The 57,671-nt window shown below is 43.4% G+C and carries 43 protein-coding genes and 2 pseudogenes (2 of these 45 cut by a window edge); 21 read left to right on the top strand and 24 right to left on the bottom strand.

Translation table 11 applies throughout. The features are described 5' to 3' along the window. Positions 1–156: the beginning of a LysR family transcriptional regulator gene (locus tag ECA1_RS04880; RefSeq protein ID WP_005230517.1), read on the bottom strand. Its footprint begins 741 nt before the window's first position; 156 of the gene's 897 nt are visible here — the first part of the coding sequence; it begins with the start codon at positions 154–156; its stop codon lies off the left edge, out of view. A 116-nt stretch (positions 157–272) separates the two neighbouring features. On the opposite strand from ECA1_RS04880, the gene ECA1_RS04875 reads away from it, so the two are divergent. Beyond that, a complete protein-coding gene (locus ECA1_RS04875; protein WP_276527804.1) occupies positions 273–1,934 on the top strand; it encodes a malolactic enzyme in 1,662 nt (553 codons plus the stop codon). Positions 1,935–1,947: 13 nt separating this feature from the next. Then, the gene (locus ECA1_RS04870; protein WP_005230514.1) at positions 1,948–3,228 is read left to right on the top strand and encodes a 2-hydroxycarboxylate transporter family protein; all 1,281 of its coding nucleotides are present in this window, start codon (positions 1,948–1,950) and stop codon (positions 3,226–3,228) included. Positions 3,229–3,408: 180 nt separating this feature from the next. On the opposite strand, the gene ECA1_RS04865 is transcribed toward ECA1_RS04870, so the two are convergent. Both ECA1_RS04865 and ECA1_RS04860 read right to left on the bottom strand, forming a co-directional pair. Then, positions 3,409–4,791: a lytic polysaccharide monooxygenase gene (locus tag ECA1_RS04865; protein ID WP_034869493.1), complete on the bottom strand. Its 1,383-nt coding sequence runs from the start codon at positions 4,789–4,791 to the stop codon at positions 3,409–3,411. A 277-nt stretch (positions 4,792–5,068) separates the two neighbouring features. Then, positions 5,069–6,592, bottom strand: coding sequence for a flavocytochrome c (locus tag ECA1_RS04860; RefSeq protein WP_015510577.1), 1,524 nt, complete (start codon positions 6,590–6,592; stop codon positions 5,069–5,071). Positions 6,593–7,069: 477 nt separating this feature from the next. Between ECA1_RS04860 and ECA1_RS04855 the strand changes: the two genes are divergently transcribed. Further along, positions 7,070–7,489, top strand: a complete 420-nt coding sequence (locus ECA1_RS04855; protein WP_034869496.1) for a phosphate-starvation-inducible PsiE family protein — start codon at positions 7,070–7,072, stop codon at positions 7,487–7,489. A 15-nt stretch (positions 7,490–7,504) separates the two neighbouring features. Here ECA1_RS04855 and ECA1_RS04850 read toward each other — a convergent pair whose 3' ends face one another. Continuing rightward, a complete protein-coding gene (locus ECA1_RS04850) occupies positions 7,505–9,310 on the bottom strand; it encodes a sensor histidine kinase (protein WP_005230500.1) in 1,806 nt (601 codons plus the stop codon). A gap of 53 nt (positions 9,311–9,363) precedes the next feature. Between ECA1_RS04850 and ECA1_RS04845 the strand changes: the two genes are divergently transcribed. Beyond that, positions 9,364–10,080 (top strand): response regulator transcription factor, encoded by a 717-nt coding sequence (locus tag ECA1_RS04845; protein ID WP_005230498.1) that lies wholly within the window; start codon positions 9,364–9,366, stop codon positions 10,078–10,080. On the opposite strand, the gene citG is transcribed toward ECA1_RS04845, so the two are convergent. The 3 genes from citG to ECA1_RS04830 form a co-directional block, all read right to left on the bottom strand. Beyond that, the gene (gene citG / locus ECA1_RS04840; protein WP_228077415.1) at positions 10,057–10,920 is read right to left on the bottom strand and encodes a triphosphoribosyl-dephospho-CoA synthase CitG; all 864 of its coding nucleotides are present in this window, start codon (positions 10,918–10,920) and stop codon (positions 10,057–10,059) included. The two genes, ECA1_RS04845 and citG, sit on opposite strands and share 24 nt — an antisense overlap. Next, complete coding sequence (locus tag ECA1_RS04835; protein WP_005230494.1) at positions 10,913–11,608, bottom strand: GntR family transcriptional regulator; 696 nt, start codon at positions 11,606–11,608, stop codon at positions 10,913–10,915. Before ECA1_RS04835 ends, citG begins: the two co-directional genes overlap by 8 nt. A gap of 116 nt (positions 11,609–11,724) precedes the next feature. After that, the gene (locus tag ECA1_RS04830) at positions 11,725–13,071 is read right to left on the bottom strand and encodes a CitMHS family transporter (RefSeq protein ID WP_034869500.1); all 1,347 of its coding nucleotides are present in this window, start codon (positions 13,069–13,071) and stop codon (positions 11,725–11,727) included. A gap of 431 nt (positions 13,072–13,502) precedes the next feature. On the opposite strand from ECA1_RS04830, the gene ECA1_RS04825 reads away from it, so the two are divergent. The 11 genes from ECA1_RS04825 (at position 13,503) to ECA1_RS04780 (ending at position 22,038) form a co-directional block, all read left to right on the top strand. After that, positions 13,503–13,850 (top strand): hypothetical protein, encoded by a 348-nt coding sequence (locus tag ECA1_RS04825; protein ID WP_034869502.1) that lies wholly within the window; start codon positions 13,503–13,505, stop codon positions 13,848–13,850. Positions 13,851–13,859: 9 nt separating this feature from the next. Further along, a complete protein-coding gene (locus ECA1_RS04820; protein WP_005230471.1) occupies positions 13,860–14,273 on the top strand; it encodes an acetyl-CoA carboxylase biotin carboxyl carrier protein subunit in 414 nt (137 codons plus the stop codon). Positions 14,274–14,296: 23 nt separating this feature from the next. Further along, positions 14,297–15,412 carry a sodium ion-translocating decarboxylase subunit beta gene (locus ECA1_RS04815; protein ID WP_005230469.1) on the top strand — a complete coding sequence of 372 codons (1,116 nt, stop codon included), beginning with the start codon at positions 14,297–14,299 and terminating at the stop codon, positions 15,410–15,412. Between the two features lie 24 nt (positions 15,413–15,436). Continuing rightward, positions 15,437–15,562, top strand: coding sequence for an OadG-related small transporter subunit (locus ECA1_RS17765; RefSeq protein ID WP_008381833.1), 126 nt, complete (start codon positions 15,437–15,439; stop codon positions 15,560–15,562). Positions 15,563–15,574: 12 nt separating this feature from the next. Beyond that, a complete protein-coding gene (citC, locus tag ECA1_RS04810; RefSeq protein WP_005230467.1) occupies positions 15,575–16,570 on the top strand; it encodes a [citrate (pro-3S)-lyase] ligase in 996 nt (331 codons plus the stop codon). Between the two features lie 12 nt (positions 16,571–16,582). Then, positions 16,583–16,891 (top strand): citrate lyase acyl carrier protein, encoded by a 309-nt coding sequence (gene citD, locus ECA1_RS04805; protein ID WP_005230465.1) that lies wholly within the window; start codon positions 16,583–16,585, stop codon positions 16,889–16,891. Continuing rightward, positions 16,879–17,766 (top strand): citrate (pro-3S)-lyase subunit beta, encoded by an 888-nt coding sequence (citE, locus tag ECA1_RS04800; RefSeq protein ID WP_005230463.1) that lies wholly within the window; start codon positions 16,879–16,881, stop codon positions 17,764–17,766. The genes citD and citE overlap by 13 nt, the downstream gene beginning before the upstream one ends. A gap of 2 nt (positions 17,767–17,768) precedes the next feature. Next, a complete protein-coding gene (gene citF / locus ECA1_RS04795; RefSeq protein WP_005230461.1) occupies positions 17,769–19,301 on the top strand; it encodes a citrate lyase subunit alpha in 1,533 nt (510 codons plus the stop codon). Then, the gene (gene citX / locus ECA1_RS04790) at positions 19,282–19,836 is read left to right on the top strand and encodes a citrate lyase holo-[acyl-carrier protein] synthase (RefSeq protein WP_050759624.1); all 555 of its coding nucleotides are present in this window, start codon (positions 19,282–19,284) and stop codon (positions 19,834–19,836) included. Before citF ends, citX begins: the two co-directional genes overlap by 20 nt. Continuing rightward, entirely contained in the window at positions 19,833–21,224 is a 1,392-nt protein-coding gene (locus tag ECA1_RS04785) for an oxaloacetate decarboxylase subunit alpha (RefSeq protein ID WP_005230457.1), read from the top strand. Before citX ends, ECA1_RS04785 begins: the two co-directional genes overlap by 4 nt. A 274-nt stretch (positions 21,225–21,498) precedes the next feature. Then, a complete protein-coding gene (locus tag ECA1_RS04780; protein ID WP_002323461.1) occupies positions 21,499–22,038 on the top strand; it encodes a DUF1697 domain-containing protein in 540 nt (179 codons plus the stop codon). A 441-nt stretch (positions 22,039–22,479) separates the two neighbouring features. Here the strand turns inward: ECA1_RS04780 and ECA1_RS04775 are convergent, their stop codons facing one another. The 10 genes from ECA1_RS04775 to ECA1_RS04730 form a co-directional block, all read right to left on the bottom strand. Then, the gene (locus ECA1_RS04775) at positions 22,480–23,349 is read right to left on the bottom strand and encodes an ROK family protein (RefSeq protein ID WP_002323462.1); all 870 of its coding nucleotides are present in this window, start codon (positions 23,347–23,349) and stop codon (positions 22,480–22,482) included. Between the two features lie 51 nt (positions 23,350–23,400). Further along, complete coding sequence (locus ECA1_RS04770; RefSeq protein ID WP_002323463.1) at positions 23,401–24,393, bottom strand: LacI family DNA-binding transcriptional regulator; 993 nt, start codon at positions 24,391–24,393, stop codon at positions 23,401–23,403. A gap of 175 nt (positions 24,394–24,568) precedes the next feature. Beyond that, complete coding sequence (locus tag ECA1_RS04765) at positions 24,569–26,053, bottom strand: glycoside hydrolase family 32 protein (protein WP_002323464.1); 1,485 nt, start codon at positions 26,051–26,053, stop codon at positions 24,569–24,571. Beyond that, positions 26,054–27,661: an ABC transporter substrate-binding protein gene (locus tag ECA1_RS04760; protein WP_002323465.1), complete on the bottom strand. Its 1,608-nt coding sequence runs from the start codon at positions 27,659–27,661 to the stop codon at positions 26,054–26,056. A 48-nt stretch (positions 27,662–27,709) separates the two neighbouring features. After that, on the bottom strand, positions 27,710–28,594 hold the full coding sequence (locus ECA1_RS04755) for a carbohydrate ABC transporter permease (protein WP_002323466.1): 885 nt from the start codon (positions 28,592–28,594) through the stop codon (positions 27,710–27,712). A gap of 15 nt (positions 28,595–28,609) precedes the next feature. Further along, positions 28,610–29,602: an ABC transporter permease gene (locus ECA1_RS04750; protein WP_029744868.1), complete on the bottom strand. Its 993-nt coding sequence runs from the start codon at positions 29,600–29,602 to the stop codon at positions 28,610–28,612. A gap of 674 nt (positions 29,603–30,276) precedes the next feature. After that, positions 30,277–31,092, bottom strand: a complete 816-nt coding sequence (locus ECA1_RS04745) for a carbohydrate ABC transporter permease (protein WP_002323468.1) — start codon at positions 31,090–31,092, stop codon at positions 30,277–30,279. Beyond that, positions 31,089–31,970: a carbohydrate ABC transporter permease gene (locus ECA1_RS04740; protein ID WP_002323469.1), complete on the bottom strand. Its 882-nt coding sequence runs from the start codon at positions 31,968–31,970 to the stop codon at positions 31,089–31,091. The genes ECA1_RS04745 and ECA1_RS04740 overlap by 4 nt, the downstream gene beginning before the upstream one ends. A gap of 22 nt (positions 31,971–31,992) precedes the next feature. Further along, positions 31,993–33,288, bottom strand: coding sequence for an ABC transporter substrate-binding protein (locus ECA1_RS04735; RefSeq protein ID WP_060791876.1), 1,296 nt, complete (start codon positions 33,286–33,288; stop codon positions 31,993–31,995). 2 nt (positions 33,289–33,290) lie between these two features. Then, positions 33,291–36,335, bottom strand: a complete 3,045-nt coding sequence (locus ECA1_RS04730; RefSeq protein ID WP_002323471.1) for a glycoside hydrolase family 2 — start codon at positions 36,333–36,335, stop codon at positions 33,291–33,293. 735 nt (positions 36,336–37,070) lie between these two features. On the opposite strand from ECA1_RS04730, the pseudogene ECA1_RS16955 reads away from it, so the two are divergent. Next, positions 37,071–37,199: pseudogene (locus tag ECA1_RS16955) on the top strand (helix-turn-helix transcriptional regulator); the annotation flags it as partial. On the opposite strand, the gene ECA1_RS04725 reads toward ECA1_RS16955, so the two are convergent. The 3 genes from ECA1_RS04725 to rplM form a co-directional block, all read right to left on the bottom strand. Then, on the bottom strand, positions 37,182–37,415 hold the full coding sequence (locus tag ECA1_RS04725) for a helix-turn-helix domain-containing protein (protein ID WP_002323472.1): 234 nt from the start codon (positions 37,413–37,415) through the stop codon (positions 37,182–37,184). The pseudogene ECA1_RS16955 and the gene ECA1_RS04725 sit on opposite strands and share 18 nt — an antisense overlap. 362 nt (positions 37,416–37,777) lie before the next feature. Beyond that, on the bottom strand, positions 37,778–38,170 hold the full coding sequence (rpsI, locus tag ECA1_RS04720) for a 30S ribosomal protein S9 (protein ID WP_060791875.1): 393 nt from the start codon (positions 38,168–38,170) through the stop codon (positions 37,778–37,780). Positions 38,171–38,185: 15 nt separating this feature from the next. Then, positions 38,186–38,632, bottom strand: a complete 447-nt coding sequence (gene rplM, locus ECA1_RS04715; RefSeq protein WP_301280258.1) for a 50S ribosomal protein L13 — start codon at positions 38,630–38,632, stop codon at positions 38,186–38,188. Between the two features lie 406 nt (positions 38,633–39,038). Between rplM and ECA1_RS04710 the strand changes: the two genes are divergently transcribed. After that, positions 39,039–40,253 (top strand): argininosuccinate synthase, encoded by a 1,215-nt coding sequence (locus ECA1_RS04710; protein WP_005233014.1) that lies wholly within the window; start codon positions 39,039–39,041, stop codon positions 40,251–40,253. 54 nt (positions 40,254–40,307) lie between these two features. Next, positions 40,308–41,687, top strand: a complete 1,380-nt coding sequence (gene argH / locus ECA1_RS04705; RefSeq protein WP_060791874.1) for an argininosuccinate lyase — start codon at positions 40,308–40,310, stop codon at positions 41,685–41,687. Positions 41,688–41,727: 40 nt separating this feature from the next. On the opposite strand, the gene ECA1_RS04700 is transcribed toward argH, so the two are convergent. Beyond that, complete coding sequence (locus ECA1_RS04700; protein ID WP_005230382.1) at positions 41,728–42,216, bottom strand: Dps family protein; 489 nt, start codon at positions 42,214–42,216, stop codon at positions 41,728–41,730. A 125-nt stretch (positions 42,217–42,341) separates the two neighbouring features. On the opposite strand from ECA1_RS04700, the gene ECA1_RS04695 reads away from it, so the two are divergent. Continuing rightward, positions 42,342–43,019, top strand: a complete 678-nt coding sequence (locus tag ECA1_RS04695) for a prepilin peptidase (RefSeq protein ID WP_060791873.1) — start codon at positions 42,342–42,344, stop codon at positions 43,017–43,019. 76 nt (positions 43,020–43,095) lie between these two features. Here ECA1_RS04695 and ECA1_RS16950 read toward each other — a convergent pair. Continuing rightward, positions 43,096–49,621 (bottom strand): annotated as a pseudogene (locus ECA1_RS16950) (Spy0128 family protein). 292 nt (positions 49,622–49,913) lie between these two features. Between ECA1_RS16950 and ECA1_RS04680 the strand changes: the two are divergent. Further along, on the top strand, positions 49,914–50,921 hold the full coding sequence (locus ECA1_RS04680; protein WP_236596111.1) for a helix-turn-helix domain-containing protein: 1,008 nt from the start codon (positions 49,914–49,916) through the stop codon (positions 50,919–50,921). Next, on the top strand, positions 50,840–51,331 hold the full coding sequence (locus tag ECA1_RS17760) for a hypothetical protein (protein ID WP_236596110.1): 492 nt from the start codon (positions 50,840–50,842) through the stop codon (positions 51,329–51,331). Before ECA1_RS04680 ends, ECA1_RS17760 begins: the two co-directional genes overlap by 82 nt. A 212-nt stretch (positions 51,332–51,543) precedes the next feature. Here the strand turns inward: ECA1_RS17760 and rpoC are convergent, their stop codons facing one another. Beyond that, positions 51,544–55,194, bottom strand: coding sequence for a DNA-directed RNA polymerase subunit beta' (gene rpoC / locus ECA1_RS04675; protein ID WP_015510610.1), 3,651 nt, complete (start codon positions 55,192–55,194; stop codon positions 51,544–51,546). 87 nt (positions 55,195–55,281) lie between these two features. Further along, a protein-coding gene (gene rpoB / locus ECA1_RS04670; protein ID WP_008381746.1) for a DNA-directed RNA polymerase subunit beta crosses the window boundary here: on the bottom strand, positions 55,282–57,671 show its 3' portion. It continues 1,228 nt past the right edge of the window; 2,390 of the gene's 3,618 nt are visible here — the last part of the coding sequence; its start codon lies beyond the right edge, outside the window — the gene reads right to left on this strand; it ends in the stop codon at positions 55,282–55,284.

Here is a 57,671-nt window from a genome sequence, read left to right as displayed (position 1 = left end):
GGCTTCTCGAGCGATCAAATCACAGCCATAATGCTCTTCCAAGCGTTTGATAGCGTAGCTGACGGTTGGTTGACTGACAGCAAATTTATGCGCCACTTGCGTAAAAGAAAGCATCTCTGCCAAAGCGTTAAAGTATTCTAAATCTCGTATGTTCATCGTCTGATTTCTCCCTTAGCCGATTCAAGCTCGCATCGGTTTTGTTATAAATAATTTTTATTATACCACCGATAGTTGACTATAATTCTGTCCGAGGATTAAAGTAGCTAATGGAAATGAACGAGTACTCAAAATACACCTATTGGAGGAACATAATGAAAGCACATGACATTTTAAATAACCCATTTTTAAACAAAGGAACCGCGTTTACGCAAGAAGAACGAAAAGAACTAGGGTTGATCGGTTTATTGCCCCCTCACGTACAAACGATCGAAGAACAAGCAGAACAAGCCTATTTACAATATGTCACCAAAGAATCCGACATTGAAAAACGTCACTTTTTAATGGAGATCTTTAATACCAATCGGACATTGTTCTACTATTTGTTCAACCAACATATCGTTGAATTCAATCCGATCGTCTACGATCCAACGATTGCTGACACCATTGAAAATTACAGCCGCCTATTCGTTGATCCTCAATATGCAGCATACTTAGATATCAATCATCCAGAAAACATCGAAGAAACGTTGAAAAATGCCGCTGGCGATCGGGACATTCGCTTGATCGTAGCCACTGACGCTGAAGGGATTCTTGGGATTGGTGACTGGGGTGTCCAAGGTGTCGATATTTCTGTCGGTAAATTGATGATTTATACAGCAGCTGCTGGGATCGACCCTGCTTCTGTTTTACCAATCGTGATCGATGCTGGGACCAACCGTAAAGAATTGTTAGAGGATCATTTGTATCTAGGCAATCGGCAAGAACGTGTCTACGGTGATGCCTATTACCAATTCATCGATCAATTTGTTCAAACGGCAGAATCATTGTTCCCTAAACTTTACTTGCATTGGGAAGACTTTGGCCGTTCAAATGCTGCAACGATTTTGGACAAATACAAACAATCGATTCCAACTTTCAATGATGATATCCAAGGAACGGGAATCGTTGTACTGGGCGGTATCTTCGGCGCATTAGATATTACAGGTGAAAAATTAACGGATCAAGTCTACTTATGTTATGGCGGTGGTTCCGCTGGTGCCGGGATTGCCAGCCGTGTCCATGCCGAAATGGTCAGCGAAGGTCTTTCAGAAGAAGAAGCCTACAATCATTTCTTTATGGTTGACAAACAAGGGCTTTTGTTCGATGATATGTCCGATTTGACTCCTGCACAAAAACCATTTGCCAAAAAACGGGCTGACTTTGCCAATGCTGGCGATATGACGCAATTGATCAATGTCATTAAAGTCGCAAAACCAACGATTTTGGTCGGTACTTCAACCAATGCCGGTGCCTTTACCAAAGAAGTTGTGGAAGCGATGTGTGAAAACACTGCTCGTCCAGTGATTTTCCCTATCTCGAATCCAACCAAAAAATTAGAAGCAACGGCTGAACAAGTAATCGAATGGTCTGATGGAAAAGCCTTTGTGGCAACCGGTGTCCCTTCAGGAACGATCCAATACAAAGGGGTCGACTACCAAATCGGTCAAGCAAACAACGCCTTGATCTATCCTGGTCTAGGGTTAGGTATGTTGGCTTCAGAAGCCTCTCTCTTGACCGATGAAATGATTGGTGCCGCTGCTCACTCATTAAGTGGTTTGGTTGACTTGAGCCAACCCGGTGCACCAGTTCTTCCACCATTTGAATACGTTGCGGACGTTTCTATCAAAGTGGCTGAAGCAGTTGCCAATAAAGCCAAAGAACAAGGGTTAGCCCAAGCGCAAGAAACCGATATGGCAAAAGCTGTCCAAAATCTCAAATGGTATCCAACATACTAGGAAGGTCTGAAAAATGAATAAATTAAAAACGATGACGATTTCGGGAATTAGTCTTCCCTTGTATCTCTTTTTCATGGTTGTCATATTCAGTGCGATTGCCTTAGACAAGTTGCCATTAAATATGGTTGGGATCACCATTTTACTGGTTGCCTTAGGACACCTGCTGTATTTCATTGGGGAAAAACTCCCGATCATGAATTCTTATCTTGGCGGCGGGTCAGTTTTTACCCTGCTTGGTGCCACCCTTTTAGCCTCCTTCCATCTCGTACCCACGAAAGTCATTGACGCGGTCAGTGACTTCATGGGGGGCGGTTTTGGCTTTCTTGATTTCTATATTGCCGCTTTGATTTGCGGCTCGATTTTAGGGATGAACCGTAATTTGTTGGTGAAAGCTTCTACGAAATTCATTCCCGTTGCTTTGATCACTATGGTAGTAGGCTTTTTCTCCGTCGGCCTTGTCGGTATGCTGCTAGGCAATGGCTTTGCTGATTCGGTGATGTATGTCTCTCTACCAATGATGTCTGGCGGGATGGGTGCGGGAATCACCCCACTTTCACAAATTTATGCTGATGGCTTGGCAAACGGCAATCAAGCTGCCATCTTTTCTCAATTAGCGCCAGCAGTTACTTTCGGGAATATTCTTGCCATTATTGGTGCTTTATTTATCGCTAAGGCCTTTGCTAAAACCAAATACAATGGCCATGGTACACTGATCAATGCCACGAAAGAAGAATTAGAAAAACCAAAAATAACGCTTGATGCCCAACAAATCGGGGTCGGGATGCTCTTTTCCTTCTCACTGTTGGTCGTTGGTGCGATTTTAAGCGACTTTTTCCCTAAAATTCACGAGTATGCCTTTATGATCGTGATTGTCTTTATTCTAAAAGCCTTGAACATTGTCCCTAAGAAACTCGAAGATTCTGTGGTGATGTTCAACAATGTTGTGATGACGAATTTGACCCACGCGGTCTTGGCGGGGATTGGTTTGGCATTGATCGATCTGTCAACATTGGCCTCTGCCTTTACTTGGCAATTTGTCGTGCTTTGCCTAACCAGTGTCGTATCTATGGGGGCTGCCAGCTGGTTCTTCGGGATGGTATTGGGGATGTACCCCGTTGAAACCGCAATTGGCGCCGGTATGATCAACAACTCCATGGGGGGAACAGGCAATATCGCTGTATTGTCTGCCTCTGATAGAATGGAAATGATTGCTTTTGCCCAAATGGCCAACCGTTTATGTGGTGCGATCGTGCTGATTTTAGGTGGGATCTTGATCCGTTTCTTCTATTCTTGATCAAGAACAAAAAACAGGTGCTGCTACGCATGATGCATAGCAGCACCTGTTTTTGCATTCCTCAAACGAATTCGTCCAATTGGTTGCACGAATCAAACAAAGGTTCAATCATTTCCTCATAAAAGAGTCAAAAAGAGCAGTGCCACCGCACTGCTCTTGCGTTACTGATTCATTCAAGGGTTACAGCTTCTGAAACAAGGTTGGTGCTTGATCAGGAGACCAAGTGGTGTCCCCGTAATTTGAGTGGGTGTTAATCACGACATAATTGCTGCCTTTATGGCTCACGATTTCACCGCTTGTATACACTTCTGGTGCAGAGAAAGTACCTAGTTTCCACACACGGTATTCTGACTCCCCGCCTCCAGGTGTTTCCGTTTCTTCTTTGGCATTGGTTTTCACGCTCAGCTGGTTACTGAAAGCGGATTGTTCGCCCGTTTTGCTGATTGCTTTGATTTGGTAATTGTAGGTTGTATCCGCTGCTAGATTCGTGTCTTCATAGGTTGTTCCTGTGGCCGTAGCAATTTTGACGCCATTGCGGTAAACATCATATCCAGCGATCCCATTTGTATGAGTCGATGCTTGCCACATTAAGGAAACGCTGCTGTCTGTCACGCTCATTTGATGCAGGTTGCCTGGTGTCGAAGGGGTTTCGACTTGATTGTCTGCTGAGGTAGTCACTTTCACTGCAGCACTTTTTTCTGAAACTAACGCCGTAAAGCCGACAGCTTCTACTTGATAGCTATAGGTTGTGTTGGCTTTTAATTGCGTGTCGGTAAAGGTTGGCTCAGTAGTCGTTGCCACTAAGGCACCATCGCGATACACGTTGTATTCTTTCGCATCGGTTTGACCGTTCCATGCTAAAGCCACCGTGCTGCTAGTCACTCGTTCTGAGCGGACATTTGCCGGTGCTGCTGGTTTTTCAGGAATGACTGTTGAACCAGAAACGTTAACGTCGATCACGTTATAAAAGGCATTTGGCGTATCGGCAACATCCCAGACCGCTAAAATGACATGGTAACCGAGACGATTTTCTGGAATGGTAATGGTATGGCTTGGGCTATTGCTGGCAGCCGATCCATCGTGATTCACAGTAGCGATCAATTCCAAGCTATCTCTTGAAAGTGGCGCGTTTTGATCCCATCCTGGTTTCGTGATATAGTAATGCCATTTTGTGGTCTTGTGAGGCGCTGTATAATGCCAGTTGACCCGCAATGGTCCTTGATTGATGTCTTGTTTGGTCCAACGATTGGTTCCTTGTTCATCAAGAACAAAGTCCCCGATTTGTCCGAGTCCACCATCTGCTGAAGCGATGCGACCATCTACTGGTCCTGCTTCTGGAAAGCCTTTTTTAGTTTCCAATGATTGTGGGTTTGAAATGACATTGCCATATTTCTCAAACGCAGCGCTCCACCCTAACGTATTGCGATCCAAAGACCCTTGATAGCCCCGACTGACCGGTGATTCCACATAACCATGAGCAAATACTTGTTTCCCCGTGAAGAACAAGGTCCCTCCAAGTAAGATTGCCACCCCGACCGACCATTTTACCAATGCGTTTTTCATAATCTGCCTCCTAAAATTTTTTATCATCGAATAAACCAATCCTATCCGTTTATTCCTTGATTCCGATTCATTGAAAAGCAAACCCTACATTTATAAATAGTTTATTTATATATGTATGATAAACGAATTAATCATTATAAGATTATAATGACTAGTTTTTCGTCCTTTCAGTTAGAAATACAAAAAAACTTGAAACGATTCTCCTCCTAATCGCTTAAGAGGATTCGTTCCAAGTTTATTTCTTTATAGACGATCTTTTTTAGGAAAAAACAGCCGCTTATTTCCCGTTTTCTTTCACATAATCAGAGGATTGCGCGCCTGCTTGGCGACCAAAGACCATAATGTCGGCTACAGCATTGCCGCCGATTCGATTTTGTCCGTGGATACCGCCGGTCACTTCACCTGCTGCATACAAGCCAGTAATTGGTGTGCCATCTTCTTTCAACACTTGGGTCTTCGTATTGATCTTGACGCCGCCCATTGTATGGTGGATCCCAGGTGCAATTTGAATCGCATAGAATGGTCCTTCCGTCAAATCATAGTCCATCGCCGTTTCACGACCGAAATCTTTGTCGGCTTTGTCTGCCACTGCTTGGTTCCATGTATCTAAAGTTTTCTTCAAGGTTGCTGGATCGACATCGATTTTTTCAGCTAAGGCTTCGATGGTGTCGGCTTCTACCACTACACCTTGTTCTTTGTAGTAATCGACTTGTTTGGCTCTACCTGCTAACGCATTGTCAAAAATCAAGTAGGCATAGCTTTCTGGCAGATCCGTAATAGCAGCTGAAACATTGTCGCGGGTTTCTAATTCATTGTAGAAACGTTCCCCTTGTTGGTTCACCAAAATGGCGCCTTCTCCACGAACGGTTTCACTGATCAACATACCTGTATCTTGAACCACTGTTGGATGGACTTGGATTTGATCCATATCAACCGTTGCGCCGCCTAATTCTTCGATCATCTTGATGCCATCGCCTGTACTTCCTTCAGAAGTCGTGCTGACATAGCCTTTCAGATCTGGACGATATTTTTCGATCAGTTCTTTGTTGGAGCCAAAACCACCAGTAGTAACAACCACTGCATCACCAGCGATTTCTTTTTCTTCGCCATTGATTTTCACGTTGACGCCAGTGACTTTGCCGTCTGTTTCATTGATTTTTGTCACATCAGCATTTACAAATAAAGGAATTTCTTGCTCATGAATGTTTCTCAACAAACCATCCACCAAGTACGTACCGACTGCTGAACCGTCGTGAGGACGATGGATCCGTTTTACACTGGCACCGCCGCTATAGCTGATATTGTCTAAAGTGATCCCCATTGAATCCAACCAATCAATCGCTGAAGCAGAGTTGTCTACTAAATAATGCAGCAGATCTTGATCGTTGGTTCCTTTACCACCTTTTAGGGTATCTTCAAAAAATAGTTCATTGGAATCTTCAATGCCTTGGGCTTCTTGGAACTTGGTTTCTGATGCGTTCATTCCGCCAGAAGATTTCAAGGTATTTCCGCCTGCGATCGGCATTTTTTCTAAAATGACTGGATTCATTCCAGCATCTTTAGCCGACAAGGCTGCTGCCATCCCTGCACCGCCAGCACCAACGATGACGATATCATATTGATCTTTTAACTCTGCTGGATCGGTATACTCTTGTTGGGAAGCACCTGAAGTGACTTCACTTTCTGAAGAAGAGCTTGCCGCACTGCTGCTGGCTTTTGTTCCGCCATCGGCGCCACATGCACTAAGCAACAATAATGAGGCTGCCCCAATCACCCATTTTGACCATCCACTTTTTTTCATTTGTTTCCCTCCGTTTTTCTTGCTCTTTTCTCCTCACTGATCCCCGTCATATACGATAAGAAAAGCAGCATTTTTCTTGCGAACTCTGCCAACTTGTTACTTTATTAACAATGATAAACATCTTGCGATCGGACTATTTTTCTATTCGATAGCGACAAAAACATTGTTTAAGCAACATTTTAACAGCGTTCTATTTTATTTAACCATTGTAACAAAAAAAGAAACTAAGTGTCCCGTAATAATTTGTGTATATTTTAACTATTGATTCTCATTGTTTTCTAATTTTGCCGAAAAAAGATAATATATTTTTCTCGCTACTTTCTGCTATTGAAAGCTATCACAAAAGACACGCTCATAGAAGGATCGTTAAGCTTACGGTCAAAAAGATATGGCCGCGATTGTTCTTTCTCTGTTCTTTTCCCTTTGCTCTGCGTCTTCTTTTGTATAATAAAAGAAAAAGCAGAAATGGAGTGGCGAATGGAAAAATTGACCCGAATGTTCGAGCGAGTGATCAGTATTTGTATTGATAGCATGTTGGCGATCTTAGTCGTTGTCGTCTTGATTTTTATGGGAAAAGCGATTTTTATGATCAGCACGACGCTCTTTCCCTTAAGTGAAGCGCCCCACCTGTCCTTTTTGATTGAAGAAATTGCCACGTTATTCATTTTATTAGAAATCATTTTGATGTTGCTGCGGTATATGAAGGACGGACACCATATTCCCGTCCGTTACTTGATTCTGATCAGCATTACTGCGATTTTGCGCGAGTTATTGTTGACGGAAGGTATGGCGAACGATGCCCTATTTTTTGCTTTAGCGATCTTTGTTTTGGTACTCGTCTTGCTAGTCCTGCAAAAAATCAATGCCTTCCAACATACCCAAGAAAAAGACCACTGAAACCACCCCATTGGATCAGTTACTTTCAGCGGCTTTTTCGGGATCAGTTAGAGGGATACCAATATAAAAGGTGGTTCCTTTAGGCGTACTTGTAACATCAATCAACCAATCGTTTTTTTCCACGATCGAAGAGACAGTGAAGAGTCCTAGACCAGTACCGCCAGTGGCACTCTTGGTCGTGAAAAAGCGGGTAAAGATTTTTTCTTGGATCGCTTCTGGTATGCCGGGACCGTTGTCGGAGATTTCGATCAAAGCAAACTCCTGTTGCGCGGAGAAAGCTTGCTTACGAAACAGAAAGGTGGCGCTTTCTGTCGAAGTGCGGCTCAAGCGAATGCTGCAATCGGCATTTGCTTGGTATACATTCATCAACAAATTGTAAATAATGACTTGCAGATCGATCTTCTCGTAGACGGCATATCCTACTTCTTGGATATCATACGTAAGGGAAAAGGCTTTTGGCAACAGCGCACGCATAGTATCGATGGCCTCTGTCAAGGTGGCGGCAATTGACTGCACATTTTTGTCGGCACTTTCGAGTTTCGAAAAACGCAGCACATTGCTAGATAACTCTTTGCCTTTTTCTGCTGCTTTGCAGACTTCTTGCAAATCCTCCATCAAGACTTCATCGTGTTGGTTTTCCTCGATCAGCAATTGCAGATGACCAATCATTGGCGTCAAAAAGTTGTTTAGGTCATGGACGATCGAGGTCGTTAGCAAGCCAATGGTTTCCAGTTTTGATTCTTGCAAAATGTTTTTTTCGATTTCGTGCTTTTCTTTTAACAGCCGTTGTCGTTCTTTCAATGCTTGGTTTTCGACATAGGCTTGATTGCGTTTCATGTAGTTTTTGATCAGGACGGTCAATAAAATCATAATGACAAACAACAAACCCAGTAGGCCGATCAAAATCAAGTTGTCTTGTAAAAAGAGACCGCTTTGCTCCAAAAAATCGGCATTGCTAGCGACGATCAGCCGACTGTCGCCTATGGTGATCCATTGATAAGCAGCCAATTTCAGCACTTTTTGCAGTGTTTCTTCGTTCCACCAATAAGAATAATAGACGGAGGTGCCTTCTTCATTGTCGATTTGTTCTTGCTCCAAGCGCTCAAGATCGGTGAAATCCAGCTCTGGAAATTCTTTTTTGCGGCTCTCAACGATGGAAAAACCAATTTGTTCGTCCGATGGGTGCATAACGATCCGCATATCGGCGTTTTTGACCATCGTATAGCCGGAAACATTGCGATCGGTGGTAAATTCATGATGATACATGCGCTGCAGATTCAAAGGCATCACAAGAACCGCTTCTTTGTCGTCAAGGGTTAGGGACTGATACACATTTAAATAGGCCTGCTTGCCATCAAAATAGACTTGCCCATTTTGTACCTGCCGTCCTGCCAATACTTTGTCTAAGGATGGGTCTTTGAATAACAATTCTTGCACCGGCGGATCTTCTGGTTTATTGACCGCCGTTGCGGTATTTTGGGCGATGACCTGACCTTGTTGGTTGATCAAAAACAATCCGACCATGGCATTGTTCGCAGAATTGATCACTGGTAACGTTAAAGGCCGCTGCAAGTCAGCCAAGGCGGCGCCTTCGAGGTGGTCATCGGCATAATTGGCAAGAGCCATGTGGTACGATTCGATACTGCGGCTGATCAGCTTGATCGCCGCTTGGTTGACCGTTTCCAACTGCCGCAACCCGACGGTTTCAGCTTGTCTTTGTGCGCTTTTATAACTTGTAAAGGTAAAAATAAGTCCAATCAGTGTAATGAATAAGGTAGCGACCACACTTAAATACAGCCAAAACTTTGATGGCGGTTTCATTGTAAACCCCTTTCATATTTACTATAATACTATTGATACAGGAGGCGGATATTTTGCGAGATGAAAAAATTTTAATCGTTGATGATGACCCTGCCATTCGGCGGCTGATTTGGAAATCTTTACAGTCGACGGGTATTTTGATCTACCAGACCGATTCCGTTGAAAAAACGATTGCGATCAACTCTCGTGTCAGCTTTGATCTTTTTTTACTGGATATCAGTTTAGAGCATGAAAATGACGGCTATCATTTGGCACAACTGATTCGGGAAGAAAACCCCACGGTGCCGATCGTTTTTTTGAGCGGAAAAAGTGACGAAAAAGACATGATCAACGGCTATGAGATTGGCGCCGATCACTACATTACGAAGCCTTTTTCACCAGCACTCTTAAAAGCACAAATCGTTTCGATTCTTGATCGCCGCAACGTGCTGCGAGAAAAAGGGATCGCCAAACCGGAAGGCGATCTGTGCAGCGGCATGTTTCGTTTTGACCAAAAACGCTATCAGTTTTTCAAAAATGATCAGCCCATCAAGTTGTCTTCAAAAGAAATCATGCTGATGCGCTTTTTCATGGAAAATCCAGATCAAGTGTTCTCGAAAGAACAGATTTACAGCAATGTCTGGCAAGATGGCCAATTCGATGCCAATACCGTGATGGTTTTTATCAATCATCTGCGAAACAAAATTGAAGATGAGCCGAAGCACGCCCGCTTTTTAAAAACCGTTTGGGGGATCGGCTATACCTTTTTACCAGAAGGAGACGCCTTCTAGCTGCAAGAAATAAAGCGCCAATGCTAAAAGATCCGCCGAGCCGCCGGGACTCAAATGGCGTGCGATCAATACTTGATCATAGATCGTTAATTCACGAAGCAAGTCTGTATCTGACAGATTGGCTTGGTGAATTTTTTGCATCTCCTGCTGCACGGTCTTCATCGCCTCGTAACCTCCTCGATGGACAAGGTTGCTGTCTTCGGTTTCACTCATTAGATAGACCAATCCGCGCAACAAGGAAACGGAGTTTTTTTGCGATTGCTGCCGCAAGTACTCCAGCAGTTTTTTGACCGTTGGATACCCAGCTGCAGCTTCTCCACGAATCCCCATCGTGCCGTAGGTCAAATAATTTTTTTCTCCATAAGACAATTGGTCTTTGTGGGTGATTTGCTGCAGGTCTTGCTTGACCAAATGCTGGCAGATATCAGCGGCAAGCTGCAGGATCTGATTGGTATCTTCAGCCGTCAGCTCCGCCTTGCCATTTTGTTGATAATAGACTCCTGTCGCCCCCAACAAAACTGCAAAGGAAAAATTTGCCCCTTTGTGGGTATTGATGCCTTTGGTTGCCTGAAGCATCGCTTCTTCTGCTTCTTGACCGATCTCTCGTAACTGGTCAAATAGCTGGATCAGCGAGCCTGTATGGGCAAAGCCCGCTTGGCTATAGCGCTGAAAAAACGGCGCCAAACAAGTGATACTGTTGATAAAGGTAAACACATTCATGTCCTGATGCGCACCAGAGGAGCAAGGATCTACTAAACCAGGCTTGGGTGCTAACGCTACCTCATAGTGCAGCGCATTGACTGCATAGTTGCTGGCGGTAAAAAGACGGGAATCAGTCAATTTTTCTTCGCTCCATTTCAGCAAGAATAAATTGCAGGGAGTGATCCAAATGTTCATGGGTCAACAACGTGATCTGTTCCGTGTCATTGGTTCTCATGCCGCGATAAATCAGCCAATGTTCCGCCAATGCCGCATCCCTTCTTCTAGAAGAGCGAATCGCAATGTCACGAAAATACACGAGGTACGCTTGCAGATCTAGCACGATACTTTTTAACCGCAGCATTTGACTTTTTTCGTAAATAAACGCATTGAAGTCCGAAAAGTTTTTCAAGACCCCATCCACATCATCCTCACGATTCAGCTGTTCGCCATGTTCTAACAAGCAGCGCATCTCCTGGAAATCTTCCTCAGTCATCAAGTCCATCGCTTTGATGGTCGCTAACGTATCCAATGATTTACGGATATCGTAAATCTCATAAGCATCTTTAATACTGATCCCTTTTACGACGATGCCGATTTTTGGCACATGCTCCACCAGTTTTTCAGCCACGAGCTGAGTCATGGCGTAACGAATCGGGGTTCGGCTGATATTTAGCGTATCGGAAAATTCTTTCTCATTGATGCGAGAGCCTGCGGGAATATCTCCTAAAATGATGGTTTTTTTGAATGCTTCATAGATCAAATCTTTTAATGGTTTATTTTTGGTCAGATCCAGATTTTTATTTACTGCATCAATAATTGGATTCATGATTTACTCCTATCATACTAAAAACAAATGAGATTTTTGGGAAAAAATAAGTTTATCGATAAACAAGGAAAACTACCGAGCAAAATGGCAGCCTGCTCGATAGTTTCTGTATGAAATTACTGTGGAATATAAAACGGCATGTGACCTAATAGCACGATCGTAACGACGAAGATCACGAAAATCCCCAGTGCGTATTTCGCAGCTTCTTTTTGCCATTGCCCCATATCTAAGCCCGTCAAGCGCAATAGCAAGTAGATGAAGGCAACCAATGGACTTAACAAGTGGAACGCTTGGCCCATTAAAGAGGCTAAGGCCATCTGCATATTGGTGAAACCATACGAACGACCTGCTTCTGCTAAGACTGGCAGGACCCCAAAGTAAAATCCGTCATTGGAAATAAAGAAGGTCCCAGGTGCAGAAATCAGGGCAATGACTAAGCCCCAGAAACCAGCCAATTGTTTAGGGATGATTTGCGTGAAGCTATTCGCCAAAGCCGTTGCCATCCCTGAGCCTTGGAACAAGCCCATGAAGACGCCTGCTGCAAAAACTAAAATTACGACTTGCACGGCGTCACCACCGTTGGCACCGATCCGTGACGACTGGTCTTTCAAGACTGGGTAGTTGACCATCAATGCGATACACGTACCTACTAGGAATAACAAGATTGGTGGTAAAGCGATACTAGAGATAAAGGAGCTTGCTACTAACCAGCCAATCAAGACGATCGTTAAGATACCGTTGAAGACAAAGTTTTTCGGACGGCGGATCGCTAATGTATCAGGATCAGTCACAGTTGTCATTTCTAAAATCTCATCGTTCGTCAGCTCGGTAACTCCTAAACGTTTCCGTTCTTGGATCCCCATTCTGCGAGCTACAAAGAATACCACATAGAGCAGAGACAAAATCATTCCTGGCAACAAATAAGAAAGAATATCCGCATCAACTTCCAGCACGGCCATTGCCCGAGCAGTCGGTCCGCCCCATGGCAACAAGTTCATGATGGTGTTTTGCAAAATGATCAAGACACCAAGGTTCATCATTTTCATATTCAACTTCTTATAGATGGGAATAAACGCAGAACAACAGATCAAGGTCGTGGTCGTTCCATCACCGTTCAAAGAGACTGCAGCGGCAACGACTGCCGTTGCCATCAAGACTTTCATCGGATCGCCTTTAGCAAAATAAATCATTTTTTTCGTGATTGGATCAAACAATCCCGCATCCAACATAATGGAAAAGTACAAAATCGCAAACAGCAACATGATCCCTGTGTTGGCTGTGGTGGAGATTCCCTCAAGGACAAAATCACCGATATTGCCTTTTTCTGAAACACCAGCAACCATCGCAACGAGGGTAAATAGTAATGGGATAATTACTAAGGATGTAAAGGGTGACATTTTTTTCTTCATGATGACGAACATGAAGACAATAATCATAGCATAGGATAAAATCGTTAAGAACATTTTCTTCTTCCTTTCATGCACCGAAATGTGTAAGCGTTATCAAAAAACATTTTAAAAAAATTACAGGCCCGTAATTTGTTAGCGACAAGCGTCACTAGTTTGTGAATCTTTTTCTTTTTTTAAAGGAAATAATGTTATTGAATGCTTTACACGTCTAAGAATAAACAATCAAGAAATAGAAAAAAAGACCCGTTTTAAAAAAGAACAGCAAAAAAACAATTTCTCTTTTCAAATCTTATTTTTCGTTTAAAAAGTTCTTAACAGAATATTAACGCAAGAAAAACCTTGATAAATCAACGTTTACTAAGGTTTTTCGCTCTTTTTTTAAAAAAGGAACACTGAAAAAACAATTTTTAGCCGAAATAAATCTCGCTGATTGAACGGGAGTTTCTATAATGAAAGGGAACGAATCATTGAGAAAGGAGAAACCCATGAATCTTATTAAAAGATTGTTCAAAAAAACGCATGATGAACCTGATGCGCCTGTCAGCTCCCCTTTGAAGCCACAGGAAATGATAACGGATCCACCCGCGTCTGATTGGCAAGAAGTGTCGAGCTATCAGCCAGCGCCTGCAGAAGATTATCCATTAGTCAGTCTGATAGCCGCCGCACTAGGGGCTGAATGTTACCCTGAAAGTCAGTTTGTCATTCGAAGAATTGAGAAACGCAATCCTGAATTTAAGCGAGTCGCCCTGATTGCTGCCAGTATTGCCGCAGGAGAGCTGCCTGATTCTCAGTTCACAATCAAAAAAATAGCCAAAAAAAATGAAAACAAGTGAGGGAAAAACATGTTACGTAAATTTAAAATAGCGATCGATGGGCAAGAATACCTTGTCGAAATGGAAGAAATCGGTGCGCCGCAACCTACCGCTCCTGCCCCAGCAGTGCCAACACCGGCTCCTGCAGCGGTACCTGCTCAACCAGAGGCAGTCAGCACACCAGAACCAGAAGTAGCACCGCAGCCAGCGCCAGCTACGCTTCCTGCTGATGGCGAGCCGATTCATTCTCCGATGCCGGGAACGATTTTACGTCTCTTGGTCAATGTAGGTGATACTGTACAAGAAAATCAGTCGTTGATGATTTTAGAAGCCATGAAGATGGAAAATGAGATCGTGGCACCAAAAGCAGGAACCGTGGTTGCGATTGCAGTCAATGCGGGCGACATGGTCAACCCAGGAGAACTGCTGATTACGATCGGCTAATTTATTGAAAAGGAAGTGACGTAGTGGAAACGTTAATTGAAGGTGTAGTCGGGTTAGGATCGGAGCCGGGACGGATCGTTATGATGTTCATCGGTGGTCTATTAATGTATTTGGGGATCAAGAAAGAATATGAACCGACCTTATTAGTACCCATGGGATTGGGCACGTTGTTAGTGAACTTCCCGAACTCAGGTGTGTTAAGTGCTGGCGGAGAAGCTGGCCCGTTCCAAGTATTGTTTGATATGGGGATCTCAACTGAATTGTTCCCCTTGCTTTTGTTTATCGGGATTGGCGCGATGATCGATTTTGGTCCCTTGCTACAAAATCCATTTCTTTTGTTGTTTGGCGCTGCTGCGCAATTCGGGATCTTCTTTACGATCATCGTTGCCGTGTTGCTTGGTTTTGATTTAAACGACGCAGCTTCCATCGGGATCATCGGCGCTGCTGACGGTCCGACTTCGATTTTTGTCGCAAATACGCTGAACTCGAAATATATGGGTGCGATCATGGTAGCAGCTTACTCTTACATGGCGCTAGTACCGATCATTCAACCGGTTGCCATCAAAGCAGTGACGACCAAGCATGAACGAAAAATTCGTATGTCGTATCGTGCCGGCGAAGTTTCGCAAACGGCCAAAATTTTGTTCCCGATCGTGATCTCGATCGTAGCAGGGTTAATTGCACCTGTTTCATTGCCACTGGTTGGATTTTTGATGTTTGGAAATCTCTTACGGGAATGTGGTGTCTTGGATCGTTTGTCCATCACTGCTCAAAACGAACTAGTGAATATCATTAGTATCCTCCTAGGTTTATCAATTTCTGTGAAAATGCAATATGAAGAATTCTTACAAGTCGATACATTGATGGTTATTGGTTTAGGGCTGGTTGCCTTCATTATGGACTCGGTCGGCGGCGTGTTGTTTGCGAAAGTGCTGAACTTGTTCCGTAAAGAAAAAATCAATCCAATGATTGGTGCCGCTGGTATCTCTGCGTTTCCAATGTCTAGTCGGGTCATCCAAAAAATGGCGACAGATGAAGATCCGCAAAACTTTATTTTGATGCATGCAGCCGGTGCCAACGTTTCAGGACAGATTGCTTCGGTCATCGCCGGTGGCTTACTGCTGGCACTGATTGCTTAGGTCACTAGAAAGGAGAGGAAAACTATGAGTCAAGATTTACTGACTTCATTTGAATTGTTGTTATTCGGTTGGGGCGGCGTCTTTGTCGTGATCCTGATCATCTACTTCGCATCCTTGCTTTTGTCGAAGCTCTTCCCAGTAAAAAAATAAAGAAGGCATTGTATGTATACCCTAAAAAGAATCTGGCTGCAAAAAGATCCAGAAGTCTTTTTGCAATGGCAAAAATTGATCACCCGTGCTGGCTTAGCCGTCGGTGAAGAGGTAGCCTATACCGTCGGCATTTTTGACCAGCAAACCTTGATTGCTACTGCTTCTTGCTATGCCAATATCATCAAGTATGTGGTGGTCTGTGAAAAAAGACGCTCCGAACAGCTGTTGACGCAATTGATTTCACACCTTAGCGATCATATCAAAGACGAAGGCTTCACCAAGTCCTTCGTCTATACAGCACCGAAAAACCGCCTGTTTTTTGAATCCCTCGGGTTTCGTGAAGTGCTGGCAGCACAAGACATCTTGTTCATGGAACAAGGCGTTCCTTCTTTTGAAAGCTATGCCCAACAGCTGCAACGGCAGCGAATTGGACAAAACAACGGCGCGATCGTCATGAACGCTAATCCTTTTACTAAAGGACATTTGTACTTAGTCGAAACGGCTGCGAGTCAAAAAGAACAGGTTTATGTGTTCGTTTTATCAGAAGACCGCTCGCAATTTTCTGCCAGCGAACGGCTGCAGATGGTGACGGATGGTGTGGCTCATCTGCCAAATGTAACGGTGCTGCCGACCAACAACTATCTCGTCTCCTCGGCGGTCTTTCCCAGTTATTTCTTGAAAGAGCAAGCACCTGAGGCGATCGCCAAAAAACAAGCCGCTTTTGATGCAACCCTCTTCAAAGAAAAAATTGCCCCGCTGTTGGCGATCACTACGCGTTTTGTAGGCTCAGAGCCTTACTCGCCCGTGACCCAACTCTACAACGAGGCCATGGCTGCCGTTTTTTCTCCCGAGCTTGAACTGATCGTGATCGACCGTCTGAAGATCAACCAATCAACCGTTTCGGCTACAAACGTTCGGAAAGCGATTGCAGAAAAAAATTTACTTTCTTTGCAGCAATTTTTACCAGAAACAACGTTCTCATTTTTAATGCAGCATAACTATATTTAGAGGTGATAATAAGTGGAAATCAAAAAAAGTGCGGTTGCTGGCTCTGTTGAATCCAGTGATATCTTGATCGCGATCGAGCCTACCACAACCCAAACCATCGAGCTGACCCTCGATAGCAGTGTCGAAAAACAATTCGGCAAACAAATTCGCGCCGTCATCCTTGAGACGCTGAACCATCTAGGCGTGACACAGGCCAAAATCACCGCCACCGATAAAGGCGCCTTGGACTGTACCATCAAAGCCCGAACTCTGACCGCCGTTCATCGGGCCGCCGAACAAGAACAGTATGCTTGGAAGGAGATCGACACATGGAACGTTTAAGAAGAACGATGATGTTTGTACCAGGAGCCAATGCTGCCATGCTACGGGATGCACCATTGTATGGCGCCGATTCCGTTATGTTTGATTTAGAAGATGCGGTCTCCTTGAATGAAAAAGACTCCGCTCGGACACTGGTGCATTTTGCCTTAAAAACCTTTGACTATTCTGCCATCGAAACCGTCGTACGCATCAACGGCCTCGACACGGTGGGTGCCCTTGATATCGAAGCGATGGTCCTAGCGGGGGTCAACGTCATTCGTCTACCGAAAACCGAAACCGCCCAAGATATCATTGACGTTGCCGCTGTGATCACACAAGTAGAAGAAGAAAACGATCTGCCTGTAGGAACCACCAAAATGATGGCTGCCATCGAGTCTGCCGAAGGCGTTTTAAATGCCCGAGACATCGCTACAGCTTCCGATCGTTTGATCGGGATCGCTTTAGGGGCAGAAGATTATGTCACCAATATGAAGACTCGTCGCTACCCAGATGGGCAAGAATTGTTGTTTGCCCGCAGTATGATCTTGCATGCAGCTAGAGCTGCAGGGATCGCCGCCATCGATACCGTCTTTTCTGATATCAATGACACCGATGGCTTTATCGCTGAAACGACTCGCATCAAGCAGCTTGGTTTTGACGGAAAATCAGTGATCAATCCACGGCAGATTCCCCTAGTCAATGGGATCTATGCGCCTTCAAAAGCCGAGATCCAACAGGCCAAAGAAGTGATCTGGGCCATTCGCGAAGCCGAAAGCAAAGGTTCTGGTGTGATCTCCTTGAATGGCAAAATGGTCGATAAACCAATCGTTGAGCGAGCGGAACGCGTGATCGCCCTTGCCAAAGCAGCGAAATTGATTACCGAGGAGGAAGTGTAATTATGGTGTTAAACAAAGCAGGAAAAGACATCCCTGAATGCTATGCCAACCAATACGGGGTCTTTGAAAATGAAACGGCCAATATCCATGCCTACAAAGAAGCGAGTCGCAAGATCGAGCCAGTCCTGCCAGGCAAAAGCAAGGTCTTAGGCAGCATACGTGAAGCCATTGAAAAAACAGGGCTAACGGACGGCATGACGATCTCCTTCCACCATCATTTTCGCGAAGGGGACTTTATCATGAATCTCGTTTTGGACGAGATCGCAAAAATGGGCATCAAGAATCTTGCGATTGCCCCTAGTTCCATCGCGAATGTCCATGAACCATTGATCGGACATATCAAATCTGGGGTCGTGACCAATATCACCTCTAGCGGTCTGCGGGACAAAGTCGGTGCCGCAATCTCCGAAGGCATTATGGATGCCCCAGTCATTATCCGTTCTCATGGCGGTCGGGCTCGTGCGATTGCCGCCGGCGATATCCACATCGATGTCGCTTTCTTAGGAGCGCCTAGCTCAGATGCGTATGGCAATGCCAATGGTACCGTCGGAAAAGCAACCTGCGGCTCATTGGGCTATGCAATGGTCGATGCAAAATACGCCGACCAAGTCGTGATCATCACCGACACTCTGGTGCCGTTTCCAAATACCCCAATCAGCATTCCCCAAACGGATGTCGATTATGTCGTGGAAGTCGACGCCATCGGTGATCCTGCAGGGATCGCAAAAGGTGCGACCCGCTTTACCAAAAATCCAAAAGAATTGCTAATTGCTGAGTATGCAGCCAAGGTCATCACGAGCTCGCCTTACTACCAACAAGGCTTCTCCTTCCAAACTGGAACAGGCGGTGCCGCACTAGCCGTTTCTCGTTTTTTACGCGAAGCAATGATCCAAGATGAGATCAAAGCCAGCTTTGCCCTTGGCGGCATTACCAATGCCATGGTGGAACTGTTAGAAGAAGGATTAGTGGAAAAACTGATCGATGTCCAAGACTTTGATCACCCTTCCGCACAATCGCTAGGAAAAAACGCCAATCATTACGAGATCGATGCCAATATGTATGCCTCACCGTTAAGCAAAGGGGCGTTTATCAATCAATTGGATACCGCCATTCTTTCCGCACTGGAAGTCGACACGGATTTCAATATCAATGTCATCACCGGTTCTGACGGTGTGATCCGCGGTGCTTCTGGCGGACACTCAGATACCAGTATGGCGTGCAAAATGAGCTTAGTGATCGCTCCTCTCGTGCGGGGACGGATCCCAACGATCGTCGATACCGTCAACACGATCGTCACGCCAGGCGCCAGCATTGATGTCGTCGTCACAGAAATCGGGATCGCCATCAATCCAGCTCGCGAAGACCTGATCAGCCATTTTGAAGCATTGGATATTCCCCAATACACCATTGAAGAATTAAAAGAAAAAGCCTACAGCATTGTCGGTCAACCCGAACCAATCAAGTACGGGGAAAAAACCGTCGCTTTGATCGAATACCGCGATGGCACGATCATTGATGTGGTCAAAAATGTCTGATGCCCTATTTTCAGGAACCCCTGTGACGCTAACCGACATGCTGCAGGCGCGAGAAAATAGAAGCTCCCTTCAACGGGAGCTTCTCGCTGCGGATGAAAAAGCGGCATTACTTGTTGCCACCATGAATATTCCTGGTCCCGTGAAAAATTCTGCCTCATTGACCGCAGTTTTTGAAGAACTCATTACGGAAATCGAAGAGGTCGTCAAGGAACTAATTCCACTGGCAAACCTCTACCGCAGTTTGGAGACCGGACCAGAATATTATCTCGTACTGCCCACAGATCCTTATGAACTAAAACGAATGATGGTTCAGATTGAGACCAATCATCCTTACGGCCGTTTGGTGGATCTGGATGTCTTAACCAAAACCCAAGACCAGCTTTTACCTATCAGCCGCACCGAAATTGGACTGCCTGCAAGAAGCTGCTACGTCTGTGAACAAGACGCCAAAGTTTGTGGCCGTTCTAGAACTCATAGCGTGGCAGACATGCAGCGGCAGATCCGTAAAATCATTCAGGAAAGAGTGAAAGAATGAAAAAAATCCAATTTACCGAAACCGTCTTGCGGGACGGCCAACAAAGTCTGATCGCTACACGAATGCCTACCAGCGATATGTTGCCGATTCTAAAAACCATGGACCAAGCAGGCTATCATGCCCTAGAAATGTGGGGCGGCGCGACCTTCGATGCTTGCCTGCGTTTTTTAAATGAAGACCCATGGGAAAGACTGCGGGCGATCCGCAAAGAAGTGAAAAAGACCAAACTGCAAATGCTCTTACGGGGACAAAATCTCTTAGGCTACAAAAACTATGCCGATGACGTCGTTGCTGACTTTGTGACCAAATCGGTCGAAAACGGCATCGACATTCTTCGTTTGTTTGATGCCTTAAATGATGTCCGCAATTTGGAAACTGCCATCCGTGCCACAAAAGCAGCGGGTGGACACTGTCAAACGGCGATCTCTTATACTACTAGCCAGATCCATACCGTGGATTACTTCGTTGACCTTGCCAACAAAATGGCAGACCTCGGCGCAGATTCTATCTGTATCAAAGATATGGCAGGCGTTTTGACGCCGCAAACCGGCTACGAGTTGGTCAGCCGAATCAAAGACGCGGTCGATCTGCCGCTGGAAGTCCATACCCATGCCACCAGCGGCATTGCTGAGATGACTTACTTGAAAGTTGCGGAAGCTGGCGCAGACATCATTGATACTGCCATCTCCTCTTTTGCTGGCGGCACCAGTCAGCCAGCGACCGAATCTGTGGCGATCGCCTTAGAAGATTGCGGCTTTGCTACGGGACTTGATTTACAGAAAGTCGCTGAGATTGCAGAACATTTCAATCCCGTTCGTGATCGTTTCCGTGAAGAAGGGCTGCTGAATCCAAAAGTCAAAGACATCGAACCCAAAACCTTGATATATCAAGTACCTGGCGGCATGTTGTCGAACCTACTCAGCCAATTGACGGAACAAGGATTGCAAGACAAGTATGAAGAAGTCTTAGCAGAGGTACCAAAAGTCAGAGCGGACTTGGGTTATCCACCGCTAGTGACCCCATTGTCGCAAATGGTCGGCACTCAAGCCTTGATGAATGTAATTTCAGGAGAACGCTACAAACTTGTCCCAAGTGAGATCAAAGATTACGTCAAAGGACTTTATGGACAATCGCCAGCACCCATCAGCGAAGAAATCAAAGAAACAATTATCGGAGATGCCGAAGTGATCACCGTCAGACCAGCTGATCTACTGGCACCGCAACTGCCAGCCTTCAAGGAAGAAATCGCTGAGTATGCCAAAAGCGAAGAAGACGTGCTGATGTACGCCCTCTTCCCTCAGCAAGCCCAAGACTTTTTAGGCCGACGAGAAGATCCCTTTTATGATGTCCCCGTACAGACAGTGTCTGTGAGGATTGCGGTGGATTAACAATGAAACCAGAAATAGAGAAAACAACTTAAAGTGCCCCTCACAAATTCGCTTGCTTTAGCAAATTTGTGAGGGGTATTACCATCTATAGGCTGTTTCTTCGTTTTTACTAATCAGCAGTGCAAAAATACGTACGCCACGGCCACTCCACCAATAAGCTTGCATTAATCGCTTCTCGCTCACGTATTTTGGGTAGCTGAGAAGCCAGGATTGTGCTTCCGCTCCATCCATTCTATAATCAGCTAAAAGAAGCGTTTTAAAGGAGGGGCTAGCCATGAAACGATACATCGCTTTATTAAGAGGCATCAATGTCGGTGGAAAGAACAAAATTTCTATGAAAGAATTGAAAGCCGGTTTTGAAGAACTGGGGTTTAGAGATGTGGTCACGTATTTGAATAGCGGCAATGTGATTTTTTCCAGTGAAGGAGATGATCCACAAGCCCTTGCCGAAATGATTAAAACAATGGTCAAACGCGACTTTTCCTTTGATATCGCTATTTATATCATTCGCCAATCAGAGCTGCAGGAACGCTTGGCCCATATACCTGATTGGTCAGGAACGGAAGATAAAACCATCTATGACAACCTGATCTTTTTGATGCCTTCACTGACCTACGAGGTGTTATCTGAAAAACTCGGGGCTCCAAATGCCAACCTTGAACAGGTTTTCCCTTACAAAGACGTCGTCTTCTGGTCCTACATCCGCAAAGACTATCAAAAAACCAATTGGTGGAAAAAAACAGCCAGTACCAGCGTCGGCAAACAGATTACGATTCGGACTATCAACACGGTGCGGAAGATTGCGAAGATGTGAGGAGGAGCAAGCCTTCTAATAATTATAAAACCCGTCAGGTAGACTCTTCTGACGGGTTTCTTATAACATTCTAATGTCTCATTAGTTCTCGTTACTACTATTCGTGACGCACTTTAACTGACGTTAAGTTTCTACGCAATCATCCCAACTAGAAGCAATAAACTACCGAGAATAATAGATTTTCACATCGTGTCTTTCTATAATGAATATCTGTGATAAAACAAAAACCAAGCACTAAGAAGTAATTTTGAGGCAGCTAGACAACAATATAACTGAAGACGAGAACGAAAGAAAAAATTCTTATTTGCGACATTCGATTACGCAAAAAATATATATGAACATCTATTATTAGCCATCCTTTTTTCTAGCTCACATTTTAGTTAACCTTTTTATCTATCCTAACTGCTATAAAAACTCTCTCACACGTTCTTTAACATGCTGCTATTGTTCCAACTTCTTTATTGCTAAAGCTAAGCAGCCGATCAATCCTGCATCGTCAGCAAGCATTGGAGTTAGTAAGTATTCTTCAAGAGCAGGGGTATCCACATAGGAACCCATTTTTTCTTTAAACGCTTGGCGAATCAACTCGAGTAGTTGCGGCTGTTTCATTACACCTCCACCTAAAATTATTACTTCCGGTGCATATAGTAAAGTTGTGTTATACACACACTGAGCAAGATAATCTGCCTCAATCGCCCAATAAGGATGATCAAATGAAATGGTCTGGGCTTTTCTTCCAAAGCGTTTTTCAATCGCGGGGCCTGAGGCTAACCCTTCCAAACAATCATGATGAAAAGGACAGATTCCTTCAAATTGATCTTCATTATGACGTTGTAAGAGCATATGTCCCATTTCAGGATGACTGAAACCTGTGACTATTTTTCCATCGACTACAGCACCACCACCAACACCAGTACCAACGGTGTAATAAAGAACACTATTTTTACCTTTTCCATACCCTGCCATATATTCTCCATAACAAGCAGCATTTACATCGGTAGTCCAATAGATGGGAACCGACAAGGCGTTTTCCAAAGCTCCTACAAAATGATAATTTTGCCAAGCTAACTTCGGGGTGTTGGTGATATATCCGTAAGTTCTTGATTCGATTTGAATATCAATTGGCCCAAATGCTCCTACACCAATTGATGCGATATTTCCTTTGTACTTATCAAAGAAATCAAACACTTGCTTCATCGTTTCTTCTGGTGTTGTGGTAGGAAAACTTTTCCGTTCTATCACTTGTAATTGTTCATTACCAATCCCACAGACAAACTTTGTTCCACCAGCTTCAATTCCACCATATAACATTTTATCTACACCTTTCATTCACTTATCTTCAAAAAAAGAAACGTATTTGCACTAAGCAAAATCGTTTCTCACTAAAGGTTTCGTTGTTCCACCTTCACCAAATTCAATCGGCAATACGGTACGTTTTTCTACTGTCTCTCCATTAATGACAGCAATTAATTTTGCCACTGCCACTTCCGCCATTTGCTTTGTAGGTTGGGCAATTGTTGAGACGAGATAAGGGTCTCCTTCTGTCATCTTTTGACCATCAAATCCGATAACTTGGACATCCTCTGGTACGTTTTTCCCTATTTTTTCAAGCATACCAATGACAGCTAATGCCATCGGATCGTTGATCGTAAAAATCCCATCGATATCGGGATTCTCTAACAAAAAATTTGTTACACGTTCTGAGAGATGGTCTAAAGGTTCTAACATATCTAACGCTTTATAGGAAATCCCCAGTTGACGGCACTCGATCTCAAAATATTTTCGACGACTCTTCGTTTCATTCGGTGTTTCTTGGTACCCACCGATATATGCTACATTCTGACATCCTCGGCGATAAAGTTCATTTGCAGCCAAACGTCCACCGGCCGCATTGTCAGCGGTCACATAAATCACCTCTTCAGTGAAATAACGGTCAATACTAACAAAAGGCAGATTACTCGAAATGTATTCATCGATATCTGAATAAGTAATTCCAATGATGCCGTCTACTTTATTTTGGCTGACCATCTGGATATATTCTTGTTCTTTTTCACTATTACCACTGGAGTTACACAAATAAAGCTTGTAGTTTTGTCTTTCTAATGCTGTTTCTACATGGTAGGCAAATTCGCCAAAAAATGGATGCCATACAGTGGGTAGAATCAAAGCAACCGTATTCGTATGCTTCATCTTTAACCCCCGGGCATAAAAATCTGGTTGATAGTTTAACTCTGTCATTGCTGCTTCAACTTTTTCTCTAGTAGAAGCTTTAACAGAACCGTTATTCAATACCCGGGAAACAGTTCCTACTCCGACACCTGCTAATTTTGCGACATCTTTCATTGTTGCTTTCATAGTTGATCCCTCACATTTCTGCACAAGTTTAGTATAATGAATTTTGTCATAAATTACTAATTTTTTCAAAATACTAATAGCAAAGCCATGGGAAATCTAGCTATCTGTTCTTTTCTAAAAAATTATCCTTCAAAACCTATTAAATAATTGATTCATCGCCTAAGCAATCAAACATTTATTTCACACTCGCTGTTTCAAAAGCTTGAATACGACTTTCTCCGATCGAATGAAATAAGATATCTCGAGCTTTTTCCAGCTCATAGAAAGTAGCCGTCATAACTTCTAAACCATTAATAAAGACTTCAACTGATGAGGTATCTCTAAAAATCTCAAGAACGAGCTGATTATCAATCAAAGGTATTTCAACTTTTCGGACATTCAGAGGGTCTTCTTCCGCCCCTGTAAGCTCTCTTCCTAGTTTCTGACGATCCAATTCAAAAACCTGTTTAGCAGTGTCATAAGTTAGTTTGAGACAATCCGTCTTAGACCGCAGTAATTCAATTGTAAAAACTTCTGCTTTCTCCAAATCTGCGACTAGATGTAAATATGAAGAATCAGACAGCGCGTTTCGAAATACGACTGATGTGTCAGTCACTGCAATATTTTCACTGCCTTGTTGATAAACTAAATGACTATATACAGTTGAGATGGGTTTTTGTACCAATCGATTTTTTTTCACTCTTAACTCTCGGGGCAAACTCATAGAGCCTGCCCAAAGATGGCCTAACTCATGTGTAGGCAATGTGCGATCCCACATCTGCATCCAAGCAATCATCACCCGTCCACCATTAGGATCTGTTGTTGTTTGTGGTGCATAAAAATCCATTCCAAAATCCATTTCATGGAAATTATCAACTATCATCTGACCTGTTTCCCAGTCTACCTCACCAATACAAGCCATGGTAGAACTGATATTATGATATTCCAGTCCGTTCTTCTTGATTTGTATCGGTGACATGATTAAGACATCTCGTCCGTCTAAATGGAATAAGTCAGGACATTCCCACATTATTCCTTGCTCTGAAGTCCCTTCTAGCAACACAGAGTAAAAGTGCCAAGTATACAAATCTGACGATTGAAACATCACTATTCTACCAGTAGACTGTGTAGATTTAGTAGCTACTACCATATAGTAAGCATCGTTGTGAACAATTACTTTAGGATCACGAAATTCTTGTATCAGCCCATTCTCACCTAGCTGTTTTTCTGCTACCACAGGATTACCACTGTATTTGCTAAAATGAATACCATCTTCAGAGACCGCCAAACATTGATGCTGATGGCTAATACCATCAATTTCTTGACAGCCTGTATAAAATAAATATAGTTTTCCGTCTCTTTCAATTGCACTTCCTGAGAAACACCCGCCGCTGTCATAAGGTTGATCTGGGGCTAACGCTACTGGTAGATCTTCCCAATGGACCAAATCACTACTGCGCGCATGCCCCCAATGCATGGGCCCCCATCGACTATCGTAAGGATAGTATTGATAGAAGAGATGGTAATGCCCTTTGTAATATATAAACCCATTGGGGTCATTTATCCACCCGATGGGTGCGGAAAAATGATAGTTTTGTCGATACTGAGGGTTAACTTTTCCTCGCATCATTTCAATAAATCGATTTGCTTTATCCAAAATCGCCGTTTCTTCTACTAACACTTATTGTGCTCCCTTCAAAAAATTATCATAGCCAGTTTGTTTTATTTGAATCCATTCTTCCAAACCTACACGTTCCAATTCAGCAAGGTATTCTTCCCATTCTTCATCGATTTTACCGCCGGTGATCCACTCTGCTCTTTTGCGATAGATGTAATCCCACATATCTGTTTCAATTTTTGCTAATCGGTCTGTTTCTTCTTTTTCTAAAAAGACACGTGGATAGATATTGTCTTCTGTAATATATGGCAAATACGTGTCATGCATCAAATCTAAACGCCACTTCGCATCATCTGGCATAGTAGTGACTGTGCCGTAATAAGAATCAAGAACTGCTAATGGTCCTCCAGCTTCGGTTTTTTGTCTTAGTTCCCCCGGTGCTGTCCCCTCTAAAGGCAAATGTTTTAACATACCATCCTTTAATTCAAAAATATTGGCCTGTGCTTCATCACCGTAGGTTCCCCAGTTATTTTGGACAGACTGTAACGGTTCATACATTTTATCTATCCACCTAGCTGTAAGTTCCAAGTTTTTATTCGCACTAGTAATTACGAAACGATCTCTTGAGAAACCCATGCCATTCGTACGAGTAACGTGTTTCGTTCCATCTGGTCCCGCTAAGACTGGCAAGACGTCATAACTATCATCTGCACCCGTGATATTTGCTTTATCCCAAGTAAAGTACACGCCATACTTATGTTCTTTCCCTTTGGCAACATACGTATTCCAATCTTGTTCGAAAGCCTCTTTATCAATAAGACCTTTATTATTCATTTCATTGAAATATTTGATGGCTTCTTTATACCCTTCTTTGTTAGCAGTAAATTGTACCTGGCCATCGTTATCAACGACTAAGTGGTCATCATTATCACCTAGACCGAATGCCCCCATTAAAAATTTTAAGTCTTCATTTCCTCCATTGTTAATAAAGCTAAAAGGAATTTCATCTGCTTCACCATTACCATTTGGATCTTGCGTCTTGAAAGCCTCCAACACAGTCATCAACTGATCGGTGGTTTGCGGCATTTCAAGACCCAAATTATCCAACCACTCCTTGTTAATCCAAGCCATCCCATTAACTGTATGGATCGACTCTTTTCCTTCGCCTAATTCTTCAATCCAAGGCATAGAGTAAATGTGACCATCAGGTGCAGTAGACATTTGTCGGTATTCGGGATTTTCATCAAAAATTTTCTTCAGATTTGGCATATAATCTTCGATCAAATCTTCAATCGGTACAATAACGCCACTTTCCGCCCAGTTTAATAAATCATAGTCACCTGCAGCGGCGTTGAAAATGGCATCTGGTAAATCACCACTAGCGATATCCAAATTTCTTTTTTCGGCAAAATCACTACTGTAGTTTGTCCAATCAATATGGAGATTGGTCTCTTCTTCTAACCGTTGGAAAATCAATTTGTCATTAGGATCATTGGGAGCCAAAGGGGCACTTTGAGACATCATTTTTAAAGATACTTTTTCTTTCAATGGAAAAGAGACATTTTCTAGTTCATAATCAGGGCTTGATGTACTCTTTTCTTTTGAGCCTCCACAAGCCCCCAAAATTAGTACGGAAGTAAAAACGATTGGCAGCATCCATTTTGCTTTCATCTTAAAATCTCCTTTATAATTTTTATTCATACAAATAGTGAACAATTCTTACCCTTTAACAGAACCAACTAAAACACCTTTATCAAAATATTTTTGGAAGAAAGGATACATTATGATTAATGGCAGACTAGAAATGACGATCGTTGCGTATTTGATCAACTCAGCAATTTGTTTCATTTCTGCCATGGCAGTATTGGCTCCCACCATGTCTTGTGAGGGCTGGTTTTGGATCAAAATATTTCTTAATACGAGTTGCAACGGCTGTAAGTCGGGATCTTTGATGTAAATCATGGCATCAAAATATGAGTTCCATTGCCCAACAAAGGCATATAAAAACAATACGAACATAATTGGTTTAGCTAATGGAAGCATGACTTTGAACAGTATTTGCAAGTCATTGGCGCCATCGATAGTAGCAGCTTCAGAAAGTTCTTTTGGCAAAGCACTAAAATAGGTACGGGCTAAGATAATATTCCACACATTTATAGCACCTGGTACGATAATCGCCCATACACTATCTAACATGCCCAAGTTCTTTACCAATAAATAGGTAGGTATCAAGCCGCCACCCACGAACATTGTAATGACAAAAAAAGTCATAATAATCTTTTTCCCCGCCAAGTTAGGTCGAGACAAAGGATACGCAGTGATCATCGTAATAAATACAGTCAATAAGCTGAAGCTAAAAGAGTAAAACAACGAATTTACAAAACCGCGTAAAATGGAATCATCTGCAAATACCCGTTGATATCCTTGTGTTGTCCAATCTTTCGGATTGAAGCTTATACCTTTATTGATCAAAGTAGCTGGGTCCATAAAAGAAGCTACCAGTACATAAATCAGCGGAACAATGGTGATGACGACTAAAAAAGTTACAATCACTCGATTCAACCATAAGATTTGACGGTCGATTTTTGATAAAGCACTATTCATAATTTTCTCCTTTCATTACAAGCCTTGACCATCGTTTAGCCGCTTGGTTATATTGTTGACAATCAGTAATAAAACGACATTAATAATCATATTGAACAGACCAACAGCTGCAGAGTAGGCATAATCACCTGATTGCAAGCCGACTTTGTATACATAAGTGGAAATGATTTCTGAGGCAGGGATGTTCATTGAAGTTTGCATCAAGTAGGCTTTTTCATATCCTACATTCATAATACCGCCGGCGGCCAAGATGAAGCTGATCACCATCACAGGCCTCATTGCAGGCAAATCGATATGCCAAATCTTTTGTAAAATATTTGCCCCATCGATATTTGCTGCCTCATATAAATCGGTACTGACTCCCGCCAGCGTCGCGGTGTAAAGAATGGATGACCAGCCGATTCCTTGCCAAATTCCCGATAAAATATAAATCGTTCTGAAATAAGCTGGATTAGACATGAACATAATTGGTTGCCCCGTAACCTTTTCTACTAACCCATTAATAGGTCCATTTGCGGATAGGAACAAAAACAGCATCCCCACGATAATAACTACTGAGATAAAATTCGGCGCATATAGAATCAACTGGATTTTCTGTTTTATTTTTTTATTGATAATTTGATTCAAGCTCAGTGCTAAAATAATTGGTGGAAAAAAACCTAACAATAAACCATAAATGCTAATTTTTAATGTGTTGCTCAGCAAAAGCGTAAAATTTGGTGAACTGATAAATTCCCTAAAGTGATCTAGTCCTACCCAAGGACTTTCCAAAATTCCTAGCATAGGATTATAGTCTTTAAATGCAATCACAGCACCGTACATTGGCACATACTTAAAGATAAACGTCATGATGATACCTGGTAAGAGCAACAAGTACATCCACTTATCACGCCGCAACTGTTTCTTTAATTTTTCCCACTTCGAGATATTTTTTTTATCCCGTTGTACCGCCCTTATCTCAACACCTGGTCCCAATGTCTTTTCCAATTCGATCTCCTCCCAATACATTTTAGAAACGTTTCCATTTTCGTTTAAAAAAATAAAAATTTAACGAAGATGCATTTTGGAAACGTTCCCACTATTTCCGTTTATAGATTACCATAGCCATTTTTTTAAGTCAATATTTTTTTGTAATTATTCTTTCACCCACACTAAGCTTCCTTCAATTCATTTATGGTTTTCGAAAATTGTTAAAAAATAAGGATCTCGATTATTTCATTAATCCTATTTTTCTCTACTTTTCTAGCATTCTTCTTTTATGAGTTTACTTATCACAACTCGCATCCTCTAATCTCTTTTCTACCAATCATTCACTATTTAACCGTTCCAATCGGAAGATTATCTGGTTAATTATTTAAAAATAGCTCGGATTCACATTTATTTTTTGCTTTTTAACTAACTAAAAGCGAAAAGATAAGAGTTAGATATGTAAATGTATATAAGGTTAGGAGCTGTTAGATGAGCCTTTTAGGGGAATCTCGGAAAACTAAGATCGCCAATCAGGATTGAAAAAAATGCAGGAATTAGGAGTATTCACTTTTCATCCGCCAACTGAAAGAAATTAGAGAAAAAGAGTAAACTCACAAAAATTGTGAATTTACTCCAAATCGATACACAGAAATTATTTCAAGGAATCAAATTTTCTAACGATGAGCTAATCGTTTCTCGCATATAGCTTCTCCCTACTTCACCGATCCCAACATCCCAGCCACAAAGTACTTTTGCAGCGAGAAGAAGACCACCATTGTTGGCAGAGTTGCGATCACGATTGCTAACATCATTAAGCCATAATCTGGATTATTGGCGGCGCCGATGGCAGAAATCATCAGGGGAAAGGTTTGCTTTTCTGGTGATTGAAGGGTGATCAACGGCCACAGGTAGCTGTTCCAACTATTGATGAAGGTAATGATGGCAGCGGCCGCATAAGTTGTTTTCATGGTTGGCATGTATATTCGGAAAAACAAGCCTAGCTCCGACAGGCCATCCATTCGCCCTGCTTCAAGCAGTGACTTGGAAAACATTTTTGTGTTTTGTCTGAAAAAGAAGATCAGAAATGCGGTCGATAATGTTGGCAAAATGACTGAAGCTACTGTATCGAGTCCAATAAAAGGAATCGTCGTTGAAAAGCTACCGAACATCCGAAACAGCGGAATCATGGTGGCGGCAAAAGGCAACATCATCGACAAGAGCAACATATTAAAAAGCATATTTTTTAATCGGCTTTGATAGATCTCAAATCCGTAGCCGGCCAACGAAGCGATCGTCACAGATAAAATCGTCTGTAACAACGCAATTCTTGCACTATTAAAGAATACTTGTTTCAAGTCATAGGTTGCGACTAGGTTACGCCAGTTTTCTAGCAAATGGGTACTTGGCAATAGTTTGCCTTGCATGATATTTACGGTAGGGTTGGTGATACTCACTAACATGAAATAAAAGGGAAAGGCAAACAGAATGGTAAAAACACCTAAAAACACATATGTGCCTACTTTTTTCATTTGTCCTCTCCTCCGATCTTAAATTGGATCATGGAAAAGAAGATGACCATGACGACAATGGCATAAGAAACTGCAGAGGCGTAGCCAAAATCTGGTGTATAGCGAAAAGAAAGATTATAAATATATTGGGAAATCGTCGATGTGGCGTTTCCTGGTCCCCCTTGGGTCAAATTCATCGGTTCATCAAATAACTGTAGTGTGCCAATCGTTGAGGTCACGGCTGAAAACAAAATGACTGGCTTCAGCAAAGGGACTGTGATTTTAAAAAATTGTTTCGTTGGAGAAGCGCCATCGATTCTAGCAGCTTCATAAATTGCTGGGTCGATATTTTGCAAAGCCGATAAAAAGAAAATCATATTGTAGCCGGTCCAGCGCCAAGTGATGGCTAAAATGATAATGACTTTTGCCCAAAAGGGACTGGAGAAAAAGGCGATTGGCTCAGAGACAATCGACAGTCTCACTAAAAGGGCGTTCACCACGCCATTTGTTGCAAACAGTGATTTAAAGACCATGGAGTATGCGACTAATGAAGTTACTGCTGGCAAAAAAATGATCGTCCGAAACAGGCCTTTCAGCTTTAGGGTTTTCTGATTGAGCTGGACGGAAAAGAACATGGCCAACAAGACCATGACAGGCACTTGAAAGCCCAAAAAGATCAAGGTATTTTTCGTGGCTGTCAAAAAGGTTTGATCCGAAAATAGCCGCCGATAATTCGCTAGTCCGCTAAAGGTCAGCCCGGTGCCGCTTCCTGATTGCAAGGATAATAGAAACGCTTGGATCATTGGATAAAAAGAGAAAAAGAAGATTAAGAGTGTCGGGATAGCAATAAATAGCCACCCCGTCATCACTCCTTTTTTATAAAATAATTTATTTTTCATCGTACATGCCCCTCAGTCCGTGTTAATTCAATTGATTGTCAGCAATCATTTGCGTGTTTTTTAAGACCTCATCCAAATCTGCTCCATTGACATAGTCCAAAAAGCCTTGATTCATGATGTCTTCCAACGCATAAGTGTTTTTCCCAAAGTTTACCGAAGGGATTTCATTTGCCCAGTTCATGAAATCTTGATAGATAGCCTGATCATCAAAGAAAGGATCTGGTGCATGATACGCATCTCCTTGTGAAGCGGGAACGTAAGAACCGATTGCTCCGACGGTTTGAATCAGCTCTTCGTAAAAGGCGATATTTTTGCCGAATACGTCAGCAATATAGCTCAGGGCTTCTTCTTTCCCATCGATATCTAACACATAAATTGATGAGCCTCCGAGATTGGTCGCATTGACTGAACCTTCGATCGATTCTTGCTTGGGCACTGGAACGACTGCCCAATCGCCACTTTGACTTTCTTCTGCTTTCACCGATGGCGTGATCCAGTTGCCTTGTAAAACGCCCGCTACTTCGCCGCTGTTAAAACCTGCTAGCATTTGGTCCCAGCCATTATGCGTTGTCATTACTCCTGAATCAAGCAGCATTTTCAAATCTTCAAGCCCTTGTTTCAAAGAAGGATTGCCGTCAATAAAAGGCGTTTCACCATCCTCTGCGGTATACCAATAACCACTGGAATGCATCATCATTCGCAAATGTCCTAGATCATTCATATCGATGGACAACAATGGTTTGCCAGTTGCTTCTTTCACACGGATCCCCAATTCATTAAAGGTTTGCCAAGTGATATTGGTAAAATCTGACAGTTCCAAGCCCGCTTCTTCAATGATCGATTTTCGCAAGTAAACGCCCGCTACCCCTGAATCAAACGGCATCCCATACTGCTCGCCATCGATTGAAGACACCTCGATTTTGTAATCCATAAAATCGTCAACATTTATATACTCAGTCAATGGAACGAAATACTCTGGAAACACTTCTAAAAAATTACGGGCGCGAAAATCTTCAATCAAGACGATATTGGGCAATCCTTGGGTACTGCCTGAACTAAAGATGGTATTCATTTTTTGTACGCTGTCTTGTTGGGAAATCTCAGTGACATTGATTTTGAAATCAGGATTTTCTTCTTGATGATACGATTCCGCCAACTCAAAGGCTGCAATATTGAATTTTGGGTCCCACGCCCAGATGGTGATTTCCTCTGCGCCGTTTTGTTCGCCCCCTTCACGCTCTGGCGTATCGCTGCCATTCCCACAAGCAGCTAAGCCTCCTAGTCCAATCATTGCCATACATAAAGCTATTTTTTTCATTGTCATGCTCCTTCCACTTCTTTTTGATAGTTCATCTGAAAATCAAAGGCAAATGCCTGATTTTGCAATAAATACTTCGGTAAAATACCGGGACCGCAACTGGCACTTCCTAATCCTTGCACCCCATAGTCAATGTTGACGGCAACGGCGTCGCTGGTTTCTAATTGATTGGTATGAGTCGCTTGTTCCAAATTGTTCTGAGTGTAGTGATGCACACTAAAATTCAGCGATTTGCTGGAAATAGTCAGTCCACCTCCAGAAGGCTTAGACAAACGGAAGAATTTGGTCTTCATGTGGTTGCCATTTTCTTGCGGCCGCACATACGGCGTGTGCATCTCTGGAACGGTTCTTTCCCACCAATCGAAAAACCCGCTTTGGCAACTATCAGGATAGGTTTCATGCGGCCCAAGTCCTAGCCACTGAACATTCTGATGTTGTTTATCAATCATCAGCTGCACACCGATTCGCGGTAGGGTTTTCGGTCCGTTGCCAAACGGGGTTCCTTGGACTTCTACACGGATGTCGCCTGCCAATGAAAGACGATACGTAAAGGACAATTCAATTCCCCAGTCGAGGGAAATAGGCATGCTGTTGCGGCGAATCTCGACTTTTATTTCATCAAGGCGCTGTTCATAGGTAAAAGCGAGCACACGCTCCTTTAAGTGGCGAATGCGAAACGCTTCCCATTCCTTGGCGATGCTTGCCGAACCAAACTCTTCACTGCCTAACAAGTCATTGTCAGTCGGTGCCCGCCAAAAGTTCATTTCAAGCGGTTCAGTAAGCAAGGCTTGCCCTTCGATGAGCCACTGGCTCAAGGTACCTGTTTTCTTATGAAAAATATAGGTCTGCTCAGCCAAAGTAATCCTCAGTTCATCGGCCGTTTCTGAACAGTGAAAGGCATTCGCTTTGGGTATTTGTACGCTTTTTACTGGTTGATCAATGACGGCTTGTTCCCAAGCAACTGCGTGTTCTAAAGAAAAATCTGGCGCACTTTCTTCAAAGAAAAACAGCGTGACCACTGCCTGTGCTCTTCCCGCTAAGCTCAGCGTAGCTTCTTCTGGCAGGTAAATGGTTGTTTCTTCTTGAGGTGGAAGGTCAATTCTTGGTAGCTCTTGTAAGAAAATCACCTGATCGTCTTCTTTTATTTGCAGGACTGCCTGTAAAGACGCTAAATTTCGAAAATTGAAGCGGTTGGTGATGCGACAGGCCTGTTCTGAGAGCTGGAAAGTGATTTTGACAGGCTGAATCACTTTCTTATACTCGAACAATGCTGGCGATGGCGTACGATCTGGAAATAGCAATCCATCAATCACAAAGTTGCCATCATGGATTTCCTCTGCAAAATCACCACCATACTTGTAGTACGTCTCACCAGAAACGTTGTCAATGCTCTTGATACCATGATCGATCCACTCCCAAATAAAGCCGCCTTGTAACCGGGGATAGCGATAAAACAATTCCAGATATTCGCTCAATCCACCAGGGCCATTGCCCATCGCATGACCATATTCACATAAAATATGCGGTTGTGTTAGTGAACGTTCCCCTTGTTCTGCCATTTCGCCAACAGAAGTATACATAGTCGAAATGACATCAGACGCTTGGCACGCTTGCCATTCTCCCAAGGCTTTCAAGTGCCGTGCTTCTCCTTCATAATGAACCAGACGACTGGGATCTAATTTCTTGATCAGCTGCGCCATCTTCAAATGGTTTTCCCCATAGCCAGACTCATTTCCTAACGACCAGAAAATGATCGAAGGATGGTTTCTATTTTTTTCGACCATTCTTTTTGCTCGGTCTAAATACGCCGGCAACCATTCCTCACTACTACTTAGTTCATTGATCCTTTGGGTGATATCCATCCCATGGGTTTCAATGTCTGCTTCGTCAATGACGTACAGCCCATAACGATCACACAAGTGATAAAACTTTGTGTCTGCTGGGTAATGAGAACACCGAACGGCATTGATATTAAATGCTTTCATCATCTGCACATCTTGTTCCATCGTCTCAACTGTCAGACTTCTGCCAGACTCACAATGCCATTCATGGCGATTGACGCCCTTCAGCACTACCCGCTTTCCATTGATTTGGAAAATACCGTCGGTTATGGAAATCTGTCTAAAGCCGACTTGGAGCGGAATGACCTCCAACAGTTCCTCGCCTTGATACTGTTTCACCAACAGATGGTATAGATACGGTTCTTCTGCGTTCCAAGGAATTATCTCTTCAATGGTTGCGGAAATCGTCCAATTCGCTTTTGCTCCTCCTAGTCTTTTCTCAGCTTTCTTTAAAACGGTTACATTTTCCTGATCCAGCAATTCGATTTCTATCGTTCGTTCTTCTGGTTCCTCTGTCGTTGTTGGTTGAAAGAAAAGCGAAACTGCCAAGAAGCCATCTTTGTATTGATTGCATAAATCTGCTTGGCTCGTTACATTTTGAATCGACTGCGGCTTACGGGAAAACAAGTAGACTTCTCTAAAAATTCCGCCAAGCCACCACATATCTTGATCCTCGACATAGCTCATCGCACTCCATTGCTTCACCTTTACACTAAGCACATTTTTGCCCTTTTGAAGATATGGTGTGATATCAAACTCAGAGACCAAGCGACTGCCGGTGCTGTAGCCGACATATTGATCATTGACATGCACCTCAAACACCGATTCCACGCCTTCAAAGTGAAGCACATGCTCAAGATTAATGTCCTCCACAATAAATGCTTTTCGATAAAAGGCGGTTGGGTTTTCCATCGCAACAAATGGCGGATCAATTGGAAAAGGATACTGGACATTCGTATAGATTGGTTTTCCATGCCCCTGAAACTGCCAATGAGCAGGTACCTCGATTTTTTGTTCATACACAACTTGATTTTCTGCCTCACCCAAATAAAAATCCCACAGACCATTTAATGACTGATACCCAAAAGATGCCTGTGGATCTCCTTGCATAGCTGCTGCGACCGTTTCATAACTAAAAAAACTGGTTCGAGGTGACAAGCGGTTTTCATGTAGTATTGCTGGATTGAATATTTTTTCTTGGAACATAGCTTCCTCCTGATGTGTTTTTCGTGCTTCGTTTGACAATCAACTGACTTCTCGTTATTTCTATTTCTTGGCAAAGTGATATCATCTAATCCAAAATGAATTAAGCGCTATCATAAAACCAAGTCAGAAATTTCTATCCGTGTGCATCTAATACCAAGCATATTTTTTCTGTACATCCACCTTAAAAACTACAGAACCTCTTATAGACGAATAGAAACCGAGGCTTGCCGACACTCTGTTTTAGAATTGGAATGCGTCAATCCTCTGTTATTTTAACTTCCCCATCTGAAACACAAAAAAAGGATTGGACGACTGTCCAATCCTTTTGACATAGCGAAATAAGCATAAGGTATCCTGCATAAAATCCCAGAAAATCTGCTTTTCCTACTAGAAAAAGAACAGAATATTAGGTACAATAAACAGGTCGATACCTTAGGGTATTGACTATGGCAACTTGATTAGTCAGTTCGCGTGACTTTTCAAGGCCTCGTATTGGAGCGCCAACTCTGATACGGGGTGCCTTTTTTTATTCGGTTTCTATTCCCCTCTATTGTATAGAAACCCGTTTTGGAAAGCAAGACCAAATCTGAGGGAAATGATTTAATAACAGATTTGATTTATGGTTTTTTGATGTTTTCTTATGCTTTTTGATGGATAATGTAATCGGGTGTGTACAATTTGTTATTACGCTGTAATCTCTTTGACCGTATTAATATTATCATATGAGGTGATTTTGTGTATCATAGAATTCGCAACTTACGCGAAGACAAAGACTTGAATCAAGAACAACTTGCTAAACTACTGAATATCAGCCAAACCACTTACTCCCGCTATGAGTCAGGGAAATTAGACATTCCTACTCAACTTTAATATCCTCGTGATATCATCAATCTCCAACGCATCTGCAATCCTTTCAATGTGTTCTAAATAAATTTTTTGTCTTTTTCCATTTGCCAAATTGCTTAAATTTGATGGCTCAATTCCCGACAACCTTGCGAGTTCTCTTAAAGACATCTGACGTTCTGCTAATAAATCATTAATTAGCACTTCCACTTTTCTATCACCTTCATTTTCGTTCATTTATATTTCCTCCTCGTGTTGTCTATATAAACATGGTATAGTACAATAATTTTAGATTGTTGTTCGTATAGACATGAAGTTTATAAATATAGAAGAAGGTACCCTTATGACATCGGAAAATGAAAATAAAGAATTCCTGACAAAGAAGAATCAACCGATTAAAACCATTACTCAACAAGATATCAATGCGCTATAAACAACACATCAGCAACTTCGATCATGGTCATCGATGCTAGAGGTATTAATCAAATTATTTGATTGTAAAAAGAACTGAATAACAATGAAAAATTACTCAAACTTACCATTTGATACGAAAAAAACACTCTCCAAAAAGAGAGTGTCTCGAATCTTCGATAAAAAGATTAACGTTTTGAAAACTGTGAAGATTTACGAGCTTTCTTAAGACCTGGTTTTTTACGTTCAACCATACGTGCGTCACGAGTAAGTAAACCAGCACGTTTAAGAGCTAAACGGAAATCAGGATCAACTTGTAACAATGCACGTGCGATACCGTGACGGATTGCACCTGATTGTCCAGCGTATCCACCACCATTTACGTTTACAAAAACATCGTATGAACCTTTAGTTTCTGTAACGCCGAATGGTTGGTTGATTACTTCACGCAAGTCTGCGTGTGGGATGTATTCTTCAACATCTTTTTTGTTAACAGTAATTTTACCAGTACCTGGTACTAAACGTACGCGGGCTACTGCATTTTTACGACGGCCAGTGCCGATATATTGAGCTTGTGCCAATGAAATTCCCTCCTATTAGATTAAGTTTGTGATGTCCAATACTTCTGGTTGTTGTGCAGCATGTGGGTGTTCAGCGCCAGCATAAACATGAAGTTTCATTCCTTGTTTACGGCCTAAAGTGTTTTTAGGAAGCATGCCTTTTACAGAAGTTTCGATCAAACGACGAGAATTTTTAGCACGTAATTCTCCAGCAGAGACTGATTTCAATCCTCCTGGGAAGTTTGAGTGACGGTAATAAATTTTATCGCTTGCTTTGTTACCTGTTAATTTGATTTTTTCTGCATTAATGACGATTACGAAATCGCCTGTATCCACATGAGGTGTGAATGTTGGTTTATTTTTACCACGTAAGACAGATGCTACTACTGCTGAAAGACGACCCATAGGAACATCTGTTGCATCTACTACGTACCATTTACGTTCTACTTCGCCTGGTTTGGCCATATATGTTGTACGCACAATTTTTTCCTCCAATTCAATTTCACGAATGTTTGACATACACTTGAGTTTCCGGGGCTCTTGTGGGGCAAACAATACCATATAACATAATACCTTCTATAAAGCCTAATGTCAACGTAATTCCGCCTCTTTTTGAAAATTTTCTCCATTCGTTTTCTGCCATTTTCTCTGAAAAACGAAACTTGTTGTTGCAGGCTTCTAAAACTGAATACATTTATGAATAATGTGTATAAACTTTCATTAACAAAGTGAGCATCCACTTCTTTTCCTTAACCATCGATAATAGTATAAAAAACTGATAATTACCACTTTTATGTATAAATATTTAATTTTGCCCTTGATTTATTATTTTTATTCTGATAAGATAGCTTCAATCACTTGAAAACACGCGGAAAAGGAGTTAATAAGTATGAAAGAAAAAGTAATATTGGCCTATTCTGGAGGATTAGATACCTCCGTTTCAATTAAATGGTTAACGGACCAAGGATATGATGTGGTGGCTTGCTGCCTAGACATCGGTGAAGGTCGCGACACCCAATCCATTAAAGACAAAGCTTTGGCAGTTGGCGCGATTGAATCTTATGCCATCGATGCCCGCGAAGAATTCGCCCAAGATTTTGCTTTGATCGCTTTACAAGGCAATACTTTTTATGAAAATTCTTATCCTCTTGTTTCCGCTTTGTCTCGTCCATTGATTGCCAAGAAATTGGTGGAGTTGGCATTAGCGACTGGCGCAACGACCGTCGCCCACGGCTGTACTGGTAAAGGCAACGACCAAGTTCGTTTTGAAGTAGCGATCGCTGCTTTAGCGCCTCACTTGAAAGTCATCGCACCGGTTCGGGAATGGAAATGGTCCCGGGAAGAAGAGATTGCCTATGCGGCTGAAAAAGGAGTGCCGATTCCCGCTGACTTGGACAATCCATATTCCATCGACCAAAACTTGTGGGGACGCGCCTGTGAGTGCGGTGTTTTAGAAGATCCTTGGGCAACGCCACCAAAAGGAGCCTACGCCATCACACAAGAATTAGAAGATACTCCTGACGTACCGACGATCGTTGAGATCACTTTTGATCAAGGGGTACCGACCGCCATTGATGGCGAAACGATGAATCTAGCAGAATTGATCATGAAATTGAACCGGATGGCTGGCGAACATGGCGTTGGTCGGATCGACCATATCGAAAATCGTTTGGTGGGGATCAAATCACGGGAAGTTTATGAATGTCCAGGAGCGATCGCTTTGATGACGGCTCATAAAGAGTTGGAAGATTTGGTCTTTGTACGGGAATTGGCGCATTTCAAACCAATCATCGAGCAGCAATTAGCCCAAGTCATCTATGATGGTCTTTGGTTCAATCCATTGACGGAAGCCTTGATTACCTTCCTGAAAAGCACGCAAGTCTACGTCAACGGGATCGTGCGTTTGAAATTGTTCAAAGGCAACGTCATTTGTGAAGGACGGAAATCTGAAAACAGCCTGTACGATGAAAACTTAGCAACGTACACGTCTGCAGATACCTTTGATCAGCATGCGGCCATCGGCTTCATCAAATTATGGGGACTGCCAAGCAAAGTGCACGCTGAGATTCAAGCACAACAGCAACTAACAGAAACATTGATTTAAGTATGCACGGCTGAAGCTGCCGCTTCAGCCGTAATCTTTTTTTGAGGTGAGAATATGGCAAAATTATGGGGCGGACGTTTCGATGGGAAAAACGAAGCATGGATCGATGCTTTTGGGGCTTCCATCACGTTTGATCAAAAGTTAGCAAAGCAAGACATTCTTGGCAGTTTGGCACATGTCAAAATGCTGGTCCATACGGGCATCATCAGTCAACCCGATGGCGAAGCGATCATTGGCGGCTTGACCACGATTCAGCAGCAATTAGCCGCTGGCGAATTGACCTTCACGATTGAAAATGAGGACATCCATTTAAACATCGAGACATTCTTGCATGAATTGATTGGACCAGTGGCAGGCAAATTGCATACTGCCCGTAGTCGTAATGACCAAGTGGCGACCGATATGCATTTGTATTTGAAAGAAGTCGTGCAAGACGTGATCACTTTGATCGCTGAGTTGCGAGAAGCGCTGGTTTTACAAGCCGAAGCCAACATCTATACCATCATGCCCGGTTATACCCATCTGCAGCATGCACAGCCGATTTCTTTTGCCCATCACCTCTTAGCCTATTACAGTATGCTGACGCGTGACCAAGAGCGTTTCAGTGAGAGTTTGAGCCGCATCGATGTGATGCCTTTAGGCAGTGCCGCTTTGGCAGGAACTACCTTCCCCATCGATCGCGCCTTCACCGCTCAAGAGTTAGGGTTTAGCAATATTTACAGCAACAGCCTAGATGCGGTCAGCGATCGTGATTTTATCTTGGAATTTTTAAGCAACGCCTCTTTATTGATGATGCATCTGTCTCGTTTTTGTGAAGAGCTGATTCTTTGGTGCAGCCACGAGTACCAATTTGTGGAACTGACCGATACCTTCTCCACCGGCAGCTCCATTATGCCTCAAAAGAAAAACCCTGACATGGCGGAGCTGATCCGTGGAAAAACAGGACGTGTCTATGGGAATCTCTTTGGCCTTTTGACGGTCATGAAGGGCTTGCCGCTGGCGTACAACAAAGATTTCCAAGAAGACAAAGAAGGCATGTTTGACAGTGCCGAAACCATCACGAAAAGCTTGCAGATCATGACGGGCATGATCGCAACGATGAAGGTCAATCAAGCACGAATGCAAGAATCCACTGAAAAGGATTTTTCCAACGCAACAGAATTAGCGGATTACTTAGCTGGCAAAGGCGTGCCTTTCAGACAAGCCCATGAGATCGTCGGCAAGCTCGTCAGTGAGTGTTTGAGCAAAGGCATCTATTTGCAAGATGTTTCCTTGGAAGAATACCAAGCGATCCATCCTGCCATCGACAGCGATATTTTTGAAAAACTTGACTCCTACACCGCCGTCAAAAATCGTCATTCCTATGGCGGCACCGGTTTTGATCAAGTGGCACAGCAAATTGAAGCCGCCAAAGGGTTATTGGCAGGCCATTAAAAAAACCAGCGAAGAAAATTCTTCGCTGGTTTTTTGTTGATTAATGACGTACGCGAGATTTCGCTGGATCGATCAATGGCGCTTCGCCTAAGTGCGCTTGGATCATCCAAATACGTTTTTCGATGGCTGTTTTGAAGCCGATGAAGATATCTTGGGTTGGATCGTCGCCTTCTTCACCAGATACTTCGATCCCTTTTTGGTATAAGTCCGCTAAATAACGGTAGCCTTCCACCAATGTAGCTAAGCGTTCTGGAATCGTGCGGTCCCAGTTGCCGACTTCATCAGGGATTTGAGTGTGTTCAGCCATTTCACGCAAAGTTGAATATGGTGAACCGTCTAATGTAATCAAGCGTTCAGAAACTTCATCCAATTGCTCATTTAAATCATCCATGAATTCGTCCATCATCGGATGCAATGTCAAAAAGCCAGGTCCACGCATGTACCAGTGTGTTTGGTGAACGACCATAGCCATTTGGCTTAAATCAGCAACAAGTTGGTTTAATACTTCTTTTGTTTGTTCAAATTTCATAACGATTCCTCCTCTAAATTATCTATTTTAAGGATAATACGAAACAATTAAAAAGTACAACAAAATCATCTATTTGAGAAAATTTCTCACTCTCTTACGTATTTCTTTATGAGGGGGTACGAAAAATGACGATTTTCGTGTTTTTTTTAGGCGCTTTACTCGGCTTCTTTTGGCTTTTGCTCTTACAAACCCTGTTTTGGAATCTGCCAAAAAGTGATTCTCGTTCTCACTACCAGAAAGTAAACAAAGTTTCGGATAACCATTGGTTTTTTCTCCTTCCTACAAGATGGCTTTCACCCCCGCTTTATTGGGTCTTCGGTTGCATATGCTATGGCGGACTTTGCGGGGTTGCCTTTCATGCTTTAGAAAGCTTCCTGGCTTTTGTCTGGCTGACCAGTGCCTTTTTACTCAGCTTGACCGACTTGATAGACTATAGCGTCTACCCGCACCTGCTGTACCCCGCCCACCTACTGCTAGCGTTGGCACAGCTTAGAAGCGGCGCTTCTTTTCAATGGCTGTCTTTAGGCTTGCTGGTTCCACTGGTCTTTTTTGTCTGGCAGGAAAAAATGGGCGGTGGCGATCTCTTAGTGCTGGCAGGTTGGAGCATTTGGCTAGCGCCGTCGACCCTTTTGGCCCTCTTACTAGTAGCCAGCAGTCTTGGTATCCTCGCTTTTTTTAGCTATCAAAGCATCTGGAAGAAACGATTGGCACAGTTGCCCTTCGTCCCCTTCTTGAGTCTGGGTTTGCTGATTGTTCGCTTTCTAGCGTTTCATACTTTTGACGCTTTTGTTTCTTTGAAGTGAAGAAAAATAGGACAGGAAAAAGCGGGACAAGTTGGCCTCATCCCGCTTTCTCTTTCTGCTCTGTTGCTTCCCCTGCCTATGATAACGGCGTCCTTTTTTTGCGATCAAGGTAGATGCCCACTGCAATTACTACTAACAACAGTCCCAAGACGACCCAACCAGCGGTCGTGGTGTCATTGGTTTTCGGTAAGTTGCCAGTTCCCGGTTTCGTTGTTTTGCCTTCTTTGACACGGTTGTTGAATACCATGTCTGCCGTTTGCTCCGCTTCAGCTACTAATTTTCCTGCTTGATCTTTGACTGTGACCGTTACTTGATAGGTGGTTTCATCATAGATGATCGTGGCGTCGTTGCCAGCTTTTTCACGAATCGTGTAACGATGTTCCCCAGCATCGTCATACGTCAATGCATCAAAGGTAATCGTTCCATTTGCGTCATTGCGTTGGGTTTGCAGAACCTTTCCAGCTTCATCCACTAATTCAAATGCGAATTCGTTGGCTTGCAAGTCTCTACCCGTCAAGACTTTCTTAGCACTTAGTACGACACTGCCTGCTTGTGGTTGGTAGCTGTTTTCAAAGACTTGATTGTCTTCGTATTCGGCAACTGCGGTCAACTGTCCGTCTTCATCAGTGACGGTCACAACTACTGCAAGCTCTTTTATATCGTAGGTGATGGTACCGTCAGTTCCTGTTTTCTCACGAATGGTGTAGTGATACTCACCTGCTTTGTCATATGCAAGAGCATCGAAGTAGATCTTGCCAGTGGCGTCGTTGGCTTTTGTTTGAAGAACAGTTCCGTCTTCATTGACTAGTTCAAAATCGAATTCATTTGCTTGTAGCGTACGACCAGTTAAGACTTTCTCGGCACTTAGTACGACACTGCCTGCTTGTGGTTGATAGCTGTTTTCAAAGACTTGATTGCCTTCGTATTCCGCAACTGCCGTGAGCTGTCCGTCTTCATCCGTTACAGTGACAACTACCGCCAGTTCTTTCCTATCGTACGTAATCGTGCCATCGATTCCTGCTTTCTCACGGATGGTATAGTGGTACTCACCTGTTTCCTCGTAAGAGAGTGCGTCAAAGTAGATCTTGCCAGTGCCATCGTTGGCTTTTGTTTGAAGAACAGTTCCGTCTTCATCGACTAGTTCAAAATCGAATTCATTTGCTTGTAGCGTACGACCAGTTAAGACTTTCTCGGCACTTAGTACGACACTGCCTGCTTGTGGTTGATAGCTGTTTTCAAAGACTTGGTTGCCTTTGTATTCGGCAACTGCGGTCAACTGTCCCGCTTCATCCGTCACAGTAACGACTACCGCTAGTTCTTTCGCATCGTAAGTGATGGTGCCATCGTTTCCTGCTTGTTCACGGATAGTATAGCGGTATTCGCCTGCCTTGTCATATGCAAGAGCATCGAAGGCAATTTGTCCGGTTGCATCATTGGCTTTTGTTTGAAGAATGTTACCTTCTTCATCTACCAGTTCAAAGATAAATTCGTCAGCTTGTAACGTGCGGCCGGTCAAGACTTTCTCGGCACTCAATACGACACTACCAGCCTTTGGTTTATAGCTGTTTTCAAAGACTTGGTTGCCTTCGTATTCCGCAACTGCGGTCAACTGTCCGGCTTCATCAGTGACGGTTACAACTACCGCCAGTTCTTTTGCATCGTAAGTGATGGTGTCATCAGTTCCTGTTTTCTCACGAATGGTGTAGTGGTATTCGCCTGCCTTGTCATATGCAAGAGCATCAAAGTAGATCTTACCAGTGGCGTCGTTGGCTTTTGTTTGAAGTACAGTTCCATCTTCATCGACTAGTTCAAAATCAAATTCATTTGCTTGTAAGGTACGGCCGGTTAAGACTTTCTCAGCACTCAATACGATACTACCAGCTTTTGGTGTATAGTCGTTTTCAAAGATCGCATTGCCATCATACGTTGCTTTTGCCACTAGTTGCCCGTCTTCATCGGTTACTTTCACGACAACACCAATTTCTTTCGTGTCATAGGTAATGGTACTATCTGCGCCAGCTTTTTCCCGAATCGTATAACGGTATTCGCCGACTTCGCCATATGTCAATTCATCGAAATAGACTTGACCATTTACGTCATTGGTTTTCGTCTGTAACACGTTGCCTGCTTCACCGACTAGCTCAAAGGCAAACTCGTTGGCTGCTAGTGTGCGGCCTGTCAACACTTTCTCTACATTCAAGACCACACCGCCAGCTTTTGGCGTATAGTCGTTTTCAAAGACTTGGTTGCCTTCATATTCCGCCACTGCGGTCAACTGTCCGTCTTCATCGGTGACGGTCACGACTACCGCTAGTTCTTTCGTATCGTAAGTGATGGTACCGTCAGTTCCTGTCTTCTCACGAATGGTGTAGTGATACTCACCTGTTTCCTCGTAAGGGAGCGCCGTCAAAGTAGATCTTGCCAGTGGCGTCATTGGCTTTTGTTTGAAGTACAGTTCCCTCTTCATCGACTAGTTCAAAATCGAATTCATTTGCTTGTAAGGTACGACCGGTTAAGACTTTCTCGGCACTTAGTACGATACTACCAGCCTTTGGTTGATAGTCGTTTTCAAAGACTTGGTTGCCTTCGTATTCGGCAACTGCCACGAGCTGTCCGTCTTCATCGGTGACGGTTACAACTACCGCTAGTTCTTTCGTATCGTATGTGATGGTACCGTCAGTTCCTGCTTTCTCACGGATGGTATAGCGGTATTCACCTGTTTTATCATAAGGAAGAGCGTCAAAGTAGATCTTGCCAGTTGCATCATTGGCTTTTGTTTGAAGTACAGTTCCTGCTTCATTGACTAACTCGAAGTCAAATTCTTCTGCTTTCAAATCACGACCAATCAGTACTTTCTCAGCACTCAAAACGACACTACCGGCTTTTGGCGTATAGTCATTTTCAAAGACTTGATTGCCTTCATAGACTGCTTTCGCAATCAACTGGCTGTCTTCTTCTGTCACTGTCACAGTTACCTTTAGTTCTTTGTCAGTATAGGTGATGGTTGGATCATCGCCGGCTTTTTCCCGAATCGTGTAATGGTAATCGCCAGGCTCATTGTAAGTGATTGCGTCAAAGGTGACTTGTCCGTTACCGTCATTGGTTTGGGTTAGAATCACAGAGCCAGCTTCATCCACCAGGTAGAAAGTAAATTCGCCGTCTTTCAGCTCGCGTCCATGAAGCAGCTTCTGGACATTCAAAGCATGGGTCGTTTCTTTGATTTCTCGCTTGTTGGCTAGCTCAAAGACATAATTGACTTCTTTATCAGAGATAGTGAAGGTGTACTGAGTCGCATCTCGTTCGTATCCTTCTGGTGCGGTGATTTCTTGGATCATATAATCGCCGTAACGCAGATTGTCGATCCGATCAATGGCGTTGCCGTTTTCCATGATCTGATTGTTTTTGACCACCAGATTCGACAAGATGACTTCATAGGTATTTTGCGCATTTTTGCGGCTTAATTGGAAAACCGCTTCTTCATCGATCCCTCGTTCTTTGGTGCCATCGGCATCGTATTTCACGATCGTCAAGGAGCCATTCGTCCCAGAAGAGGTTCCGCTGCCGTCTGTCGATTTGATGGTGACTTCTTTGGTCACTGTGTGAATCTCGATCTCACTACCCGTCAAATTGACACTATTGGCCACCCGTTCATTGTTCAAAATCCCGGGATCAAGCTGTGTTTGATAAACGATAAAGTACGGTTTATCAATCAATTCTTCAAAAGCGATCACTAACGATTGCGTCCCTGCGACCACATCCGAGGTGATTTTCGGATTGTCTTCGTTGGTGAAGGTGACTTTTTCGCCTTTTTCCCAAGTACCATTGTTTAAGACCGCTTCATACACATCTACGATCACGTTATCGTCGGCATCGCGTAAAAAGGTGTGCTGATTGTAGTTGATGGTATCGGTCACTACCGCATTGTGGATTTTGCGACTGTCAGCGTTGATCATGATTTCCCAATCGAGCAATCGATTGTTCTCGGCATTCTGGCTGCCGTTTTTCATCAACCAGTCCGTTTTCGCAGACTTATCGACTTGGCCATCGGCAGTCAACGTTGTGTCATTGTCCGTCAATGTAATAGTATTTTTGTAGGTAAATACTTCTTCAGATGCTTCCGTTGCCAAGAAGACCGCCAGTGTTTCTGACGTTTCTTTCAGCAAGGTGATCGTAACTTTCTTCGTGTCAGGATCATAAGTGTAACTGTAATCCTCGTTTAGCACCAATTGCTCTTTCAGTGCTCTGACTTGTGTCGTATATCCAGTTACCGTGACCGTGTAAAGCGCCAAGTCTTTCAAAGTTTGGCCTTCTTGCAGCTGGTCAGTGATGACTGCATCTTTATTGATTTTTTCTTTGTACGTATTGAATAGCCCCATCCAATAGACTTGATCGCTAGAAGCGGTCTGCTCATCAAAAATGGTTCCTAGATTCCGACCAAATACAGCGGTAATCGCTTTGGCGACATCTTCGCCTTCACCAATGAATAGGCCGTATTTCAAGGCATTTTTTAACCAGTTGGTATCCATCCAAGTATTGGATTCAGAAGCTTCCGTGAACGTATTGCCAGCTTCGTCTTTATAATGGACAAACGCTGCATTACTAAACCGGCTGCTAGAACTTCCTAATGCGATCTGTTGTGAAACATCGAAGCTGGTTTTAAAATTAACAGTGATCGTTGCCGAGGTCGTTTGGTACGCCCCTTGCAGCTTGATGCGAAAACCCGTCTCAAGTTCCTTCGTTGAGCCATCGGCTAGCGTTTTCGTTTCTGTGATCAGCTCTAGCGTATAGTCGGTATTGAGCTCTAAAGGCTCGGTCACTCCGCTTGCCGTCACTACCAGCGTATCCGCCAACAAGGCCAGTGCGCTGCTGTTTGCCCCTGAGATCAATTGATAGCGGTCTTCTATAATCAGGTCGCTAACTTTTTGCTGATTGGTATTGGCTTCAATTTTCCATGCGACAGTCTTCGCCTCATAATCTTTAGTGCCAGCGGTTTTCACGACACCGATCGTTTTGGTTGGTGTTACTGTGCCGCTGCCCGTCAACGAGGTATTTTGATTGTCGCGGATCGAAGCGTAATTGTATATACGGGTATCGGCTAAAACCGATTCATACAACTGGGTGTCGTATTGGATCTTGTAGTAGCCAGCTTTGGCAAACGTGATGCCAAAGCGTACGATTTCCCCCTCTTTGTCCAGCTGGTATGTCCCATCAAAGGACCAGTCCTCTGAAGGGACTTGGTTGCCATCTTTGTCTGTGATCACCAAAGTCTTTGGAACAAAAAAGTGCAAGGCTTTTTCAGGATCTGTTCCCGAGTAGGTCTGATCCAAAACTCTGGCTTGATCTTTGTCCAATGTAACGGAAATTTCCCAAGATGCTCGTTTCGTTTCTGGATCGTAGCCTTTAAATCGTTTGTATTCTGATTGTTCATCGTAGGTAACCGTTGCTTCTGCGGTTTTTTCTGTAAAATCGCTACCGTTGATTGTTGCCGTGTTTTTGAAAGAAGAAGCCGTTGGATCAGTGACCGCACTATTGATGACGATGCGGACCGGTTGATCGACGGTTTGATTGAAGGTAAACGTGTTGTTAACACTGTTATACGTATATAAGCCATCGGTACGAATCCATTCATCGGTGGATTCATCGTACAAGTAGCCTGTCGAGGTACTATAAGCTAATCCTTGTGGCATCTTATCGGTAATCACCACATCATGCAATTCACGACTGGTTTGGTTAAAAATAATTTCCCAAACCACTGAACCGCTGGAAGTCACGTTACCAGTCTTAATGATATCGACCTCATAAATAGGCAATGTAATGATGATCTCATGGCCATCTTCATCGTAAATCCCGGTAGGAATGGTCACTTCCTCAGTAACGGTGCTTACACTTAATTCAGTGATCAGATCAATAGTCCCTGAGCGGTTGGAAAGTGTTTGTGCCGCCTCATTAAAAGTAACGGTCAATGTACCATCGAGTGCTAAGGTAAATCTTCCGATCGATTGTCCGCCGGAACGGGTCAATTCACCACTGACGGTGTTATGAATGGCAAAATAATTCGGCAATTGATACGTATAATAATCACCAGCACGAATTTCTTCCGTATCTGCTAACGACCAGTCAAAATGAATTTTGATATTGTCATTATACATCGGTGGATTTTCGGCAGTGAAAGGCTGATCGTTTAAGTCAGTGATTCGGACATTGTCAAAAAGCTGCACGCCCCGTTCATTCAGGTTGGCACTAAGATTTTCAGCGGTAGTAGAAGCTTCCGTTTCCGTCTCAGCATCTGGCGCTCGGGGTTGAATGCTGTTTTGATTCAGTGTCGAAGATGCTTGGGTTGCTTGACTTTCACTAGGGACGGTTGCTTGTTCTTCTTCTGCTTGACTCGTTGCTGACTGAACTGCTCCCGCTGTCGATGAATCCGTAGGTGCTTTTTCCGTATCGATCGTTCCGGTCACAGGTTCAGTACTTTCTAACGTTTCGGTCGTTCTTTCGGTGCTTTCGGTTGCGTTGATTGCTTCTGCCAGTATGATCGTTGGTTCACAAAAGATAGAACCAAGCAAGACTAGCAAACATATATAGATAGAAAATTGTTTTTTCATAATTGCTCATTCCTTTTTATAAATTTTTTCAATTGATCTCGGAAGCGCTCGACGAATAACATTGTTCAACAGTGAGCAAGATATCCCAACAAACAACTGCTTTTTGCCTCCTCCCCATGATTCAAAAATTTTGGTCTTTGCTACTTGTATCAAACGTATTACTACTATTCCACACTTCTATTTTCCCAAAATTTTGGGGTGGGATGTATTCAAAAAAAATACAACACGCAATTTTTTTGAATACATGTAAAAACGTGATACTATTTACTTAAAAGGGGGCTCAGGGGCAATCATGTTACGGAAATTGTTATCATCTACAACACAAAAGAAACTACAGCTGATTGAGTATTTATTAGACGATCAGGGGACGAGTCTTCACGATTTGGCAGTGAAATTTTCCATTTCAATGTCTGCAGCGAAAACCTATATCGCGGAAATCGACAATGAATTTTCGTTTCTGGACTTACAATTTGACGATTATTCAGCTGTTCGCCTACACTTGCAGCCTTTCGCTACTCGACTAGACGTATACAGCCAGTTTTTAAATCGCTCGTCTGCGTTTCAATTGTTAGAACTACTCTTCTCATCAAGTTTCACTAGTTATGACATGCTGGCACTAGAATTAAATTTAAGCAAGTCATCGATCATTCGTTTGATCAAGAGGATCAATTTGGTTCTGGCACCGTATGATTTCTTCATCGCAACCAAACCCATCCAGTTAAAAGGAAATGAAAACAATATTCGCCAATTTTTTCTGATTTTCTTCTTAGAGAAGTACCAGTATGAATTTGTGGATGCCAACATTAACCAAGAGCAGGATTTCTTGAAGATCGCCCGTATCATGGCTGCTGCGACACCCTTAAAACTTTATTTTTCCGACATCAAAAAAATTGCCTTTGTAATCTATATCAACACGAAGCGCGATCGCTTATACGCTTCCAATCCCAATGGGAACCACATCGAATATTTCTTAGAAAAAATCGATTTAAGCGAATTTACTGGCTACAGTCGTGCTTACGTCGAGAAAATGGTCGGCTATATCACAACCCATATCGGTCAAGACCCCGCTGTCTTTCGCGAGACCAAACAAGAGTTTTATCAAATGACCAAGCGTATATTTAAAAATACAACTATCATGAAGCCAATTTTGAAGAGAAGTTGGATGCCGTCGTCTTTTCCTATTTTCTTGGAATCAACTTGCAGGTTCCTTACTGCATCTTGGATGATCGCTTTGCTCGTTTTGTCAATAACTGTGATTTGGTCCAACAGACAGTCAATCAAGACATCGTTCAGGTTTTGACCCATTCGAATTTGCCAATCATTCGACCAAGTACGATCAATTACCTAATTTATATTTTCCATACCTCTTTTCCAAATTTCGCCAAAGAAATCATCGATACCCACGCTGACTTTCGCTTAGCTTTGTTTTATGATACAAATAGTTACCATACGGAATTTATCCAGACGAAAATCCAACAGTTTATTCCTTATCAGCTAACAATCACGATTTTAAATCCTCTGGACTCGTTTTCTCTGACCAAACTGGACGAGACTTATGATTTGATCATCGGCAATCTGACCCCCTCCTGCAGAAAAAATTTGTTTCATTATGCAGACATCAACCTGACTTCGAATGACTTGGCGTTTATCGCTCGGCAGATTCAGGAAAAGGGGATTCGGATGCTGCAAGAACGGCAAGAGGAAAACTAATACACCAAAAAAGCACCTTCGAAAGAGTTGAATGACATACGCCAAAGAACAATTTGAGCGCATGTCGGGATTCATCATACTTTTGAAGGTGATTTGTTTTGCACATATGACCTAACAACATTAATTTCTATAATATAAACAAAAAAAGCTTGCCATTCCGAAGAATGACAAGCTTTTCCGTCACACTGAGTCAATCAGATGCTGGGCATTGATTAGTTTTGGCTGTTCAATGCGTCTTCAGCAGCCATTTGTGCTTCGATGTCTGAGATGCTGTAGACATTTTCGCTGGCAACTGTTACTTCTTTTGGTTCCATTTCACGGTAACGAGGCATACCAGTACCAGCTGGGATGATCTTACCGATGATAACATTTTCTTTCAATCCAAGAAGAGGATCTTTCTTGCCGCGGATCGCTGCATCGGTCAACACACGAGTGGTTTCTTGGAAGGACGCAGCAGACAAGAAGCTGTTGGTTTCCAAGGATGCTTTCGTGATCCCTAATAGGACTGGACGGCTAGTTGCAGGAACGCCGCCGGCTACCAATGTGTCGTAGTTGCGGTCTTTAAAGTCGGCGATATCCAACAATGTTCCTGGCAAGATGCCTGAATCACCTGGATCCATGACGCGGACTTTACGCAGCATTTGACGAACCATTACTTCGATATGTTTGTCGCCGATTTCTACCCCTTGCATACGGTAAACGCGTTGAACTTCCCGTAATAGGTAGTTTTCAACCGACAAGACATCGCGAACTTGTAACAGTTGTTTTGGATCGATCGATCCTTCCGTCAATGGCGCACCACGATGGATAAAGTCGCCTTCTGCTACTTTCATCCGAGCAGTATAAGGAACGGTATACGTACGCGTATCGGTTTCCCCTTTGATGGTCACTTCTTTGGTCCGAGTTGAAGGGTCTTCTGAGATATCGATGACTTCTCCGGTAACTTCGGTAATGACCGCTTGTCCTTTCGGATTACGGGCTTCAAAGATTTCTTGGACACGAGGGAGACCTTGCGTGATATCGTCTCCGGCAACCCCGCCGGTATGGAAGGTACGCATGGTCAACTGAGTACCAGGTTCACCGATTGATTGGGCAGCGATGGTACCGACTGCTTCCCCAACTTCAACTTCAGAACCAGTGGCTAAGTTGCGGCCATAACAATGTTTACATACACCATGTTTGGTGTTACATGTGAAGACAGAGCGAATGGATACTGTTTCGATGCCAGCGTCCACGATGGCTTTAGCTAAATCTTCAGTGATCAATTCATTGACCCCTAGAAGGACTTCGCCAGTTTCAGGATGGATCACTGATTTACGTGTGTAACGTCCAATCAAACGTTCTTCTAAGGATTCGATGATTTCGTTTCCTTCGCGAATTGCTTGAATGTCTAAACCACGGTCAGTACCACAATCGTCTTCACGGATGATGACATCTTGGGCAACGTCAACTAAACGACGTGTCAAGTAACCGGAATCGGCTGTTTTCAAGGCGGTATCGGTCATCCCTTTACGGGCACCATGGGTCGAGATAAACATTTCCAAGACAGATAGACCTTCACGGAAGTTTGAGATGATCGGCAATTCCATGATTCGTCCGTTAGGCGCGGCCATCAATCCACGCATCCCAGCAAGCTGAGTAAAGTTGGAGATGTTACCACGGGCACCGGAATCAGACATCATGAAGATTGGGTTTTTCGCTTCCAATGATTCCATCAGTTTTAACTGAATTTCATCTTTGGCTGCATTCCAAACACCAATAACTCGTTCATAACGCTCGTCATCGGTAATCAAACCACGACGGAATTGTTTCGTGATCGTTTCTACTTGTTTGTGGGCATTGTCGATGATGTCATGTTTTTCGTGCAAGTTCATGATATCAGCGATACCAACGGTGATACCTGCCATTGTTGAATGGCTGTATCCTAAGTCTTTCATGCGGTCAAGCATGCGTGACGTTTCAGTGATGCGGAAACGTTTGAAGACTTCTGAAATGATGTTTCCTAAGTTTTTCTTCTTGAATGGGCCAACAAGCTCTTGTTCTTTGATGAAGGCAGGCACATCTGTACCAGCTTCAATAAAGTACTTGTCTGGTGTTTGAACCGTCAAGTTGTAGTCAGTCGGTTCGTTCAAGAATGGGAATTCTGGCGGCATGATCGAGTTGAAGATCACTTTACCTACCGTTGTTACCATCAAGCGTTGTTTTTGTTCAGACGTGAATGGTTTGTCCCCTAAAGTGTTTGGATTGATGGCGATCCGTGTGTGTAAATGCACGTAGCCATTGCGCCATGCCGTAACTGCTTCGTCCATGTCACGGAAGATCATGCCTTCCCCTTCACGGCCTTCTTCTTCCATCGTCAAGTAGTAGTTTCCTAGGACCATATCCTGAGATGGTGTTACAACTGGTTTTCCGTCTTTTGGATTCAAAATGTTTTGAGCTGCTAACATCAGCATACGTGCTTCTGCTTGCGCTTCTTCGTTCAATGGTACGTGAACGGCCATTTGGTCTCCATCGAAATCGGCATTGTAGGCTTCACAAACAAGTGGGTGCAAACGAATGGCACGGCCTTCAACTAAGACTGGTTCAAATGCTTGGATACCTAATCTGTGAAGCGTAGGTGCCCGGTTCAATAGCACTGGATGTTCTTTGATGACATCTTCTAAGACATCCCAAACTTCGTCTTCTTGACGCTCGATTTTGCGTTTGGCATTTTTGATGTTTGACGCGATTTCACGAGAAACAAGCTCCCGCATCACGAATGGTTTGAACAATTCGATCGCCATTTCTTTTGGCAGACCACATTGATACATTTTCAGGAATGGACCAACGACGATAACTGAACGTCCTGAGTAGTCGACCCGTTTTCCTAGCAAGTTTTGACGGAAACGACCTTGTTTCCCTTTCAACATGTGAGAAAGAGATTTCAATGGGCGGTTCCCTGGTCCTGCAACTGGACGGCCGCGACGACCGTTATCGATCAAGGCATCGACTGCTTCTTGCAGCATCCGTTTTTCATTTTGAACGATGATGTTTGGTGCATTCAAGTCTAACAAGCGTTTCAAACGGTTGTTACGGTTGATTACACGACGATACAAGTCGTTCAAGTCACTTGTGGCAAAACGTCCACCTTCTAATTGCACCATTGGGCGCAAATCAGGCGGGATAACTGGGATAACGTCCATGACCATCCAGCTTGGTTTGTTTCCTGAAGCACGGAATGCTTCTAAGATATCCAAACGGCGGATCGCACGCGTCCGTTTTTGACCAGTTGCGTTTTTCAATTCTTCTTTCAATTCAGCAACTTCGCCTTCAAGATCAACGCCATCTAATAATTGTTTGATGGCTTCGGCACCCATCGCTGCTGAAAATTCTTGACCGTATTGGTCACGTTTTTCACGGTATTCCCGTTCAGTCAATAGTTGTTTTTTCTCAAGGCTGGTGTTTCCTGGTTCAATCACTACGTAAGAAGCAAAGTAGATGATTTCTTCCAATGCACGTGGGCTCATGTCTAAAACAAGACCCATCCGTGAAGGAATGCCTTTGAAGTACCAAATGTGTGATACTGGTGCTGCTAGTTCAATGTGTCCCATGCGTTCACGACGCACTTTTGAACGTGTTACTTCCACGCCGCAACGGTCACAAACGATGCCTTTATAGCGGATCCGTTTGTATTTGCCGCAAGCACATTCCCAGTCTTTGGTTGGACCGAAAATACGCTCGTCAAACAACCCTTCGCGTTCAGGTTTTAACGTACGGTAATTAATGGTTTCTGGTTTTTTTACTTCACCATAAGACCAGCTTCTGATTTTTTCAGGAGAAGCCAAACCGATTTGCATACTTTCGAATTTATTTACATCGATCAAAAAAGGTTCCCTCCATTTCATTTCATGGACATATCCGATAGAACGGGGGCTATTTCCGCTGGTGGCGGAAATAGCGAGGGCCGTCTATTATTGCAAGCGATCTTCTGCTGTCTCGATTTGTTGGTTCAACGCGTCGGCGGCATTTTTAGCTTCTGTTTGTGCTTTTTGTTCTAATTCGCGGGCTGTTTGTTGCTCCGCAAATTTTGTTAAGGCATCAACGGTGATCAAATCATCATCGTCATCATCCATATCACGCAGTTCGATCTCTGCATCATCGATATCTAGGACACGCATGTCTAGACCCAGTGATTGCAATTCTTTTACTAATACGCGGAATGATTCTGGTACACCTGGTTTTGGAATTGGTTCCCCTTTGACGATCGCTTCGTATGTTTTCACACGACCAACCACATCATCTGATTTGTAGGTCAAGATTTCTTGCAAGGTGTAAGCAGCACCGTATGCTTCCAGTGCCCAAACTTCCATCTCTCCGAAACGTTGTCCACCAAATTGGGCTTTTCCTCCCAATGGTTGTTGAGTAACCAATGAGTAAGGTCCAATGGAACGGGCATGCAATTTATCATCGACCATGTGGGCCAATTTGATCATGTACATGACACCAACGGAGATGCGGCCATCAAATGGTTCGCCGGTACGTCCGTCGTAAAGCACTGTTTTGGCATCGCTGGCCATTCCTGCTTCAGCAACCGTTGCCCAAACATCTTCATCGCTGGCTCCATCAAAGACTGGTGTTGCCACGTGAATGCCTAATTGACGCGCAGCCATTCCTAAGTGTAACTCTAATACTTGTCCAATGTTCATCCGAGAAGGTACCCCTAATGGGTTCAGCATGATATCGACTGGTGTGCCATCTGGTAAGAAAGGCATGTCTTCTTCTGGCATAATGCGAGAAACGACCCCTTTGTTTCCGTGACGTCCGGCCATTTTATCCCCTTCATGGATTTTCCGTTTTTGAACGATATAAACGCGAACCAGCATGTTCACACCTGGTGACAATTCATCGCCAGCTTCGCGGGTAAAGATTTTGACATCGTGGACGATTCCGCCGCCGCCGTGAGGCACGCGTAGAGAAGTGTCACGCACTTCGCGGGCTTTTTCACCAAAGATTGCGTGCAACAAACGCTCTTCTGCTGAAAGTTCCGTTACCCCTTTTGGCGTGACTTTCCCAACAAGCAGATCGCCATCTTTGACTTCCGCACCAATGCGGATAATGCCCATTTCGTCTAGGTCTTTCAACGCGTCTTCCCCAACGTTCGGGATTTCGCGAGTGATTTCTTCAGGTCCTAATTTTGTGTCGCGGGCTTCTGATTCATATTCTTCAATATGGACAGAAGTGTAAACATCATCTTTCACCAAACGACGGCTCATGATGATGGCATCTTCATAGTTGTACCCTTCCCAAGTCATGAATGCGACTAAGACGTTTTGTCCTAGTGCCATTTCGCCTTGTTCCATAGATGGGCCATCTGCTAAGATGTCGCCTTTTTCCACTTTTTCACCAAGTGCCACTAATGGACGTTGGTTGTAGCTGGTTCCTGAGTTTGAACGACGGAATTTGGTAACAGAATAAACGTCCAATGCGCCATTGTCACGACGAACGCGCACTTCGGCTGCATCCACGTATTCTACGATCCCATCATGTTTACATAACAAAGCAGCTCCTGAGTCATGTGCTGATTTGTATTCCATACCAGTACCAACCCAAGGTGCTTTCGGATTGATCAATGGTACAGCTTGCCGCTGCATGTTGGCACCCATCAAGGCACGGTTGGAGTCATCGTTTTCCAAGAAAGGAATACATGCGGTTGCGACTGCGACTACTTGTTTTGGTGATACGTCCATGTAGTCGACTTTATCGATCGATACTTCCAAGTTTTCAGAAGTAGCACGCGCCATAACAACGTCGTTTACGAAAGAGCCGTCTTCATTTAACAAGCTGTTTGCTTGGGCCACAACGTAGTGGTCTTCGGTATCGGCAGTCAAGTAATCGATCTTGTCTGTAACACGGCCTGTTTCGCGGTCAACTCGACGGTATGGTGTTTCAATGAAGCCATACTTGTTGACTTTGGCATAAGAGGCCAAGCTGTTGATCAACCCGATGTTTGGTCCCTCAGGCGTTTCGATCGGACACATACGGCCATAGTGGGAATAGTGAACGTCTCGGACTTCATAGCCAGCACGATCACGCGTCAAACCACCAGGTCCTAAGGCAGATAGACGACGTTTATGGGTCAACTCACCCAGTGGGTTTGTTTGGTCCATGAACTGTGACAACTGAGAAGAACCAAAGAATTCTTTGATACTTGCGACTACCGGACGAATATTGATCAATTGTTGCGGTGTCAAGGTTTCGGTGTCTTGGATCGACATCCGTTCACGCACGACACGTTCCATCCGAGCAAGCCCGATCCGGAATTGGTTTTGCAATAATTCACCAACAGAACGAATCCGACGGT

Source organism: Enterococcus casseliflavus NBRC 100478, from assembly GCF_001544095.1.
GTDB lineage: Bacteria > Bacillota > Bacilli > Lactobacillales > Enterococcaceae > Enterococcus_D > Enterococcus_D casseliflavus.
Note: the sequence above shows the minus strand (reverse complement) of the source record. Positions and strands in the feature narration are given on the sequence as shown.

What these genes read in the sequence shown, in the direction of transcription:
- citC (WP_005230467.1), top strand. Translation starts at nt 15,575, where the DNA reads ATGTATACCCTAAAAAGAATCTGGCTGCAAAAAGATCCAGAAGTCTTT.
- ECA1_RS17765 (WP_008381833.1), top strand. Translation starts at nt 15,437, where the DNA reads ATGAGTCAAGATTTACTGACTTCATTTGAATTGTTGTTATTCGGTTGG.
- ECA1_RS04825 (WP_034869502.1), top strand. Translation starts at nt 13,503, where the DNA reads ATGAATCTTATTAAAAGATTGTTCAAAAAAACGCATGATGAACCTGAT.
- ECA1_RS04725 (WP_002323472.1), bottom strand. Translation starts at nt 37,415, where the DNA reads ATGAACGAAAATGAAGGTGATAGAAAAGTGGAAGTGCTAATTAATGAT.
- ECA1_RS04745 (WP_002323468.1), bottom strand. Translation starts at nt 31,092, where the DNA reads ATGAAAAAAGTAGGCACATATGTGTTTTTAGGTGTTTTTACCATTCTG.
- ECA1_RS04785 (WP_005230457.1), top strand. Translation starts at nt 19,833, where the DNA reads ATGAAAAAAATCCAATTTACCGAAACCGTCTTGCGGGACGGCCAACAA.
- ECA1_RS04865 (WP_034869493.1), bottom strand. Translation starts at nt 4,791, where the DNA reads ATGAAAAACGCATTGGTAAAATGGTCGGTCGGGGTGGCAATCTTACTT.
- ECA1_RS04695 (WP_060791873.1), top strand. Translation starts at nt 42,342, where the DNA reads ATGACGATTTTCGTGTTTTTTTTAGGCGCTTTACTCGGCTTCTTTTGG.
- ECA1_RS04875 (WP_276527804.1), top strand. Translation starts at nt 273, where the DNA reads ATGAACGAGTACTCAAAATACACCTATTGGAGGAACATAATGAAAGCA.
- ECA1_RS04740 (WP_002323469.1), bottom strand. Translation starts at nt 31,970, where the DNA reads ATGAAAAATAAATTATTTTATAAAAAAGGAGTGATGACGGGGTGGCTA.
- ECA1_RS04830 (WP_034869500.1), bottom strand. Translation starts at nt 13,071, where the DNA reads ATGTTCTTAACGATTTTATCCTATGCTATGATTATTGTCTTCATGTTC.
- ECA1_RS04870 (WP_005230514.1), top strand. Translation starts at nt 1,948, where the DNA reads ATGAATAAATTAAAAACGATGACGATTTCGGGAATTAGTCTTCCCTTG.
- ECA1_RS04850 (WP_005230500.1), bottom strand. Translation starts at nt 9,310, where the DNA reads ATGAAACCGCCATCAAAGTTTTGGCTGTATTTAAGTGTGGTCGCTACC.
- argH (WP_060791874.1), top strand. Translation starts at nt 40,308, where the DNA reads ATGGCAAAATTATGGGGCGGACGTTTCGATGGGAAAAACGAAGCATGG.
- ECA1_RS04710 (WP_005233014.1), top strand. Translation starts at nt 39,039, where the DNA reads ATGAAAGAAAAAGTAATATTGGCCTATTCTGGAGGATTAGATACCTCC.
- ECA1_RS04755 (WP_002323466.1), bottom strand. Translation starts at nt 28,594, where the DNA reads ATGAATAGTGCTTTATCAAAAATCGACCGTCAAATCTTATGGTTGAAT.
- ECA1_RS04860 (WP_015510577.1), bottom strand. Translation starts at nt 6,592, where the DNA reads ATGAAAAAAAGTGGATGGTCAAAATGGGTGATTGGGGCAGCCTCATTA.
- ECA1_RS04820 (WP_005230471.1), top strand. Translation starts at nt 13,860, where the DNA reads ATGTTACGTAAATTTAAAATAGCGATCGATGGGCAAGAATACCTTGTC.
- ECA1_RS04730 (WP_002323471.1), bottom strand. Translation starts at nt 36,335, where the DNA reads ATGTTCCAAGAAAAAATATTCAATCCAGCAATACTACATGAAAACCGC.
- ECA1_RS04750 (WP_029744868.1), bottom strand. Translation starts at nt 29,602, where the DNA reads ATGTATTGGGAGGAGATCGAATTGGAAAAGACATTGGGACCAGGTGTT.
- citF (WP_005230461.1), top strand. Translation starts at nt 17,769, where the DNA reads ATGGTGTTAAACAAAGCAGGAAAAGACATCCCTGAATGCTATGCCAAC.
- ECA1_RS04835 (WP_005230494.1), bottom strand. Translation starts at nt 11,608, where the DNA reads ATGAATCCAATTATTGATGCAGTAAATAAAAATCTGGATCTGACCAAA.
- ECA1_RS04680 (WP_236596111.1), top strand. Translation starts at nt 49,914, where the DNA reads ATGTTACGGAAATTGTTATCATCTACAACACAAAAGAAACTACAGCTG.
- ECA1_RS04760 (WP_002323465.1), bottom strand. Translation starts at nt 27,661, where the DNA reads ATGAAAGCAAAATGGATGCTGCCAATCGTTTTTACTTCCGTACTAATT.
- ECA1_RS04735 (WP_060791876.1), bottom strand. Translation starts at nt 33,288, where the DNA reads ATGAAAAAAATAGCTTTATGTATGGCAATGATTGGACTAGGAGGCTTA.
- ECA1_RS04780 (WP_002323461.1), top strand. Translation starts at nt 21,499, where the DNA reads ATGAAACGATACATCGCTTTATTAAGAGGCATCAATGTCGGTGGAAAG.
- ECA1_RS04700 (WP_005230382.1), bottom strand. Translation starts at nt 42,216, where the DNA reads ATGAAATTTGAACAAACAAAAGAAGTATTAAACCAACTTGTTGCTGAT.
- ECA1_RS04770 (WP_002323463.1), bottom strand. Translation starts at nt 24,393, where the DNA reads ATGAAAGCAACAATGAAAGATGTCGCAAAATTAGCAGGTGTCGGAGTA.
- citX (WP_050759624.1), top strand. Translation starts at nt 19,282, where the DNA reads ATGTGGTCAAAAATGTCTGATGCCCTATTTTCAGGAACCCCTGTGACG.
- citE (WP_005230463.1), top strand. Translation starts at nt 16,879, where the DNA reads ATGGAACGTTTAAGAAGAACGATGATGTTTGTACCAGGAGCCAATGCT.
- ECA1_RS04775 (WP_002323462.1), bottom strand. Translation starts at nt 23,349, where the DNA reads ATGTTATATGGTGGAATTGAAGCTGGTGGAACAAAGTTTGTCTGTGGG.
- ECA1_RS04855 (WP_034869496.1), top strand. Translation starts at nt 7,070, where the DNA reads ATGGAAAAATTGACCCGAATGTTCGAGCGAGTGATCAGTATTTGTATT.